Source organism: Faecalicoccus pleomorphus DSM 20574 (genome assembly GCF_000420345.1).
Classification (GTDB): domain Bacteria; phylum Bacillota_I; class Bacilli_A; order Erysipelotrichales; family Erysipelotrichaceae; genus Faecalicoccus; species Faecalicoccus pleomorphus.
On sequence record NZ_ATUT01000016.1, the window covers coordinates 1 to 49,052 of the forward strand.

Here is a 49,052-nt window from a genome sequence, read left to right on the forward strand (position 1 = left end):
AAAGATACGATCCGACCTAAACCGAACCAAAAAAACTATACAAGTCGGAATGGAAACAGTCTGGGCGAAGTGAATCAGCTGCATCAGGAATTCAAACAAATGATCAAGCATTATCATGGAGTCTCCATAAGACATCTTCAGCACTATTTGGATTGGCTTGTATTCCGTAAACAGATGAAATACCAAATCAGGGCGGAAGCCAGAAAAACAAAAGCTTATATGTTGGCTATGAAAGGATCTGTTTCCTTTGTGACAAAAGACATATGTTCTTTTGAGTTGCCAATTAATGTGCTTACGCTCTATCAAAATTAAAAACATCATTTTTAATTCTCTGCATCAACTTTTTAGTTGAACTTAGCGAATTTTTTTGAAAAAATGTTTGACACATAGGGTAGCAAATGCTATTATTATTGAGCAGTCAGCAAATGGGCCTGTAGCTCAGTTGGTTAGAGCGCACCCCTGATAAGGGTGAGGTCGCTGGTTCAAATCCATTCAGGCCCACCATTTTGTTTTCTGCAAAACCATTTTTGTGGGGTGTTAGCTCAGCTGGGAGAGCACCTGCTTTGCACGCAGGGGGTCAGGAGTTCGATCCTCCTACGCTCCACCATATGTCAATAAGTCCTTTAGATAAAGGACTTTTTTTATTTATATCTTATTATCAAACAAGATCCATAAGATCTTATTCTTCTTTAGAAATCTTTTTCGTTAAGAAATTCAAATCAAACTATCAAAAAAGGGAGAGCCCATTCTAATTCTCCCTTTGATATCATCAGCTTTTTAATGCTGTGATCCATTCATAGATTTTTTATCATTTCTATCTTATAAGATAAGCTTCGTCACCTTACAAGAACATAACAACCCCTACAAAGAAGATTATATACAAGATGGTCGTCCATCTAGTAAAAAACATCTTTCCATATCTGTACGTGCAATATTCCTGTTTAAACAATTCTGAAATTCGATTTCCATATTTATATAATAGATAAACCATTCCGACAAAGCAGGCAAACATTCCCAATAAACATAAAATTGAAAGAATAGGAACGCTCATCAGTAAGGCAATCAAATTATTTAAGATATGCAAAAGAATGGGAATACGCATAGAATTCTCTTTTAAACTTACATACCCCAAAAAACATCCGATAAAAAATGAAGTAATGCCTTGTTGAAGGTTTAAATGCATCATCGCAAACAACATGGAACTGACCAATATCGCAAACACTCTATGATATTGATCTAAAGTTCTCAGTATGATACCTCTAAATAAGATCTCTTCAAAAAAAGGCCCCAGAAGAACAATATAGAGAAGGATCAAACCATCAAAGAGTATGTTTCCGGTAAAAAAAGTCTGTATTCCACTGCCAACAGAGCCATGTATCATGCCTAGAATCGCATGAATCAAAGAATATGTGATCGAACAAAAGAAATTCAACCCCAATAAAAAAATCAGATATTTTCCCATTCCTTTTACTTTCTTTGACAATCCATCAAAAGAAGGACGCAGCCACACTGCCCCTATCCCGGCCATAAAAGCCGTCAAGAACATCGGAATAAGATAAGCTAATAAAATCGTAATTTGATATCTTCCGTAAAATGAAAGAGGTAAAAACCGCATCAGAAAAGAAAATACCGCTAAACAAACATATGGTAAGATTCCATGCATCAACATCAAAGCGGAGATATTGCGAAATTCTTTTTTTGCCCTTGTAAAAAGTTCTATCTGCATAGGCCCATTCTAACAAAGTATGCCCATTTTGTCTAAAGACTTTTTGACCTCATCCAAAATATCTTGCGAACGAGCGGTAATGGTATGATAATGAATGCCTTGTGTTAAATTGTTCAAAGGCTGGCTTTTTCCCTGCTGAATCTGGTTTAGAAACTCTTTGACATCTCGGCGGCTGGAAAGAGAAAGTTTGGCTTCCAGTTTTCCGTATGTCGCATGTTCCACAAATACATCATGAACTGTCGCCCCACAATCTACGATCGTTTCAAGCTCCTGCTGCATCTGCTCCATCGTATGATTGACCTTGACCACCATCGAATATTCCTGATTGGGCAAGATATAGCCTCTGTTTGTGGAAATGATTGGCATGTTCAAAGCCCTAAGCAAGGCGATATCCTGCACGATGACTTGTCTGGATACATGAAGACTTTTCGCAAGCTTATCTCCAGATAAAGGCTGTGGGCTTTCCTTCAGCTTCTGCTCCAAAGCTTTTAATCGTTCTTCTTTTTTCATATTACACCGCTTTTAAATTCTTTAAAGAAAGATCAAGGATCTTAGAGGAATGTGTCAAAGCCCCACTGGAGATATAATCCACACCGGTAGATGCTAAAGCGGCGATGTTTTCTTTTGTGACATTTCCGCTGCATTCTGTTAAGGCCCTGCCCTGAATATACTGTACAGCCTCTTTCATTTGATCAATGCTCATATTATCCAACATGATGATATCCGCACCAGCCTCTACGGCTTCTTTGACCATGTCCATATTTTCAACTTCAACTTCGATCTTTCGCACAAAGGAGGCATATTCTTTGGCCAGCTCTACCGCTTGACGAATTCCTCCGGCTGCAGCGATATGATTATCTTTTAAAAGAATTCCATCGCTCAAATTATAGCGATGATTATAACCTCCGCCGACTTTTACCGCATATTTTTCAAATACACGCATATTCGGCGTTGTTTTTCTGGTATCCAACAAACGAATGCCCGTTCCTTTTAAAAGATCGGCCGTCTGTCTTGTATAGGTCGCAATGCCCGACATTCTCTGTAGATAATTTAAAGCTGTTCTTTCTGCCGTCAATAAAGAGCGAATATCCCCATAGATTTCCGCAACGACTTCTCCTTTGTGTACATGATCCCCATCATTGAAAAAGAAAGTCGCTTCTGTCTTAGAATCCACCAGTTGGAAAACTCTTTCAAAGACCGGAAGGCCGGCAATGATGCCATCTTCCTTACAAATCAACTGTACACTTCCTGATTGATATCCTTTCATGATCGCATTGGTGGTAATATCTTCACTTGTTACATCTTCACGCAATGCCTGTAAGATCAAAGTATCCACATTCATGGACATGGTAATAGAATTCATTTTTCTACCTTCTTTCTTCTTGTTTATAACCTCTCGTACCATCGATGCATATTTTGTAACATCCAGATCTTTCGTGGTTGTTTGAATCAGATTCTCAAAATTTAAACATATTTTCGCTGTTTTGATGCTTAGATCCTTCATAGCTCTTCGGGCAAAGACCAAAGACTCCAGTAAGGAATTGCTGGCTAAACGATTTTCCCCGTGCACGCCATTACATGCGGTTTCGCCAATCGCATACAATTGATCCATCGTCGTTCTGGAATACGCATCGACATGAATACCGCCCATAAAATAATGTTGTCCCGGCACAACGGGAATCCATTCTTTTGTACAGTCAAAGCCTTCCTGCAGGCAATGTTGATAGATATGCGGAAAGTGAGAAAGGATTTGTTCTTTACCCAACACGGTCATATCCAACCATACAAAGCGCGTATCATCTTTTTTCATCTGCTGATAGATTTTCTGTGTTAAAAGATCTCTTGGCAAAACCTCGTCGGCAAACCGTTTCCCATATTTATCATAGAGCTTTGCCCCTTCCCCGCGCACACTTTCACTGATCAGGAAACGTCTTCCTTTTTTCTTGGAATATAGCGTTGTCGGATGGATCTGAATATAATCTGGATTCTCCAGTGCGATATGATGACGAAGGCTGATGGCTAACGAATCTCCGGTCAAATGCGGATAATTTGTAGAATTGTTAAAGAGTCCGCCGATGCCTCCGGTTGCCAAAAGAGTAAAGTCGCTTTGTATCGCAAACAACTCTTCTTCTTTCTTCGCAACTATGCCATAACAAGTATTGTCTTCTTCCAAGATATCCAACATCGTAGTATTTTCCATAAATGTCAGATTTTTATGTTTCTTTGCTTCCTTTAATAAATGAGAAGTGATCTCTTTACCTGTAATATCTTCATGAAACAAAATGCGAGGATGTGAATGACAGCCTTCTTTGGTATAGACAAAATTTCCCTGCGCATCTTTTGTGAATCGAACACCATAGCTTTCTAGCTCGGCAATGACATCCGGCGAGGATTGAATCATGATATCCACAGACTGTCTGCGGTTCTTATAATGACCGGCTCTGATCGTATCCTTAAAAAAACTTTCATAATCCGATGGATCCTTCAGTACACATATACCACCCTGTGCCAAAAACGAATCACTTTCTTCCAAAGTCGTCTTACAGATCAAAAGCACTTTTTTATCCTTGGGCGCATGTAAAGCCGCAAAGAGTCCACTGCATCCTGTTCCTACGATCAAAATATCTGTTTGAATCACATTCATGCCTTGGCCATCTCCAACATCGCATCCATGGACTTTTTAGCTTTAACCATAACTTCTTCATCTAACACAATTTCATTTTTTTCATGCAACAAGACATCATACAATTTATCCAGAGTCACTTTTTTCATATTGACACAGACAAGCTTATCGCTCATAATATGAAATTTTTTGTTCGGATTTTGTCTTTTCAGTTCGTAGAGCACACCCATCTCGGTACCGATGATAAATTCGGTATGCTCACTCTTAGTCGCATACTGTAAAATCCCTGCCGTGCTGCCGGCATAATCGGCCAGCTCAACCACTTCCTTTTTACATTCGGGATGCACTAAGACCAATGCCTTTGGATACTTTTCTTTAGCTTTTAAAACATCTTCTTTAGACATGCGATGGTGTGTAATACAATAACCGTCATTTAAGATCACATTCTTTTCCGGGACCTGCTCTTTTACAAAAGATGCCAAATGCTGATCCGGGATAAAATAAATATTCTTATGCGGTAAGTTCTTGACGATCTTTACCGCATTGGAACTGGTCACACAGACATCACTCAATGTTTTTAGTTCTGCCGTTGAATTGACGTAACAGACAACCGCAAGATCATCAACTTCTTTTCGCATCTTACGAATATTGGAAACAACCGCCATATGCGCCATAGGACAATCGGCATTCATATCCGGCATTAGTACCTTTTTGTCTGGATTTAAGATCTTGGCACTCTCTCCCATAAAGCGAACACCGGCAAAAACGATGATTTGCGCATCGGTTTCCTTTGCCTTTTTTGCCAGCGCAAATGAATCACCGACAAAATCCGCAACATCCTGCACATCTCCCTCAACATAATAATGAGCTAAAATAATCGCATTCTTCTCTTGTTTTAGCTTTTGTATATCTTCCTTCAATGACATGATGGTATCCTCCTAAAGATTGTCTAGGACATTATACAATGTGTAAAGTCAACTGACAAGACAGTAAATTTAAAAGAATACTTTGATTCGAATCAAAGAAAACATGATACACTTAATCATAAAGGGGGAAATGAAAATGAAATATGACTTTACGACGATCCTTGATCGAGAAGGACACGATGCCTTGGCCGTTGACAACTTGCCTATTCCTGATGCGACAGTCAAAGATGGATTTTCAAAGATTCCGATGTGGGTAGCCGACATGAACTTTCCAGTGCTTCCTGCCATTCAAGAATCCATTTTTTCACGTTTAAATGAACCTCACTTTGGTTATTTTACGATTCCGGATGCTTATTATGATGCCATTATCTCCTGGCAGAAATCACAAAATAACCTGCTTGTAAAGAAAGAACATATTGGCTATGAAAATGGTGTATTAGGCGGTGTCAGCAGTGTTGTTCAAACTTATACCGCTAAAAAGGAACCCGTTTTGGTTCATGCGCCCACCTATATTGGTTTCACCAAGACCTTAAAGAATTTACATCGAACGATTATTCACTCCGATTTGATTCAGGATGAAAATGGAATTTGGCGTATGGATTATGAAGATATGGATCGTAAGATCAAAGCCCATCAAATTAAAGTTTGTATCTTTTGTTCACCACACAATCCAACTGGGCGTGTATGGGAAAAAGAAGAAATTGAAAAGGCCATGGAGGTTTATCGAAACAACCAGTGTATCGTCATCAGTGATGAAATATGGAGTGATTTGATTTTGCCGGGTCATCAACATATCCCAACACAATCGATTTCAAGAGATGCACGAGGAAGAACGGTTGCCTTATACGCACCATCTAAAACCTTTAACTTGGCTGGTCTTGTAGGCTCTTACCATATTATTTATAATCCTATTATCAAAGAAGAAGTTTTACGCGTAGAAAACGCATCTCATTATAATTCACCAAACATTCTTTCCATTTATGCATTGTTAGGTGCTTATAGCCAAGAAGGAAAAGAATGGGTAAAAGAGCTTTGCGAAACGATCCAAAACAATATTGACTATGCACTCGATTATATCCAATCCCACTTTAAAGGAATTAAAGTGGCCAGGCCACAAGGAACCTATATGTTGTATCTGGATTGCACAGAATATTTAGAGGAACAGGAAACCAGTCTTGATGAACTGCTCAGAAAAGGAATAGAAGTCGGTGTGTTATGGCAGGATGGAAGACCTTTCCAGAAAGAAAATACGATTCGTATGAATCTGGCATTGCCGCTTTCTAAAGTCAAAGAAGCCATGCAGCGATTATCGGATTTCGTGTTCTTAGAAGAAAATTCTCTATAAGTAAAAGAAGAGTATTTGTACAAGTTTTCATACAAATATTCTTTTCTCATTGTGCAATTATAGACAGAACACAAGTCCTGTTTCGCTCTCTGTTAGTGTCCCAATCCACAAAATATATATCTCCAAATTCACCGGTCAACATTTTACCATCTTCAATCGTTACCATAATACTAGAGCCTAATAAGGTAGCCTTTAAATGTGCATCAGCATTTAGTAAAATGGCTGGATTTGCTCGATATTCCTCATGTTGCTCATAAGAAAGTTTTCTGTGCTTTGGACCTGGATATTTATAATCTGCATCGTACAAAAGCTGTTTGGGAAAAATTTTATTTAACCCTCTAATTAAATCATGTTGTAAAAAATCATATCCTAAGCCATCCAAATCATGTACCATTTCCTCATAAAATACAGAACATGTCGTATGTAGAGATTGTACAAGAAGCATGCCGTCTTTTACACCTGCTTCTTTAATAAAGCTTTCTATCTGTTCTGTCAAATTCACGAAAGTAACTCGATTCCATTCTGTCTTTAAAGAAATCTTTTTTATAAACATATTAAATTCCTCTATTCTAATCCTACGGTGGCTAAACAATCCATCAACTCTTTTAAACGAGCAAAAGGATTCACTGCTTTTATGATTCCAGAAGTTAAGCCTACTCCATCTGCACCATTGACAATTGCTTTTAAGATATCTTTTTTATCTGTCATACCTGCACCCTGAATAATTCTTGTGTGCGGACTATGTTTGGAGATAATACGTTTAGTTTCTGCCATATATGTCGCAGATGCAGAAACTTGCTGCCCTATACGATCCTCTGTTTCACAAATCATGATATCCGGACGTAAAGTGGATATCATCTCTACTTCTTCCGGATCCCCAGCACATATCATTGTTTTTAAATGCAGGCGACGGGTAATCTTTACCGCTTTAACCAATTCAGAAGTTGTCATAGGATTATCCGCATGGTTTAAAACCACAGCTCTACATCCTACTTCGACAAGTGATTCTGGAAGAATCTTTCCCATGCTTTGTCCTGGCTGAATAGGATCCATTGCTTGTGCAGTAATGATCAAATGTTTTGTATTTTGCACAAGCTGTTGTATATGGACATAAGGCACTGTAAAGAAAACATCTAAATTTTTCCCTTCGGCTAATTTATCTGCATACAAAGCTAGTTCCAATAATTCTTCCCCATATAAATAAGATTTTGGATTAATACTAAAGATTCTTCGCATAATACCTCCAAAAAAAGGAGATCTTACAATCCCCTTATTCATCAATTTCAATGGAAAAAACATGTGTGTTCGATTTTCGTGGATGTAAAACCGCTATTTCTTCATGTTCATCCCAATCTTTTTGAAATCCTTTAAATTCAGTATGTCCGATCCATGGCTCTATACAGATAAATCGAAGATCTTTATCAGGAATATAGGGGGACCAAACAGCTACATTATCAAATCCAGAAAAGTTTACCTTTATAAAATGATCATTTTTAATGCTTTTAATCATCAAACTATCTGATGATGGATGAACAAACGCAAGCGCTTCTTTCCGAAAGAGATTCTTGCGGACAAAGAAACGATTCTCATGTGCAAAGAACTGTTCTTTCTTATTTAAAAGCTGTCCAGTTTCGCAAACTTCATATATATCCATGTTTTCTTTCTTTTCAAATTCCACATAGTAATCGTCACAAGATTCATGATCATATAATGGAACATTGAAACCTGGATGTCCTGCATAAAAATAATGCAAGTCTCCATCACCAGTATTTGTTATTTTTGCGCGAACAATCAATTTATTTTTTTCAATCTGGTAGCGTAAAAGCATTTGACAAGGAAATGGAAACCGTTTTAAATCTTCTTCGTCCGGTTCATAAACAAACTCAACAAAATCACTTCCCTGATCTTTTACATCAATCATTTTATATCGAATCAATCCATTCGACTTTAATTCATATTCCTTTCCGCGATAACGATACTTACCTTCTGTCAACTTTCCAATGACTGGAAAAACAACGGGAGCAGAGCTTTTCCAGTAACTTGGATCTTTTTGCCACAAATATTCCAGCTTATGTTGCTTATGATAAATGGAGGATAATTGTGCACCCATTGGATCAATCTGTATTCTTAAAACATCAGATTCAATCGTAATCATATTTCTGCTCCCTTTTTATTAATCTAATGTTACAATTTCACCAGTTTCAGCTGATTGATGTACAGCAGCTGCGATTCTGGAAGCTTGTAATCCATCATAGGCACTGGTTCTAAACTCATTACCATCTACAATATCCTGTACAAACTCCTGCATAGGCTCCAATCCAAATCCGCTTGCGGAATTTTCACCAAAGTTCATAAAGATATAATTTGGCAGGCTTTCCTTCACATCTGTATATTGTTTTACACCTCGATAAGATTCATTCTTGAAATATTTCTTTTCCGTTAAAACAATCAGCTGTCCGTCATTTGATTTAGGGAAGGTATTTGGCAAGATCCATCCAGTTTCAACAACCCAGTGACTTCCATCTTCCATAGTCAATGTAGCCTGAATGCTATCCCATGTTTCATAGCCTTTTTCTTTTAAAACTGTCTTATTGCCTACTGCATAAACCTTTTTTACTTCACTGCCTGTAATGTAACGAATCAAATCGTAGCAATGAACACCTAAGAACCATACCGGTGATGATTTATTTGTCCATGTAAACCATTTTTCCGGTACATCGATGATATCATCCAAAGACATGTATCCACGAATGATTCGGTCACCATCTTTTTTAATTTCATCACGAATACAATTATAGGCAGGATCCCATCTCTTATGGAAATCAACAGAAATTTTGACATTATTTTCTTTTGCCAGACGAACAATTTCTTCACATTCTTCAACAGAAGTTGCCAGCGGCTTTTCCACTAAAATATTTTTGATTCCTGCTTCAATAGCATCTTTTAAAGGTTCGAAATGATATGGATCTGGAGTTGCGATACTAATAGCATCCAATTCTTCATTTTGAATCATTTCCTTTACTGTACTGTATCCAGTTACATTATATTTTTCAGCAGTTGCTTTTTTACGTTCTTCATTCAAATCGCAAAATACAACTTTTTCTACATTTTTATCACATGTATAAGTATGAATATGATAGTTTCCATAAATTCCGGCACCTACAACGCCAATTTTAATTTTAGACATACACTCACCCTCTTATTAAGCTGATTCAGTTCCAATTGTTTCTTCAAATTTCTGATCTTCTTTTGCGTAATACTTTTCCAGTTTCTTTCCGCCAAAAATAGCCAATAGATCGACAACGACAAGAATGATTGGTCCAGCCATCGGAATCTCAGCAAGTAAAGTTGGAATAAAGATAAATAAGTTTCCTAAAGCCATAGTTGTAGCCTGCTGTCCTTGAGCAACAAGATTTAAACCTGCATCTGTTGCGAGTTGTGTAAATAATGGAGCGGCCCAACTAGATACTAACAGTACGATTGGAATAAAAATCAAACTAGAGATAATCGTACGACGTTTGTTGGCACGATGTACAATTGTTGCGAAACATACATAGAATGCGGCAAATGGAAGTTCTCCTAATGGCAATGTTGTATTTCCTGGCAAAATAGCCGCAACAATCAAGAATACTGGAATCATTAAGAATCCAACAGAAATTGTAACAGGATGACCAATCGTTACTGCGGAATCCAAACCAATATACAATTCACGATCCGGGAAGTGTTTTGTAAAGAATGCTTTTGCTTGATTTGAAATCGGAATCAAACCATTAACCAGCATCTTAACAACTGTTGGAAATAATTCCATGATAGCTGCTGTCTTAATTGTTACATCAGCAATTCCCTTGAAATCATATCCAGCAACGATACCAAAAAACAACCCCATAATCAAACCTAGATAAATACGGTCACCAAAGATTGCTCCAATGTAGCTTGCAACACTCTTCTTTTCTTCAGTGTCAAAACTATTTTCATCAATTGGACGATGTGCCAAGAATGGAATATGATCATAAACTTTATCCAACAACAGGAACAAAGGGGCACTGGCTGCGGCAAATCCATGTGGAATTGAAATAGCCTCAATACCTATGATTTCCTGGGTTCGATGCGCCATGATATCCGCAACTTTTAAGCCAAGGATTGCATGTGAAACACCGGCTAAGATACCTAACCAGAAGCTTCCTGTCAAAATATTAACGAAACCTGCAGTAATGGCAAAATACCAGAAATTGTAAATATCAACATTTACAGTATTTGTCAGTTTTAAGGCAACCAAAACGATATTTGTTACAATGATCAATACAATCAAAGTAGCTGCAATCAATCCACCAAAACCAACAGCTGCTGCTGGAGAACCACCAACATCAATACTAGTTAAGTGCAAATTTAATCTTTCGATAGCAATATTGATCACTGGTCCTAAAGAATCTGATGTTAATGTAGAAACAATACTGACACCAACCAAACCAATACCAACTGTTGCACCGGCTTTGATTGCTTTTGGAATTTTTAATCCAAATAAAAGTCCGATTACACACATGAGCATTGGTACGAAAATATAACTGCCTAGATTTACTATATAGGCAATAACGTCCATTACGACTTGCATATACTCCTCCTATTATGATTTCAATGCATCTACGATTTGTTGTGTTACCTGTTCTTCGTTTACTCCGGATAGATAAGCACTTCCCGAAATAACAGGTGCTTTAAATTTTTTTCTGACACGCATTGTTGTGATAATTAAATCTGCTTTATCATCATAAGTTTCTACTTCATTTAGCGTACATTGAATGATGTTTGCAGAAATTCCATTCTTTTTAAAAATATCTTGAATTTTCTGTTTTACCATACTGGAAGTTGCCAATCCAGCGCCACAAGCTACAATAACAGTTTTCATAAGCACTCTCCTTTTAAAGCTTTTGTAAAAATGCATTCAATTTTTGACAGATTTCCTCACTGGTCTTGATACTTTTTATCCCTTCCAGTAATTCCTTATTCTGGAATATCTTCATCAGCACTTGAAGCATAGACATCTGTTCTTTCTTTTCATCAATTGCCAGTAAAAAGACGACTTCAACAGGAAGCTCTTCTTCAAAATCTTCCATATTTCGAAAGTGTACCGGCTTTTCAAGGACACCGACGGCTACATAACTGGCATGATTTCTTTTATCGAATGCATGAGGCATTGCTATAACTGCACCTGGGGTTCTAAGTCCTGTAGGAAATTCAATTTCCCTTTCTTTTACTAAGTCCGCATACCCCTCTTGCACAGCGCCTCTTTCTTCCATCTTTTTTGACAAACTGTCAATGACTTCATCCGAATTCTTTGCTTTTAGATTTGTTTGAATCAATTCCGGAATAAAACTAAATTTTTCTAACTTTTCCATACATTTCCTCATCATCAGCAATCCGTCAGTTCCATATAAAGCTGTTCTTTTGTATGAGAACTCAAGATTCGTTTTAATTTTTGTTCATTCATAAAGATTTCTGATAATGTTTTTAGATAACGCAAATGTGTTTTCGAATCCTGAGCAGCTAATATGACGATAAGACGAATCGGCTCGTTACATTCTCTATAATAAAATGACTGTTGCAAGAGTATTATAGATATTCCACTTTTTAAAACTCCTTGTTCAGGCCTAGCGTGGGGCAAAATGATAAAGGGAGACACCATAAACTTGCTTCCATATTCTTCGAAATTTCGCAATAAAGCAGCCGAATAACTGCTTTCGGTATAACCATTGTCCAACAACAGTTTTGCCCCTAATTCAATACCTTCCGATAAGGAATCAATATGATCCATAACTTGAATCGTATTTGAATCAAATAAGCAATCACCCATTCTTATCAATCCCCTTCCCATTATTTGTAAAAGATGCACCTATTTACAGTCTCTATTCTAACAACCTCTAAAATGCAAAAGAAGTCCAAGAGGATTGAACTTAAAAGTGCAATCTCCTGGACTCTTAAATTTTATAATTCACTTCTTTGCAATATCATGATACAACAACTTAATTTTTTCATGTATGAGAGCTGTTGTAGTTTGTTCTAAAATCTCCTGAACGATTTTTTCATCTTCAGAAAGCTCCATAATATCTCGTAAAAGGCGAAGGTGCTTATTTTGATCTGGGCTTGATAAAACAAACAAAAGCTTTACTTCCAGATATTCAAAAAGAACACCTGATTTGTTCACCAAAAGAGACAAGCCTAACATATTAGCCCCTTCATTAGACTTTCCATGAGCTAAAGCTACACCATTTCTTAATACAAAATAAGGACCATAATCACAAACCAAATTAATCATTGATGCTATGTAATTAGGTTTAATATATCCATTGTTTAAAAGTGGGCGACTTGCAACCTTAATGCCTTCTTCCCACCCCATTTGCTTATTTGCCAATACGATGTCATCAACATTCAGCACTTCACAAAGCCTATATTGTGAAATTTCATTGATTTGCAGAAGAGGATTTCCATTCTGTAGAAATTGTATAATATCTGTTTTTACATTTTCATGGTCTTTAGGATCTACATAACGATACACAATGTTCAAAAGTTCCTCTATACCATTAGGATTATTACTATATGTGTTTTCATTTAATGAAATTAAAGAAGCAATTCTTGATTTATCTTCTCTTGATAAAATGGTATGTACTTTAATACATGGAACTTGAGCCTGGATATCAACTGTTGAAATAATAAAATCAATATCTTTTACCGTATCCGGTATATCCGCAACGGCAATGGAATCCACAACTTGTATATTTGCAAATGAGTTCTCAATTTCTTTTCGCAAAAGAACAGAAGTCGATATACCACTTGGGCATACAATTAAAACTCTCATCTTGCGATAAAGATAACTAGATTCGTTTCGAATATGTCCACCAAAATGAATTGTAATATAGACAATTTCACCTTCTGATAAGGGAAAAGGAAATATATCTTCATTTTCTATACATAGTGTATTTACGATTTCATAAAGATCTGGATAATTTTTCTTCACGTCTGCCGTAAATGGATTCATTATCTGTATAGAAATTTTATAATAATATAAAGATAGCTTGAAATGAAGATACAATGAATTAATCAGTTCATTTTTATCTGAAAAACGTATTCTAGAGACTTTTTCGAACTTCTCCGTTAATACTTGAGCCAGTTCGAATAATTCAATGTCTTTTTCATCATCTTTGTATGCAACAGTATTTCCAGCTTTCGATCCAAGTAAATAAATAGCAAGATACAATCGTTCATGTACATTGAAATCCTGAAACATCTCATCAATTAGATTTAATTCTTTCGTTTTTCCTAAATCTTTTAATTCCAGTAAAGAAAAATCAAATTTTTCATTTGTATGATGTGTAATCGATAACAAACAAGAAATTGCCAATAAGTAATTATCGCCTTTATATTCATTTCCTAATTGATCTGAAATACTAAGAAGTCTTCTATAGTATAATTCAACTTCTGAAACATTCAAAAAGAAAATTTCTCGATATGACACTTTTTGTAACAAAATCATGATATAGTGCAAAAATATCGCATGGAAATTAGCCGGAATTCCTTGCAGTTTATATCCTTCCTTTGGACTATACACCAAATCCAAATGGTATTTTTGAATCTCTGTTTTTAGCTTTTTCAAATCCGAAAACACAGAATTTCTAGAGATTCCAAAGCATTCCATAATAGTTTCAACATGAATAACTTTGTCCGGATAGAGTAACCAACAAATCAAAAATTGAATACGATCTTCTGCTTTCAAAGAAGATTCAACTAATGATTCTGTAAAAAGCGATTGAATTTGTTTCTTTTGTTCATTTTCAATATAATAACCGGCTCCACGCTTATTCTGAATTGGGGCAATTTGATATACGGCTAAAGTATCATTAATCTTATTGATCAGATAATAAACGGTTCTTTTACTAACCGATAAAGTTTCTTGCAACCATTCTAAAGACACATATTCATCATTTTGACATAACAACTGCAAGATTCGCTTCTGTTTTTCATCAATATTGATCATACAGACTCCTGTTGATCATTAAGTATAGTATCTTCTATCTTTTTGAGAAGCTTTAATCCTCGTTTCTGAGAACGTTTTTCCATATATCGGCTTTCATCAAACAATCTAGATGTTTTGCGTAACAATCGATATTCTTCTGTATAACGTACTAGAATACGATCTGTATCTAAAGAAGAAATTTCATATGTTGTAATCGTCTCATCGATAGAACTGGTAAAGCTGGAGCTATACAAAATATTAGGTTCGCATGCCAAAATTTTTACTCTTACCTCAGCATTTGAAGATGGACGGCCTGGTATTTTCTTTTTATAATTGGTTCCTGGCTTTAATTGACTGGCATGTACTTTTTTACCCGTTTGTCGGCGAATATCTCCTAAGATCGACTTCGTAATCTCATTAAAAAATGCCTCCGCACTGACTTTTAATTCTTTTTCTACAACCATAATTTCCCTCTTTTCAAACTATTTTTTATTTATCTTATTATAAATTAAATGAAAAAATCGAAAACCTCAACAAAAAGTGCAAAAAAAATAAACACTTCCTTAGAAGTGTTAAATTTTTTGCACAAATGAGCGTACCATCAGACTCGATTGCCTGCTGGCATGTTTTACATACGTAGAAAACTCCATGGAATTATCATGATGCAGCGCAACATCGCTTAAAGAGCGTACGATCACAAATGGAACTTGAAAAGAAGTCGCAACCTGCGCCAAGGCCCCTGCCTCCATTTCCGAACAGATGGAATCCGGGAAATTAGACATCAACTTATCAAAGTCCTCTTTTCGAGACATGAATAAATCCTGCGATGCGATCGTTCCTATGTGATAACAAATGTTGTTTTCCTTCGCAGCTTCCTGCGCTTTGACCAATAAATGATCATCTGCATGAAAACGAAGCCCCAAACCTTCCGGTCCATCCAAAGCACTGGTATCAAAATCTGCCTGGAGGACATCCTTGCTGATGACGATATCCAACACTTTTTGCTGTTCCTTTAGACCGCCGGCGGTTCCAATATTGATAAGGGCATCCAACGAATGATGCAGACAAAGAATCGTAGTCACCATGGCAGCTCCTACTTTTCCCACTCCACTTTTACATATCACAACATCCTTAGAAGCTAGCTTTCCATAATGAAAAGCTACATTGCCAATCGTTTTTTCCTGGGTGATCTCACATAGCTCCATGATAGCCTGTACTTCTACATCCATCGCTGCCACAATACCAATCATTTTATTTCCTCCTGCATACAAAAAAATACTTTTCTCCCGGTTGTATGCCTTCTAAATCAAAATCAGTCTTGATCGATTCAATGTAAAAGTAGGGATGTAAAGCTTCCTTTAGCCATTCAGGATCATATACTCTTTGCATATGATGCTCCTGTATAACTTCCCCATTTTCTTTATAGAAGGCAAAATCCTGATAGATTATCTCTTCTTCACTGGTAATCGACCATTGGTAATCCACATCTTCGATATGACCGGTTTCATTGAATTCTTCAGAAAACTCATCCAATCGATCTAACGAATGGCTATCAAAGAAAAAGATGCCCTCTGGTTGTAAATGGTCATGAACTTCTTTAAAAAAGGAAACTATTTCCTCTTTTTCTAAAATATAGTTAAAGCTGTCACATAGGCACGCAATTGATTCAAAGCTTGTCAAATTTGATAAATTTCGCATATCCTGACATAAAAACTGAATCTTTTGCTCCTTGTCTTTACGTTTTGCCTGATCGATCATTCCCTGACTGAGATCCAGGGCCGTCATCTGAAATCCGTGATGGGATAAAACCTGTGTGATCTCGGCACTGCCGCAGGCTAACTCCAACATGGAACATGGCTTTTGAAAGGATTCGATCCAATGTACCCATGATAAAGTCGCTTCTTCATCTTTGACCAGAGCATCATAGTACGATGCTAAAGTATCATAGATCATAAGTTTCAACCGGAACATCGGCATACAGGCGATCCATCTGATACACCTGCCTTTCTTCACGAACAAACAAATGAACAACGATATCCTTCAGGTCGATCAAAAGCCAGCGGGAATCGGCATCACCCTCGACTTTAAAATCCAGTTTATATCCATTTTCTCTTAAACGATCTTTGATATTTTGACAAATCGAATAATTCTGACGTGTATTGTTGGTGGAGGCAATGATCATATGATCCATAAAAGGAGTAAGACTGGTTGTATCATAGTCTTTGATATCATATCCTTTTTTCTCACTGATTGCCTTTAAAATAACTTCTCTGATTTCCAAGTTAGTTTCCCTTTCCCTTCAAATATTTTCGGTTTTCTTCCTGAACCATTTCAAATCCTTTTGCCAGATCCTGTTTGACACAGGCAATAGAATCTTTGACCGGATAGCCTCGTAAAGGATCAAGCTTATCTGCACAAAATATGATCATCGCATAGGGATCATGACTCGTGCCTAAGACATGATGGTAGATTGCATGACTGATTTGATCATCGTGTATGTAGAAAACACGTTTAATGATCTCACTCCCAACAAACCCATGCCATACCGCAACCGGATATTTTTTGTTTTCCTGACAGATACAATCCATCCATGGCTCCATGACCTCTTTGGAAAGATTTTTGGCCACATCATGAAACAGGCCGATATAGTATGCCTTTTGTGTATCCAGACCATGGGCTTTGGCAAACTCCTCACAGAGATGAGCAACAGAAACACTGTGCGAGAATCGTTTTGGACTCACTCTTTCCTTAATAAAGTCTTTGACATACAAACGATGTTGATAAATATATCGCAAGACTTCTTCATCCAGGTAATTTAATTTATTTCCTCTTCGTATTTCACTGCTGGAAACCGGCATCGGCTCCATATGAAACTGTTGAATCGGATATTTTGTTTGGACAAGCTTTCCATCACGATCAAAGCAGACAAAGTGTGCCAGCTGTACTAAACGATCCGGATCCTTCCAAAGATCAAACTGTTCCAACTGGTCATTACCAATCAGCCAGTAAAATGTATAAGATGGATACTGCTTGTGCAAAGCTTCCAGCGTATCGATCGTATAGCTGGTTCCTTCTCTTTGCATCTCGATCGGATTGACTTTAAATTGTGGAAAATCGGCTAATGCGATCTTTAACATCGCAAGACGATCCGTATCCGATGTCAAAATACGATCCTTTAGCGGCGTTTTCTTGGCAGGAATAAACCAAACTTCATCCACCTTTAAGACCTGCACGGCCTCTTTTGCCATTTGCAGATGTCCATAGTGAACCGGGTCAAAGCTACCGCCTAATAATGCGATTTTCATTTCTTTAAACCTAACTTATTTTCTTTGCTTCTGCGATACAGAACAAAAGTACGCCCTACGATATGAATGATCTCACTGTGTGTTTGCGAAGAACATTCAATTGCTGCCTCTCGAACATCGATTGGACTTGTCTTCAACAAAGAGCATTTGACAAGCTCATGCGCCTCCAGAGAATCATTCAGGGATTTGATCATATTATAGCTAAGTCCATCCTTCCCAATTTGAAAAAGTGGACGATACGACATACTTAATTTACGAAGTGTTTTTTTATTTTGTGCACTGATCATTAAATCATCGCCTTTCTAAATGTTACTTGAATTCCTTTATGAACACGTACATACACATCTTGTATGGCACCACTGACACAAAACCAGCCTAAACCATGAATCACCACATCCATTTTTCCGTCCTCTTTCATCGGTGAATGAAAAGTATGCATGGTCAAAAGTGAGGTATCCACACAAGGTACAAGCATTTCATTTAAATGTTTCTGCCATAAGGCATCGGCGTTGGAAAGCTTTCCTCGATGAATCGGCAGACTTCTGGAAAAATAGCCGACCACCGTTGCCTTTCCTTTGACCACAACATCCAATCTAGCCAGGCCGCCTACCGCATAGCTTTGATCTTCAAAGATCTGCGACACCAAAGGACGAATCGGTTTGACCGGTATCACGGATTTTAAGTCTTTTGGCTGTAATATAGTCAAAATACTGTGTTTATTTTCAATACCCGGTGAATCATAGATCGTATAATCTTCCTGTACCAGCGGAACCAGATCCAGTGTCGTCCCCGGATTTCTGGAAATCGTTAGATCTTTTGAAGCCATTAATCGATTTAAGATGGTTGATTTTCCGGCATTGGCCACACCCATAAAAATTACATCTTTTCCACGCCTGTACTTTTGAATGGCGGTTACGATACGAGAAAGATTTCGTGTACTTTCCTCATCATGTTTTAAAAGATAACCACAGATCAGTATCTCCTTGACCTGAATGCCTTCTTCTTTCAAACGCTCCTGTACAAAAGCCAGGATTTTTTCATCACTGAGCGTACTTGGCAATACATCTCTTTTGGTCAAGATCATGATGATATCCTTGCCAGGAAGCTTTTGATTTAATCGAGAGATCATACTGGCTTCAAAGGTAAACAAATCCACGATCCAGAAAACCGTTCCCTCAATCTTATTGATCTTTTCCAAGGTCTGATTGGATTCGATTCCCTGCTGCATATTGATCGTGACTTCTCCATAATGGCGAATTTTATAACAACGTTGACAAAAATTGGCGTCTAATGTCGGAACATATCCCAACCCGTTTGGATCCTCATTCTGCAGTGCTATACCGCATCCTTTACAGTATTTAGCCATCAAATTCTCCTTTCCGGAAACCACTTTTTTCTAAATGCTTAAAAACTAAATTTTCAAATTTACGTGTGAATTTGGTCGAAGATCGATCGATTTTAGAGATTGGCGCTGTCAAGATCGTATAAATTCCGGCCAAATGGCCGCCTAACATATCGGTAAACAGCTGATCACCTAAAATCGCGACTTCTTTTTTGGTATAGCCATGTGCCTTAATGACCTTCCAGAATTTAAAAGGCAACGGCTTTAAAGACAAATAATAGACTTGTGAAACATGAAGATCCCTGGCAAAGCGAAACGCTCTTTTTTTAGAAGCATTGGAATACAATGCGACTTCAATGCCATGTGCCTTGATGCGATCGATAAACGCCACCACTTTGGCATTCGGCACTGCTTCATTATAGGCCATCAGCGTATTATCAATATCGCATAACAACAATCGGATCCCTGCTCTTTTCAATCGATCTATATCCATTGCCTGAAAGCTAGAAATATAGTAATCCGGTTTAAATAATGACATAGCGCCTCCTTTTTTCTTACCTATTTTATAGTGGTTTCGCAAAAGATTCAATCATCTTTTCCGCACATTTGATTCCATCAATGGCACTGGTCATGATTCCTCCGGCATAGCCCGATCCTTCTCCACAAGGATAGATACCTTGAATATTAGACTGCAAAGAGGCATCCCTGACAAGTCTTACACTGGAGCTGCTTCTGGATTCGACAGCACTTAAAACGGCATCCTGCAGGCTGAAGCCCGGCATTCGTTTTTCAAAATATAATAATCCCTCATGTAAAGCGGCATTGACAGCCGGACTAAACAGCTGATTCAGATCCACAAAAGTCGTCTTTCTTTGATAGGTCGGAAGCACATTTCCAAAACCGGTGGAAATTCGATTAGCCAGATAATCCTTGCTGAGCTGCACACAGGCTCGATAGTCCTTGGCCATCGCAAAGGCTTTTTTCTCTAATTGCTCCTGATATTCCAGGCCGGCAAACAGATGCGTTCCATAATCGGATGCATTGACTTGAACCAACAATGCACTGTTGGCATTTTCACCACTTCGATCAGCATAGCTCATGCCATTGATCACTAATTGTCCGATCGATGAAGAACTTGGGATCACATAACCGCCCGGACACATACAGAAGGAATAAACACCTTTTTGATTTTGTGCCGTCATAGAAAGCTGATAACGAGCTGGCCGAAAACGATCATCTTCGGCCATTTCACGTAAGATAGACCGATCAACAAAGGATTGTTTATGCTCGATACGCACACCGACGGCAAACGGTTTATTTTCGATGATCATTCCTCTTTTGGCACACATACGTACCGTATCTGTGGCACTATGGCCTATACATAAGATCAGCTGTTCACAGAGAATTCTTCCTTTTGATGTTTCTATCGCATGCAGTTTTCCATCTTCTAAGATCAAATCTTGTAAAGCAGTATCATAATAGAAAGTACCACCCAAAGTTTCGATCGTCTCTTGCAGCTTCTTTAATACTGGTACGAAGCCATCAGTTCCTATATGTGGATGTGCATCGATCAAAATATCCGGATCAGCACCCATTTCAACCAGTTCTTCCAGCACCTTTCTAGCTCTGGCATCTTTTGACCTTGTTGTCAGTTTTCCGTCACTAAAAGCTCCGGCGCCTCCCTGACCAAACTGTACATTGCACTCCGGATCAAGATCATCGCCATTCCAAAATGCCTGTACGACTTTTTGCCTGCGATCGATCTGACTGCCTCGCTCCAGGACGATTGGCTTATAGCCTTGTCTTGCCAACAGTAAAGCCGCAAACATTCCGGATGGACCAAAGCCGACCACTACGGGACGATGTTTTAAAGGCATGGTTCCGCAAGGAACATTGACATACGTTTCATCCGGTGTCACACTTACATCCCTCAGCTTTAAAAAGCGCTCTTCTTTTCGCACACAGGCATCGACAATATACGAAAAAAGGATCTTTTGATGACGAGCATCGATGCTTCTTCGATGAATCTGCCACGATAAAAGATCTTTTTTTGAAATATGAAGTTTTTTTAAGATCTGTGTCTCAATCTCATTTTCATTCAGACACTTGATTTGAGTAATTCGTATCATACTAAATGCTCTAACAGCGGCACCCTTTCTTTATATCGGATCACTAAAGTCGCAAAGATCTGCGAGCAGGCAATCGTCAGAAAATAGACAACGATATGTGCATTTGGTAAAAGCGACAACAACGGCTGGGCAAATAAAATATGCACAGTATAGATCAACAAGGAATCTTCCCGCAAGCTTCGATACGATGGCTTATAGGCGATCTTGGATGTCAACAGGCAATTTCCCAAAAAGAAGGTAGCCGGGATCAAGCTTAAATACATGCAGGCCAAATCATGCATCATACCGGTCAAGATATAAAGGGTCACTTCGATCACCAACAACGCAAAGCTAATCACAAATGCCAACTGTGCCACACGGCATGGAATTCGCCTTGTCTTGGCCAACAACATCCCAATGCCGATAAAGATCGGCGCGAAGAAGAAACCGTTTCTTGCGGTCGTCATGGTCTTTGTGAAAAAACTGAATAAAAAACTGATAAACGGAATCTGTTCCCACAAAGGCGCATAAATATTTAAAAGATAGCCGATTCCATACAATAATAACGCAATCTTCAAGGTAAACAACATACCCTTTTTATGATACAGGTAATACACGATCAACGTTCCTGTCATTAAGGCCGGTAAAAACCATAAATGATAATACGAACCGTTTAAAAGAAAATCACGTAAATACGAAAAGATTCCCATCCAGCCCGATTGCGCCTGTACATAATTGTAGATCGTATAAGGCAAATAGATTACGGTCCAGATCAAATAAATTTTTAATAAGCGAAATAAATACTTTTTTAAAACATCCTTATCTTCTTCCTCATTATGAATCTTACGAAATAGAAAATATCCACTGATCATAAAGAAGAAAGGAACGGCCAGACGACAGATCGTCTGGATAAAATACGTATTCAACATTTCATTGATATCAATGAAAGGAAACGTATGGATACAAACAACTAATAAAGCACTGACATACTTTGCGATATCAACAGCAGCGTACTGCTTCTTCACCATTTTATTTTTCTCTCCTTCTTAATCGGGGAACTCTTCCGGCAATATCTGACAAAGTTTCATTGTTGATAGAATGCGATTTTCTTGAAATCTCATCAATCGTAACTCGATGATCACCTTGCCTACCCACAAGTACGACAACATCCCCCTCTTTCACGTCATCGACCTGTGTCACATCGACCATACACTGATCCATGCATACATTGCCGATAATCGGACATTTCTGTCCATGAATCAAAACTTCTAAACCACAATTCGATACTAAACGATGCAGTCCATCGGCATAGCCGACAGAAACCGTAGCAACCTTCGTTGGTTTCGTGGCGATAAAATGTCGCCCATAGCTGACACTCTGCCCTTTTTGGATCCACTTGACCAAGCTGACATTGGCATACCAGCTAAGAATCGGAATAAAATCCGGTTTAGAGGCAATCGGAATCGCATCATCACTTGTAACGCCCATATACAACAACCCCGGACGACAATAATCCATCTTTAGGTCCCCATAATTCAATATCCCATAGCTATTCTGGATATGACGGATTCCCGGATTGATTCCTTCTTTTCTTAAATTGTCGCACACTTCTTCAAACAGTTCGATCTGTTTCTTGGTAAATGCGGCACTTTCCTGTCCCAGATCATCACTGACCGGAAAATGCGAGAAAATTCCTTCGACTATAAGGTGCTCCATTCGATATTCGGCAAGAATCTGATCCATATTCTTTTCCTGTACCTGATAAATCACACCCGTTCGACACATACCGGTATCCACCTTACAATGACAGCGGATCTTTGTTCCGGCCTCTTTGGCATAGGCATCCAGCTTTTGTGCATAGTCATACGATACTAACGACTGAATGATGTTTTCTTCTATAAGGTAATGAAAATGCTCCGGCGGTGTATAGCCAAGGATCAAGATAGAATCATGAATCCCGTTTTGACGTAAATGAAGCGCTTCATCCACACTGCTTACCCCGAAAAAATCAACACCGACCTTTTGTAGAGCCTTAGCACATTCCACATCACCATGTCCATACGCATTGGCTTTGACGATGCCCATGATCTTTGTATCGCCCACAAGCTTTTGAATTTCTTCGACATTGTGTGCAATCGCAGCATAATCAATTTCTGTCCAGCACCGGCTGTAGCTTTCTAACATACGCCGACCTTCCTTTGCATGGCCAGTTCAATCAAACGGTCAATCAGATCCGGAAATGCAAGTCCGGCTTCTTTCATCATGGAAGGATAACGACTGGTTGCCGTAAAGCCCGGAATCGTATTCAGTTCGTTTAAGATGACTTCACCTTCGGTTGTCAAAAACATATCGACACGAGCCAGACCGGTACAATTCATCGCACGATAGGTACGATACGCAAGCGCCTGTGCTTCCTTAAACTGTTTTTCATCGATCCTTGCCGGACAGATGATATCGGCGCCTTTATCTTCGTACTTACCTTCAAAATCAAAGATGCTTCCGGCAATCTGTATCTCATCGACACTGCCGCAAAAAACTGTTTCATTTCCCATGACAGCACAACCGATTTCAAAGCCTTCAATGGCTTTTTCCACCAGGATCTTTCCTCTGCCATCATAGTAAAACGCATCCTGACAAGCATCTTCAAAGTCTTCTTTTTTCTCTACTTTATGCACACCGTAGCTGCTTCCCGCATTACATGGTTTGATGATCCAAGGTAATGGAATCTTTGCTTCGATTTCTTCAAAGCTGGGATTATCGCCCCATTTTTTCAAACAGACATAGTCTGCACAAGGAATGTTGGCTTCCTTACACAAAATGTGCATGATTTCTTTATCCATGCTGATAGCTGAGCTCATCACATCGCAGCCAACATAATGAATGTTCATCAGCTCCAGCAAGCCCTGCATACAGCCATCTTCTCCGTTTTTTCCATGCAGGATCGGAAAGGCTACATCGATATCTATTTTCTGCTCCGGCTTTTCCAGGCTGATCACACCCTTATGGATAAAAGCACAAGGTGTACAAGAACCTTCCTTTTTCCATGTATCATGTTCTATATCTTCAATGCTTCCATCATATAAATAAAAGATTCCATCGGAATCGATCCCAATCAAAATCAAATTATAGTTCTCCTGACGAATCTGACGCAAAAAAGAACCTGCCGAATGTAAAGAAACAGAATATTCCGAACTCTGTCCTCCAAATAAAACCGCAAGATTTAATTTATTCATTTCTATTCCCCTTTCAAGGCACTGACAACTTCGTCCATAGCCATAGCTCTTGAGCCCTTGATTAAAATCGCACAATCTTGATCTTTATATTTCCGTAATGCTTCTATCATTTCTTCCTTGGTTTCAAACCAGGCTTTTTCTTTGCCCCGGAAGCCTTCTACCGTAAATTTCGTTAACGGTCCATATCCATACAGCACATCTATATTCTTAATCGAGGCATATTCGCCAATTTGCAGATGGAGATCTTTTTCGGTCGGTCCTAAATCCAGCATATCCGCCAGACAGGCAATGCGAAAAGACACCGGCAGACTCTCTAGTGCATCGATTGCGGCTTTGGCACTCTCCGGATTAGATTTATACGAATCATCCAGTATCATATAGCCATTGGCCTTAACAAGCTGCATACGCATCTTTGTCATTGTTAAATGTTGAAGACCATATAAGATCGACTCTTGTTTCAAACCACAATACAGTCCAATATAAATACACGGTAACGCATTAGAAGCCTGAATCGCACCTAATGAATGAAGAATCACTTTCTGATCCAAACAAGAGCAGGTAAATTCAATGTGATCTTCCTTAGTTTCAATATCTGATGTCAGGATCACATCACCGCCACATCCAAAAGAAACGATTTTCTTGGAAGGATCGATCTGCATTTCCTGTAAGCATTCATCGATTTCCGGACTTGTCTTATCATATAAAAACAAACCGTTTGGCTTTAAATTCTCCAGAATTTCCAGCTTTGCCTGGGCAATTTGTTTTTTCCCGCCCAGATTTTCCATATGAGCACTGCCAATCGTCGTGATCACTGAAATATCCGGTGGAGCAATCGAACATAAAAACTCGATTTCTCCTTTATTTTCCATACCCATTTCCAAAATGGCCACTTCAATATCCGCATCAAAATCCAGAACCGTTAAAGGCAAACCGATCTCATTGTTTCGATTTCCCTGGGTCTTCTGTGTTTTCTTCTCCTGTGAAAAAATAGAATACAACATATCTTTACAGCTTGTCTTCCCGTTCGATCCGGTCACGGCAATCACCTTACACGATAAAGACTGTAAATAGGCTTTGGCCAATTGTTGTAAAGCCTGTGTTGTATCTTCTACCAGAACCAATGCCATATCTTCAGGATATGGCTTATGATCCTTTTGCCAAAGACTGGCTTTGCATCCAGCTTTGCGAACACTATCCACAAAGCTATGACCATCGACTCTTTGCCCCAATATGGGAATATAAAGATTCTCCGGTCTTACTTCTCTTGAATCTATACAAACACCATGGATCCTAAAATCGCTCTCATCCTGGATACAAGGTGCATTTAAATACGCTGCAACTTCCTGAATGGTTTTGTTTATCATACAAATATGACCCCCATTTGAAGTTTATTATAGCATATTCCAAACCGTCTTTGAGGACAGATTTGGTCCGTCTTTACTTTTTTTAAACAATTTCTTTATTTTTCATTTTTTTATGGTCTTTCGTCTTTAAAATCCACTTGTTTTTGTATGACTCTCCCCACTTAAATACCATTTTAGTTTAATTTCACATATTTTCCCATAATAATCACACATTTTTTGTTTTTACCTATGCTATACTTTATGCAAGCAAGGAATAGAAGACCTTGCCGGTATGAAATCGTTTTGATATTCATACTAATTTTCTATCCCCTTAATTTTTTTGAAAAGTCAGGCACCCCCTTAGCCTGACTTTTCACTTTTTTTAGCGTATAATAAGAACAAATACAAGGAGGTCTTATTATGTGTATTTTCTGCTCTATCGCCAAAAAAGAAATTCCCAGCCATACCATTTATGAAGATGATCAGGTTCTGGCATTTCTTGATATTAACCCTACGGCCGTTGGCCATACACTAGTGATTCCTAAAGAACGCTGTGATTCTTTCCTGGATTGTCCCCCAGCTTTACGCGATCACGTATTTGAAGTAGCTCAACAATTAGCTAAAAAACTGGAAACCGCTTTACACTGTGATGGAATTCATCTTCTTTCCAATATGCATGAAGCAGCCGGACAAAGTGTTCATCATTTTCATGTGCACCTGATCCCTCGCTACAAAGACGATCAGGAAATCGTTACTTTCCATGAAACACCCAATGTAGATTTTGAAGACTTAAAGGAGAAACTCCAATAACATGCAGGATTGGTCAATGCGGATGATCCTTGTCTTTGTCATACTCGCCCTTTTATACATCATCTTTTCCAGTATGTATCGAAAAGTGCATCAGGAAAGATTATTAAAAGAGCTGCAGTCTTTAGACTTTGAAGCATTTGATAAAGACATCCGATCCACTTTCACCAAATTATTCTTTCCTTTATATATGGTTGAGTTTATGAAGCTGAATCGCTATATCATGGCCGATGATACAGCCATGATCAAAGAACAGTTTCAAAAGCTGATCCGAATCGCCCGCAATAAAAAGCAGCGATACGAAATCATCTCCATGGCCTTTGAACATTATGTCTATGAAGAAGATAAAGAACAATCCAAAAATCTTTTAGATACGATCGATCAGGGAGAAAACCAGGGATTAAAGGATCATGCACATATGTTGTATGATATTTTAATCGATCACAAATCCAATCATATTTCTATCATGGAAGAACAGTTTCCGCAGTGTACCGCCCAGGAAAAAGCCATTGTCGGTTATTTATTGGCTAAACAATATCGCTCCCTCAACAATATAAAAAAAGCAGAATATTATGAAGAATTTGTAAAAAAGGAATCCGCCTAGGGATTCCTTTATTCATTCATGATGGATGGTGCGGTATAAGTTCTGCTTTTGTATTCGGCATCCAAATCATATAATGCCTTCGCATCGTTTCCAAACAACTCAAATTTGGTAATCATATCACTGGCGTTCTTTTCTTCTTCCCCCTGCTCGGAGACAAACCAGTCTAAGAATTTCATCGTTCTGAAATCCTTGTCCTGATAAGCGGCATCATATAAGGTATGAATCAAGCCAGTCACATAACGCTCATGATTCAATGATTCCACCAGAGGTGTCTTGAAATCCTGAATTTTGATAATTGGTTTATCAATGGCCTCTAACACAACCGAACAGTCATTATCCTGCAGATACTGCATCATGATCTGCGCATGAGCCACTTCTTCCTGTACCTGAACATTGTACCAGTTGGCAAAGCCATCCAGTCCTCTTTCTTTATAGTAGTTGGCAAAATCTAAATATAGATATGCCGAATATAATTCTTTATTCACCTGTGTATTCAACAAACCCGCAACCTTTTCACTTAACATGTTCATCATCCTCTCTATTCTATACAATCCGATGCATTGGCATACAGCCAGACATTTAAGTCGGCCTCGGTTTCCTCATCGGTCTGTCCCTGAATCATAAACGGTTCGCAAATCGTCGCCGACGGACATAAAGCATGCAGATCCTCTTCAATATTTTCAATACCGGCGCCACCATGAGAAAGAAATGGCAAAACTTTCTTATTTGCGAAATCATGTTCCTTCAAAAATGTACGTAAAGGCAGAGCCAAGGTTCCTGACCAGTTTGGCGTTCCCACAAAGATCGTATCATAGAATGAAATATCCACCGATACCGGTTTATATGCAGGATCTACCCCTTTTTGCACCTGTGCATTTACAGTTTTAACTAAACTCGCATAATCTTCAGGATAAGGTTCTAACGCTTCAATACGGCAAACATCGGCATCAACGGCATTTAAGATCAAGTCTTTTAAGTGCGCTACACTGCTTCCTTGTGAATAATACACAATCAATGCTTTTTTACTCATGGTAACCTTCTTTCTTTTCTATACCTATCAGGTAGGGTGAATCTTCTTTATTTAACTGTTTATATTGTACCACTGTATATAAGGAAGCGCTTAAACTTTGTACATATTTTTCAATGCATTTTGCCTCTTCTTTTCCGGATGGATGTGGATATAAAACCAAAGCCATACGACCTTTTCGCTTTAATAATTTCAAACCTTTTTGAATAGCCATAACACTTGTATCGGCTTGTGTACAAATGGATGGATCTTCTTGAGGACAATAACCAAAATTAAAGATCATCGCATCAATAGGTTCAAAGATCAGCGTATCCATCGTTTCATGCCCCTGACAAAAGGCTTGTACTTTAGGATCCTCTAATTTTTTCATCGTGTTTTGAAGAATGTTTTCTTGAATCTCAAAGGCAAAAACTTTCTGTACACCTTCCGATAAGAAAAACGCAGTATCTTTACCATGCCCTAAGGTGGCATCCACACAAACGGCATGACGATGTAAGGCTGGCTTTAAAAACAAATGACTTTCATCGACCATAGAACGCATATTTGGCTAGTTCCTCCTTGTAGAGAAGATAATCTTCCTGTTGGTAACAAACAAAGACCACGTTGATCTTTTTGGCATCAGGATATTCATGCATCAGCTGATAGATCGTATTGACTGCGATCGAACAAGCTTCCTGATGCGGATAGCCATAAATACCGGTGGCAATACAGGGAAACGCAATAGAAACAGAATCTAAATGATGTGATCGCATATAATCAAAAGCTAATACCATCGAATTCCAGTAACACGCCTTTAGACTGTATGCCGCATTTGAATCCTGATGATAGATCGGACCAACGGTATGAATAATAGCTTTACTGGGAAGATCATAAGCCTCTGTCATAACGGCATCACCGGTTTGACAATACCCTATCTTTTGACAAGCAGTTTCTAATTGATGACCGGCCTTTTTAAAGATAGCGCCACATACACCTGAACCTGGAAGCAGATGATTGTTGGCGGCATTGACAATAATGTCAAAATCAAGACCTGTAATATCACCCTTTAACGTTGTGATCATTCTGGATCCTCCCTTCCTTCGATGATCGTATCCATTCGTTTTGTGATCTTAGAAGCACTTACCGATATAGAATGGAACTGCTGTACCAGGCTTTCCAAAGACTGTTTTGCCTTTTGGGATCGTTGTTCCAAACGATGGGCATCCTGCTGCAAAGACAGGATGTTTTTTTCGATCTCTTCGATATGTGCACTGCGATAAAAATCTCTGGTGCTTGCCAAAAGCGTAAAGATCACCCCTACCAGCGTTGTTGGGGAAGTCATTAATACATGCCTTTCCAAAGCGTAATTCAACGTGTCTGTACACTTACCGCATACAAACTGATAAATGGATTCGCTGGGAATAAATAAGATTGCCTGATCCACGGTTTGTTCATTGATATATTTCGATGCGATGTCATCGATATGTTTTTTCATATTCATCTTAAAAAGACGAATAAACTCCTGCTGGTTCTTTCCTTCTTCGATTCGCAGATAGTTTTCCATAGGAAACTTAGAATCGATACACAATACTTTATCCGATCCGGCTACCCGCAAGATCGCATCCGCCACTTTTCCATTCTTTAATCCATACTGCATAGAAAAGATTTCCGGATTTTGCCCTGCATAAATCTCCAATAAAGACTGCAGCTGATATTCACCCCAGTTTCCACGCATTTTCGTATTGGTCATGACTTTGTTCATGCTTGATAGATCTGTCTGCATCTTTTGAATGGATTGGGCTCCTAATGCGTTTTCTTTTCGCAAGATTTGGATTTGCCCATTTAAGTTTTGAAAGGTTTCCCGCATCTGTTTTTGATACAGCTCTTCCCTGGTCTTTTGATCCTGCTGATGTATTTTTGTCATCAGGATACGATCATTCTGTTTTTTGGATTGTGCATAGACTAAGCCAATCAAGATCAACACACAAACGATCAATATCGCCAACAAGATCAATATCAACATTTCCATTTATATCACCTGCCATCTTTGTATCATTTCAATCAAATGCTCTCTTGTATTCTGTTCTGGATCATAAAATACCAGATCCAAACACCTTTGAAGAACCTTTCGAACATCTTTTCCTGTAAAAGATGTATGCGTCAACACATCTTTTCCATTGATCTTTAGATCGTGAAAACTCATCGGTCGATTCTTGTTCTTTTCATAAAAATCTATAAAAGCTAAAACACTCTGTACGCTTTGTTGGCCTTTTAAAGAATGCGCCTTTAAATCACAAATACGAATCGTAAAAAAATTCTGCATCCAGGCATCATCAAACCCCATTTGAATGCGAAAGCGATAAATGGTTCGTAGTCGAAGCGGCAGCTTTTCATCATGATGTTTGACAAGCGAACAAATCAGCTTTCGTTGATATGTGCTTAATTTTAAAGCCTTACAAATTCTATCAGCGATTTTGGCACTTTCTAAAGAATGACCATAGAAATGATCGATTCCATCCTTTGTAGTTTTTGTCGCCGGTTTGCCTAAATCATGAAATAAAAGTGCAAGAGCTAAGGTTTCATCAAAGGGGGGCAAAAACGTTATCGCACGTAAAGAATGATGGAGCACGTTTGTATCGTGCCATGGACTATTTTGTGCACAGCTCTTACACAGCTCTAATTCTGGCATCCATTTTGACAATAATTGTGTCATATTTTCAATTTCATACGGATCATATCGCAAAATTTCTTTTAATTCTTTATCAATTCGCTCTACGGCAACCCATTGAATCAGCTTGCTGTTTTGATGCAGGGCTTCCTGTGTCGTTTTATCCATCGTAAAGCCCAGCTTAGCACAAAAGCGATGTGCGCGGATCATGCGCAGTGCATCTTCCTGAAACCGTTGGTTCGCATCTCCGACACAACGAACGATCTTTAAAGAAAGATCTTTTTTTCCGCCAAAGGGATCAATCAATCCGGTATTTGGATGATAAGCCATCGCATTGATCGTAAAATCTCTTCGTCTTAAATCTTCGATAATGGAAGATACAAACTCTACACGATCTGGATGACGATGATCTTTATAGGTCGTTTCACTTCGAAAGGTGGTGATTTCTACCGGCTGCGGTGTCAAGACCGTAATCGTACCATGTTTGATTCCTGTTGGGATCGCATGCGTAAATAAGCTTTGTACCACATTCGGCAAAGCACTGGTACAAACATCATAATCGGCGCAATCTCTTTTCAACAAGGAATCACGCACACAGCCACCCACGACATAGGCTTCATAACCGGCCTGATTCAAAGTCTTCAAAATTTCAAGAATATTTTCCGGAAGTACCATCACAAACCTCTTTTCCTTCTTATTTTATACGATATTTCCCCACAAAAAAAGAGCCTTCCGGCCCATCAGATATGTGTTGTGACGTCGTCTATGGATATCACTAACGCCACTTACTAAAGTATATCATATTATGACATATTTGCGCTAATTTTCATTGTGGGTGATACGGACGACAAATTTTGCACCATTTATATAATTGTGACCATCTTACTTAATCACTACCTTCTGCGCGGCGGCTACCTCGACTATAGCTCGCTCTACGCTGCAGGATCAGGCGGTTATTATTGGTCATCTACTCCGTATTCGTCAAGCTACGCTTATTACTTGAGTCTCTATTCGGGCGGCGTCAGCGCCAGCAATGGGTACCGCTACAGCGGTTACTCTGTCCGTTGCATGGCTGCTGGGTAGTTGTTGGTGGCTAGGCAGTAGTGATAAATAGACATACTGTCATGCTGACGCACCTACGGGTGCGTCCTTTTTTATGAAGTTGGAGAAAATATCCAACAGATCCAGACTCAAAATCTTCCATTCTGTCTTATATCTAGTAGGGAGAAAAATATCCCCAACCCATTATTCGAGCATTAAAATAAAATATTTTCAAGTTTATTCCATCCCACTCGCCTGCAAAATATCAAATTATCCGCCCCTGTTATTCTTTTCGCCCAGGTGTCCGATTGCCCCAAATGCAGCCTAGAAAAGTCCTTGCCATATCTGTAAATTGTGCTTTAATCAGGGCAGGTTAATTACAGAAAGGAGTGTGTACATATGGCACAAAATAGCAATATCAGCATAAGCAGCGCAGCTGCCAGATTTATAAACACGCCTATTGGCAGGAAGAAAAGAGCGGTAAGCAGCAAGAAGCCCGAGACCTACCGCCTGACGCATCGAGAAGAGAACAAAGCCAAGAAAAGGCCGCAAACTGCGCCGACCGTACGTTCTTTGGAAAACGACTTTCTCCCTGTTTCCAGGGAGTCCACCCCTAACCAGCGCGCCGGGACGACTTTAAGGGGTGGCCTTTTCCGAACGCCCTGATAAAAGAAAGGAGAATCACAAGTATGAGGAGAACCATGACAGAACAACAGTTAGAACAGATTGCCGCACTGCGGCGGGAAAACTACCCCTACAGCTTTATTGGCCGGGAGTTAGGACTATCCCCCAATACGGTAAAGTCCATCTGTCAGCGCAAAGGGTTTGCGGCCAGTGGGGCGCGGAAGACTAAGGCGGAAAAGCAGAACGCCCCGCTCTGTCGCTATTGCCATAAACCATTGCCGGAAACAAAGCGGCGAGGAGCGCTCTTTTGCTCAGACTATTGCCGCACCAAATGGTACCGGGAAAACCGGAAAGTTATGGCAATCAGGACTTGACTTCTCCGGGCAAGAGAGTGATGAATGGTGGCAGGAGGTAAAGATTATGCGTATTGAAGAAATACCGGCTAGTCCGAAGAAACCCAAAATCACCCGCGTGGCAGCTTATGCCCGGGTTTCTTCCGATAAGGATGCCGCCTTCCACTCACTGGAAGCCCAGACGGAATACTACCAGAATTATATTGCGGCGCACCCGAACTGGGAGCTAGTAGCCATCTACTCAGATAACGGAATCTCCGGCACGACCATCCACCGCCCGGAGTTCCAGCATATGCTGCAGGACTGCCGGGAGGGTAAGATTGATCTTGTGATCACCAAATCGGTGACCCGTTTTGCCCGGAATACAGTCATCCTGCTGGAGACGATCCGGGAGCTCAAGAAGCTGGGGGTTGACTGCTACTTCGAGAAAGAAGACATGCACAGTATCAGCCCAGACGGAGAACTGCTTCTGACGCTTCTTGCAATGTACGCCGAGGAGGAAGCCCGGTCAGCCAGTGAGAATCAGAAGTGGCGGATCCAGAAACTATACGATCAGGGTAAACCTGCCGGAGGCCACACTTTCGGCTATCGTTTGATGGGTGAGAAGTTTGAGGTCGTGCCGGAAGAAGCAGAGATTGTCAAAGAGATTTTTCGGCTCTACCTTTCCGGTATGGGCTACAGTAAAATCGCCAGAACGCTAATTGAGCAGCACATCCCAGCCTACTTTGGTAGCACCTGGTCTGTCGCATCTGTCAGAAACATTTTGCTAAACGAAAAATATGCCGGTGACCTGCTGCTGCAAAAGACCTTCAGTGAGGATTTCCGCACCAAGAGGAAGCGAAAAAATACCGGAGAGCTCCGTAAGGTATATGTCAGGAACAGCCATGAAGCAATTATCGACAGGCAGACATTTGAGACTGTCCAGCAAGAAATCGCCCGCCGCAGCGCTCGTCAAAGAGAGATTATGGCGCACAGAAATCCCAACCACGACAATAGTCAAAAGCTATTCTCTGGCCTGATTGTGTGCGGCTGCTGCGGCGCTGCTTACGTCAGAAAATACACCAACATCAAGAATAGTGACCGGCCAATCTGGATCTGCGGCCAATATACCAAATACGAAAAATCCGTCTGCCACTCGCAACAAATACCAGAAACCATACTGATCGAGAAAGTCAAAGAAGTCTTAGGACTACCAGAGATAAACCAAACCATCGTGCAGGAACATATTTCCCGCATCACGGTTCCAGAACACAACCATCTCATCTACGAACTAAAGAACGGCTCCTCGGTAGACGTATTCTGGAAACATCAGTCCCGCAGGCTGAGCTGGACGGATGAGATGCGCGAGGCAGCACGGCAAAAAACCTTAAAGCGATACAGGAAGGAGGAAAAATCATAAGTATGCCAGAAATAGAGATCATCGCGGCGACCAAAACACTGCAACAGCAGCCGCTATCCGTGGCAGCTCGTAAAAAGCGGGTTGCGCCTATGCTCGGGTTTCTACGGAACAGGACGAGCAGCAATCCAGTTATGAGGCGCAGGTGGATTTCTATACCCGTCACATTAAAAGCAATCCTGACTGGGAGTTTGTAGAAGTGTTTGCGGATCGCTGTATTACCGGCACCAATACCAAGAACCGGGAAAACTTCAACCGGATGATCGATCTGGCTTTGAGGGGCGGCATCGACATTATCCTGACCAAATCCATTTCCCGCTTCGCCCGGAATACAGTGGATACACTTCAAACCGTACGGGAACTCAAGGCGGTCGGCGTCGAGGTACGTTTTGAGAAAGAGAACTTACATACTTTTGATCCCAAGTGCGAGATGATGCTCACGATCATGAGCTCTCTTGCTCAGGAAGAAAGCCGCTCCATCAGTGAGAACGTCCGTTGGGGTAAGCAGAAAAGTATGCGGGACGGGAAAGTGTCCCTGGCCTACTCACGTTTCCTCGGCTATAAAAAGGGCGCGGATGGCAGGCCGGAGATTGTGGAGGAAGAAGCTGCTATTATCCGCAAAATCTATGACTTATTTCTATCCGGCAAGACCATCAATGAAATTGCCGCCATCCTGACGAATATGGGCGTCCTAACGCCAGCAGGCAGAACCAAATGGAGCATCAGCACTGTCCGCAGTATTCTCAGTAACGAGAAATACAAAGGTGAGGCCTTACTCCAGAAAACCTTCACTGTAGACTATCTCACCAAAGAAGTCGGAAAAACAATGGTGAGGTGCCGTCTGTCCGGGTACGCAATTCTCACGAACCAATTATCGAGCCGGAAGTGTTTGACCGGGTGCAGTCGATGTTGGCGATATCCGCCAAGCGCCGGGCGAAAGTACGCACCAGACATCCTTTTGCCGGGAAGCTCATCTGTGGCGACTGCGGCTCCTTTTATGGTCACAAAGTCTGGCGGCTGCGCAGTACAGGCGAGCATTACAATGTTTGGTACTGTAACCACAAGTACGACGGCGACAAGACCTGCGATTCTCCCAGACTCCGGGATGAGGAAGTCAAAGCGGCCTTTGAGAAAATGCTGCAAAAATGTGACGATCCCAATCCTGTCTATACCGATGAGAGATGGAACGAGTTGGTGGAGTCCGTCAAGGTCTGCCGGGGCGGCCACCTGATCTTCACCTTAACGGAGGGCAGGGTTGTGAAGGTTACGCTCTAAAGGCATTGATTACATCACGGCTTACAATGCTTATACGCCGTAAAATAACATCAAAAACAATAGATAGCCACTGCTACCATTCTGTAATCACATTAATTAACGCTTGACAGACTCCTGAGACTTCACTACAATGATAATCGTAAAATTTGAGTGGACTTTTCCGGATTCGGTCATCTTTTTGCCACACAACTGTTCTGTAATAGTTGTGTGGCTTTTTTGTTGCCTGTATCTCGGAAATGTTGACAGAATGGAGGATGATTTTTTTATGGAAAACAACTTCTTATCTCTGATCAAGACGCGCCGCAGTGTAAGGGCTTATAAATCGGAGCCTGTCCCTTCCGAGGCGCTGGACGCTGTACTGGAAGCGGGGACTTACGCACCTACTGGCGGAGGACATCAATCTCCCACTATCATTGCAATTACAGACCCCAAATATAGACAGGAGATTGCAAAACTAAATGCAGAAGTGATGGGAAGCAATGCAGACCCCTATTATGGCGCGCCTGTCGTGATTTTGGTTCTGGCAGATGGCTCCGCAAGCACCTTTGTCGAGGATGGAAGCTGCGTTCTTGAAAATATGATGCTCGCTGCCCATGCCCTTGGTCTGGGAACCGTATGGGTGCATCGGGAACGTGAGATTTTTGACAGTGAAAAAGGCAAGGCTCTCCTGCGGGAGTGGAAGCTGCCGGAAACCTTGCGCGGCGTCGGTGCGATTGCATTGGGTTATCCAGCCCAGGAAGCCGGTCAACCCGCAGCACGCAAACAAAACTATATTGTTCGGATTTAATGTCCTGCTGTCCGGCGCAGTTTTCCTGCGCCGGACAATTTGTGGACGAGGAGGTAGAGTATGCAGACGAATAACAAAATGGCGGTTGCTCCTGTCGGAAAGCTCATCTGGCAAATGTCGCTGCCACCGCTGATCTCCATGTTTCTGCAATATTCCTATAATCTGATAGACAGCGCGTTTGTAGCGCGTCTGAGTGAGAATGCGTTGACGGCTGTTTCTCTGTCATTCCCGATTACAACCCTGATGAACGCAGCGTCCATCTGGATCGGTGTCGGTGTGAATGTATTGATTGCAGGGTATCTTGGGGAGAGAAAGCAAGATGAAGCAAATATCACCGTTACACACGGATTGTTACTGGCCTTTGGAATTGGGGCTTTGCTCAATCTTCTGTCATTGCTGATTATGAAACCCTACTTTCGGGCATTCACCAATAATGAAGAAATTTATCAGTTGAGCATTGCCTATATGAGCGTATGTTCGTTCATGCAAATTCCCAATATGGTGCATATCGCCATCCAGAAGATGATACAGGCCACCGGAAATATGGTCGCTCCCATGTGGTTCCAGATTGCGGGCGTGGTGGTCAATTTTGCGCTCAATCCCATTCTGATTTTTGGTGTTGGCATTTTCCCCACTATGGGAATCCGTGGCTCTGCGGTGGCTACTGTTGCAGGCTATTTGCTGTCCATGATTTTGGCATTTGTCTTGCTGCTGGGCAAAAAACAGAAAGTGCGGATAAAGATCAAAGGATTTCGTTTGCAAAAGCGGCTGATCGGCCGCATTTTCGCCCTTGGACTGCCGTCTTTCATTATGAATGCCCTCAGTTCGTTTATGGTGACGTTCGTCAATCTGTTTCTGGTGGCGTATTCCGATACGGCAATCGCTTTCTTCGGCGCGTATTTTAAGGTGCAGCAGTTGATCGTTATGACGGTAAACGGCTTGATCCAGGGCTGTTTGCCTGTCATGCGGTTTAACTATGGCGCGGGCAACAGTGAAAGGCTGCATGCCGCTTTCCGATACGGAACTGCTTTGGTCACTGGCATGATGATACTGGGGACGTTGGCCATCCTCCTCTTTCCAGCGCAGATTTTGGAATTATTTACGGCGTCGGAAGCCATGCGCTCCTTTGGAATATCCGCTATGCGGATTATGGCGGCCAGCTACCTGTTTTGCGGCCTCTCTACGATGATTTCCACCTATTTTCAGGCTACAGAACAATTAATGCCCAGTATGTTGATTCAACTGTTGCGGCAACTTCTCCTGCTCATTCCATTCATGTGGTGCTTGGAAAAGCTCCTGAAGATTACCGGGATCTGGCTGTCCTTTCCTGTCGCCGAAGCGACAACATTTGTTCTGGCATTCCTGCTTTTTCAGGCAGGCAAGAGAAAAGAAGCACTTTGTGGCGATGCAAAGACACAGTAGAAATCAGGAAGGAGAGACAATATGGAGATACAGATTAAAAAGGGGCTTGATTCCCTACAAACAGAAACAGTACTTCGCCTTCTATCACAGACTGTATGGGCGTGCAGCAGGAGGAAAGAAGCAATTATTGAGTCATGGAAACATTCTGTCTGCTATGGAGCTTATACCGCTGACGGAAGACAAATCGGATTTGCGAGAGTTATAACAGACTATGCCACCCAGTACTATATTTGCGATGTTGTTGTGGATGTGGATTTCCGTCACAGAGGTGTAGGTACTTCTCTCTTAAAAACGATTACAACAGAAGATACCTACCGTTCCTTGCTGGGCATGCTGATCACAGAAGAGGCTGAACGGTTTTATGAGCCCTTCGGTTTTCGAAAAGATTCAATCTGTTTTATGACAAGAAAAGGAATACCGGAGGTAGCCACGAATGAATGATACTTTCATGAAAGAGAAGCCGGTATTGCCGCTGATTTTATCCATGTCATTGCCTATGGTGTTATCCATGCTGGTCAATTCTCTCTACAACATTGTCGACAGCTTTTTTGTCGCGCAGATCAGCGAGGAAGCGATGACAGCGTTATCCCTGGTTTACCCGGTTCAAAATTTTATCAATGCTGTGGGCATTGGGTTTGGCGTTGGGATCAATGCAGTGATCGCCTTCCATCTGGGCGCTGGGGATCATGGAAAAGCGGATCAGGCCGCCGCACAGGGACTTGTGCTTGCCGTGATCCACGGCGTTGTTATGACAGTCTGCTGTATCGCAATCATGCCGGTTTTTTTTACGAATGTTCACTTCATCCGAAACGGTCATTGAACTTGGCGTCCACTATTCTGTCGTTGCGTTTGCTTTTACACTCATCGTTACCGTCAGCATGGCATTTGAGAAACTGTTCCAGGCAGTAGGAAACATGAAAACAACCATGATCAGCCTGATGTACGGGTGTATCACAAACATCATCTTAGACCCCGTTCTGATTTTTGGCTATGGCCCATTCCCGGAAATGGGGATCGAAGGCGCTGCGCTGGCAACCGGCATCGGGCAGGCCCTGACGCTGGCGATTTATCTGGTCGTCTACTTTGTGCGGCCCATTCGCGTGCATATCCGCAGGCAGTACGTTCTGTCCGGCAAAAAGATGGTAATAAAACTGTACTCTATCGGCATCCCTGCAGCCTTGAATCTTGCGCTTCCGTCTCTTTTGATTTCGGCACTCAATGGGATTTTAGCGGCATATTCCGAAGTGTATATTCTGGTTTTGGGAATCTATTACAAATTGCAGACATTCATCTATCTTCCGGCGAATGGCATTGTGCAGGGGATGCGCCCCCTGATCGGCTATAACTACGGTGCGGGCGAGAGCAAAAGGGTCAGCCAGATTTATCAGATCGTTTTGTGCATGAGTGGTATTATTATGGTGTTTGAAACAGTAATATGCCTACTGATCCCAGGCCAGTTGATGGGGCTGTTTACCCACACAGAGGCGACGATTCGGGCCGGGGAAACGGCCCTGCGTATCATCGGTGCCGGTTTTATCGTCTCGACGGTTTCTGTTACCTCTTCCGGCGCATTGGAGGGACTTGGAAAAGGCACCCCGTCCTTACTGATTTCCCTTTGCCGGTATGTAGTAGTTATTATCCCGACTGCGTTTTTACTCAGCAGGCTTTTCGGAGCGGTTGGCGTCTGGAATGCATTTTGGATCACAGAGGTGATTACTGCGATCATTTCCATTTGTGTTTACCGCAAGGCAATAGCAAGGTCGTAATCAACTATGCTGTCCGAGGTAAGATTTACCAGTTGTATCAGAGGGAAAAATGGGAGATTTCTTTATGGCGTATCAATAAGCGCCTCAAGTTGCTCCGCAGTGCTTTTTCTATTGTGCAAAAAACATCCGTGTCACCCCTAAGAAAAAGCGGTGCGGAGAGAATCTTCTGCGTCAGAAGTGGTGTGGCAGACCAATTATGAAAATCAGCCTTTTTCCTCTCATTTTCCCCATTGGTGCAATCTGATCTCCAAGCGAAACCTGAAATAATCAAAAAGAGCGTAAAAAAGTGGGACACCCCCGTTATTTACAGGGGTGTCCTATAATTCCTCGCCGCTATGCGATATCCATAGACGACGTCATAATCTGGTCGGGATGACAGGATTTGAACCTGCGACCCCTTGCACCCCATGCAAGTGCACTACCAAGCTGTGCTACATCCCGCTATGTTCATTTTACTCCATTTGCAGAGGAAACAAAAGAATAAACCTTATTTTTAATATGTTTTCTAGTTTTTATAAATTCTGTTTTTACTGTACTTGTTATTATATTGCCTATTTCTGCATTTTAAAATTGAAATAAGGAGGCGGTATTGATGAAAATAAAAATCCCTAAAAATTTTATGTCAGGGACAAGCTCCAGTGTCTGGCAGATCGAAGGAACAGCAGGTAAAGAGGTTGGACAGGAAAGCTGGGCTGAAATGTGATCCTTCGCGGTGGTATGATCAAATTGGTCCCCAAAAAGCCAGTGACTTTTATCACCGATACAAAGAAGATATTGCCGGTACAGCCATGGACAAACCCTCGCGCAAACAAAGATGCAGCTACCCATAAAACTTCATCCATCTTTACAGCATCATACATATACATCCTTCAAAGCTCTTACAAAGAAATCTTCTTGTCCAAAATTTCCGGATTCCAAGAAAAAGACAGGTTTCTTTTCATAGACCGGTACTAAAGCCGGTACTCCCGGGGCCATAGAGCTTTCCACTTTAAAAGTAGTCATTCCTAAAACATGCAATACCGCACCGGAAGTTTCACCACCACCAATCACCAGTCGATCAACATGATGATGGATACAAAATCGGACTTTCTGTCGCCATGAAAAACGGCAGTGATGCGATCAAGGCAGTTGCCATGTATCAAACTGACTATGACAATAACGAAGATGGAGTTGCTCATTTTATTGAAGATCGTATATTAAAAACGGATGACTAAGCATCCGTTTTTAAATAAATCGGTGTGTTTTTCTCCATGATTTCCTGTGAAAGCTTCATGCTGGCAAACATAAATTCAAACTGTTTTCCATGGCTGCAGCGAGCACAATAATGCGCCATTTCCTGCAAGTATCGTGGATCTTCCTCTTCTAGATCCACAATGATAAACCAATGTGTCGGTTTATCTACCATGATTCGTTCCTTAAAATAGATCGAACGTACATTCGCATGTTCTTTTCCGTATTTGATCAAAGTCTCTTTTAGATCATCCACATTTTTTGGTGTACGCAAGGAAACCTTCTCTCCTTTTAAGATTTGTGTTTCCTTTAAACCGGTATGACGAGGATGATCTTTTAATCCCAACAAGAACGGTGTTTGAAACGGTGTGTTGATACCATAAGGATCGACTACGATACCGGCAATATCCTTCTGTGCCATTTCCACAATTGGAATATACTGATCAAATGTCAACAACAACATCTTACCGTTTTTAGAGCCGGCCCATTTTTCACTTTCTTCTTTGGAAGTAAAGAAAGGAAAAAAGCGCTGTTTATCCGTTGTTTGAATGGTCAAGATACTAAAATGTGTATCCGGTGGAAATGTCATATTTCCATGGTCATCCAGCTGTGGACTCTTATCCCAGGTAGCCGGCACAAACAACTGTGTTGTGATTAAAAGCTCCAGTACCTTATTTCGATTCTGCGGTGTGTCCGTTTCCCGCAGATTTTTTAATGCTTCCTGCATTTCCCGATTCACAAAATTCATAATTTTACTCCCCGCTTACTGCACATTCTTTAAAATAGATGCTTGGACTCTTTATTTGATGATAGCTCCAGTCCAGATCGCTACCCACTTGTTCTACTTTTTTCATCAGGTCCATGAAATTACCGGCAACCGTGATTAAGGTTACGCTGCGATCTCTTTTTCCATCTTTGACAAGATAGCCCGATGCCTGCAAAGAAAAGTTGGTCGTCACAAAATCAATTCCCGCATGTAATCCCTGCAGATCAGTAATGACCAGGCCATTCTTCATCGTTTCTTCCAGCTGTTGCAGTGATTTCTCTCCCGGTACGATACAACAGTTCATCGGTGATACCCCTATCGTCGAGGCATAGCCGGATTTAAAACCATTTCCGGTACTTTCCGTCTGCATACAGCTTGCCGATTTTGTCGAATGTAATGCCTGTACAAATACACCGTCTTTGACTAAGACTTTCTTTCTGGTTGGGCAGCCTTCATCATCAAAGTTGGCAATGGTCAAAGCTTCGACATTACGCGGATCATCTTCAATCGTGATTTTCTCAGAAAAGATCTTTTCATTCCATTTGTCCTTTAAACAAGAGATTCCTTTATACAAAAGTTCTCCATTCCATAAACCGGTAAAAGCCGAAAACAACGAAGTCATCGCTTCGGTTTCAAAAATCACCGGTAAGGTCTGACTTGTCATTGAAGCCGCATTCAACTTTTCGATGGCTTTATCACAAACTTTTTTCACAAACGCATCCAGATCCAGTGTCGATAGATCTTCGACAACTTCCACTTCATAGTTGACCTGCACATCGTTATTTTCGCCGGCTACGACATAGGCCATGATAATCTGCATGCGCTCTTCATCTTCTACATCCAATCCCAGCGAATTAGTAATCATACGCTTTCCGGAAGCTTCCTGATATCCCAGTTCATTGACCTGCAGAATGCGTGGATCATAAGCTTTCAATTTACTTTCCAGTTGTTTTAGTACTTCTTTGACCTGTTCAACATCCGGAACGACCCACTTTGTAGGTTTATGTACACTTTCAAAAGGTTGCGGTGTGCGTATCTTGTCTTCTTCCTTGGATGAAATCGTTTTTGCCTGTTCAATCAAAGCTTGTAATACAGCATCCATCTGATCATCTTCAATCTTTTCAAAGGCCATATTTGCCATTTTCTTTTGATAGACTCCACGAATGGAAGTTCCCAACACCTTACTTGTGGTAAATGTATCCAGCTTGCCTTCATACCATGTGACAGAGCGCTCCGAAGTCAAAGACTGATAGATTTCAAAACTTTCCAAGCCCAATTCCAAGGCACGATCGATCCATTTTTGCTTATTCATTTGCCGTACCTCCTACTGTAATACTGGAAACACGAATAGCCGGCTGTCCGACATCGACCGGAATACTACCGGAAGCCGAACCACACATACCCTGTGCTCTTTCCAGATTGTTGCTGACTTTATCGATGTTCATCAAAATATCTTTTCCGTTTCCAATTAACGATGCACCCTTTACCGGATACGTGATCTTTCCGTTTTCGATCATATAGCCTTCATTAACCGCAAAGTTAAACTCCCCGGTTTGTGGATTGACACTGCCGCCCCCCATCTTTTTGGCATACAACCCTTTTTGAATACCGGCAAACAGATCTTCAAAAGAATCCTTTCCCGGCGCAATATACGTATTCGACATACGAGATGTCGGCTCAAATTTATACGACTGACGACGACCGGAACCGGTACTTTCCATATGCATGCGTCTGGCATTTAATCGATCGATCATATAGCTTTGAAGAACACCATCCTTGATCAAGACACGTTTAACCTGTGGATTTCCTTCATCATCTATATTTTCACTGCCCCAGGCACCCGGAATCGTACCATCATCAATAGCTGTTACACAATCACTGGCAATCTTTTCATTCAACTTTCCGGTAAAGACACTCTGGTTTTTCGCAACCGATGTGGCCTCCAAAGAATGACCACAGGCTTCATGGAAAATAACTCCACCAAAGCCATTATCGATGACTACCGGCATTTTTCCTGACGGACAGTCCTTTGCCTCTAATAAAACCAATGCTGTGCGCGCAGCCTCTTTTCCAATCGATTCTGGTGTGGTCTGATCAAAGAATTCCAATCCCTGACTAGCCCCCGGACTATCGCTTCCGGACTGCATGGAAGAAGCATCCTGCGCAAAAGCCGTGATGGGCATACGCACACGAGTACGTGTGTCCTTGACAAATTTTCCTTCACTGGTGGAAATCTGTACCTTCTGGCGCACACTGCTTAAAGAGCCGGTCACTTTTACAATGCGATCATCCGCTTCTTTAGCAGCTTTATACGCTCTTTTCAACAACGCTACCTTTTCCTCTAAAGAGGCTTCGATCGGATTTTTGACGATCGGATGATGATTTTCAATCACCGATTCCGTTAGACGGATTGTTACTTCCCGATTACTTGTACCCAAAGCGCTCTTTAAATCATCCACCAGCGCAAAAATCGTATTCTGATCCAACTCATTTGTATATCCATAAACGGACTGTACACCTTTATACAGACGAATTCCAATGCCCGCACGAACCACACGGTTCATCTCTTCGACATCACCATTTAACATTGAGATTCCTTCACTGATCGTATCTTCTTCAAAAAGCTCTGCAAAATCCGCTTCACTTTGCATACAACGCGAAAGAATCACTTCACATTGTTCTTTGGTTAACATACTGCACCTCCAATATCCCCATTATAACAAAAAAGACCTCTAAAAGGTCTTTTATTGAATCGCATCTACAAATCTTTTTGTGATGACCTGAGGACGCGTAATGATGGAACCCACAACTACGCTGTAAGAACCGATCTCCAAAACACGTCTTGCCTTTTCCGGTGTATCGATATTTCCTTCGGCAATGATAGGACGATCGATCTTAGAAACCAGTTCACGGATGATTTCAAAATCATTGGATTCAATATGCAATCCCTTTGATTCTTCGGTATATCCTACCAAAGTAGTACCGACAAAATCAAATCCTAATTCAGCGGCATGCAACATTTCATCCAAGGTTGAACAATCCGCCATCAAAAGCTGTTCCGGATATTTAGCACGAATATCTTTATAGAATTCATCCAAAGTCTTTCCATCCGGACGTACATGACAAGTCGCATCTAAAGCGATTACTTCCGGACCGGCTTCCATTAACTCATCAATCTCCTTCATTGTCGGTGTGATGTAAACCGGATTATCGCCATAGTTGCGCTTAATGATACCAATGACCGGTAAATCTACCTGTTTTTTGATTTCAATGATATCACTCACACTATTGGCACGAATTCCTTTGGCGCCACCCTGTTTTGCTGCGACGGCCATACGGCCCATAATAAAGGAAGAATGCAGCGGTTCTTCCGGCAAAGCCTGACAGGAAACAATCAGCTTGCCCTTAACTTGATCCATCTTTTTCATATCTTTATGATACCACACTCCCTAAAAAAATTGGGTATTTCCCAAAGAAAAAACTCGTATAATTTCCATTATACGAGTCAAACAATAGGTCGAATGGTTTCCTATTTATTTTCACAACATCATTATAAGCCTATCAAAACAATATGTAAACCGTTTTGTGTTTCGCTGCTTTATCCTTCTATTTCCAGACGTTTTAAATGCTTCCATTCCCGTAAGACAAAAATCAGGGAAACGACAAAGGCTACGCCATCCGCAACCGGCGCACTATACATAATTCCATCTAAACCTAAAAAATGAGGTAGGATCAAGACCAGCGGTATAAAGAACAATACCTGTCTTGTCAAAGATAGCACCATACCTTTTAATGGTTTCCCAACAGCTGAAAAATAGCCGGAGGAAATAATCTGAATACTGATCACACAGCTTAAAGATAAAAAGATCTTCATGAAATGTGTGGCAAATTCAAAATATAATGGATCTCCGGTTCCAAACACGGAAAGGATCGGTGCCGTAAACAACTGAAAACAAGCCCAGCCAATAATCGAAACAGCCAAACCATAGCTTAAAGAAAGCCGCAAGGTTTGACGTACCCTTTCATACGATTTAGCACCATAGTTAAAACCAACGATGGGCTGTGTTCCTTGTGAAATACCAATAATTACGGCCATCAAGATCGAATTGACCTTCATCACGATTCCACAGGCTGCCAACGGAATATCCTGTCCATAGACGGAAAACTGACCATAATATACCAGTGAATTATTTAAAACGATCTGCACGACAAGAATGGCACACTGATTGATCGATGCACTGATACCGATAGCCGCCGTTTCCAGCGTTTGATGAAGAGAAAAACGGAAGTCTTTTCGTTCCAGTTGAACATGTTTAAAGTTTTTTAAGTAAATCGCACCAACCACAAACGAACCAACCTGACCGATCACAGTCGCCCAGGCAGCCCCGGCAACACCCATACTGAAAATAAAGATAAAGATCGGATCCAGGATCGTATTCATAACAGCACCGACCAACATACAAGCCATAGAGTATTTTGGACTACCATCGGCACGAATCATATTACTGAGAACATTAGTACCGATCAAAAACGGTGCTCCTAATGTCGTGATCGAAGTATATTGCAACGCATAAGGCAAAATACGATCTGTAGCCCCAAATGCCCGCATCAAAGGTGTCAGAAACAAGAACACAAGGATCACATAGATCACACTGCTGATCAACATAGCCATGATTCCGTTTCCAATTACGTGTCTTGCCCTATCATTTTCTTTAGCACCCAGATATAAAGAAAAACGAGAAGCCGATCCGATTCCAATCAACAACGAGATAGCCAGTGTAATCGTAGTTAAAGGGAACGCAACATTGGTGGCCGCATTCCCTAAATAACCAACACCCTGACCGATAAAAATCTGATCGACAATATTATATAATGAGCTTACCAGCATTGAAATGATGCTGGGAATCGCAAAACTTCTTAACAGCTTTGACGGCTTTTCAATTCCAAGAATATTCTCCATACACATCTCCTATTTACTTTCCACGAAATGCAGTATAAAGATTTCATTAAGATTTTTCAAGTTTTTTATTTCTCAATATCGATCTTATCTTCTGCATCTACACGATAGTCTTCGGCATCCTCGATGGCTTCCTGCTCACTATCATCCTGTGAATACAAATAAGATACATCCACGCTGATCTTTCCAATTCCATCTTTTGTCGGTTTTAAGCCCGATGCAGTAGCCATATAATACTCTACATGATTAACCGTATCACCATCATATGTTGAAGTAATATCTGCTTTATAAATCAGCTTCAAAGAGCCTTCTCCACTTCCCTTTGCATATGTATAGTAAGCTGCGATTTGATTCAATGAATTTACGGTAATTGTTTCTTTTCCAAAGTATTGATACGTTGTATCCTTTGCCTTTTTCATTACTTTATCATAGGTTCTGTCTAACACCGTTTTGTGATCTTCTTTGGAAAGATCATCCCAGGTGCGATACACCTCTTCTAAGCCTTCTACTTCGATCGTCTTCGAGGCTTTAGTAACATCCAACTTTAAACTATTGGCCGTTTCCTTAGAATAATTGGCTGTAATTGTAACTTCATCCCCATTTGATAATTCGCCATTATTTTCAACTTCATAGGTCACACCATAAATAAATGAAGTAATATCCGCATTAGTATGATCATAATCCGCAGTCCCTTCTACCGTTGCACTTCCCTCGCCATCATAGCCGGAGAAAGTTACCTGGACTTCGGAAACAAGATCAAGAGGTGTCTTTTTAAACATGTTGTATAAACCAAAGCCTACACATCCTACTAAAACAGCGACACACACAGATACAATAACAATCAATGTTTTCTTACCCTTTGGATCTTTGGCAAATGACTGCAGCCTCTTAATTAAATTTTCTGTTCCCTGTTCAAATTTTGTACTATTCACACTTTCCCCTTTTTTATCCATACGCATAAAGAGGATGGCAACAATCAAATACGAGATATGCGCAAGAAATAAAATAATAAACGGAATTTTCATGGACTCAATGTTTTGAAGATTATAGGCAGAAGATAACATACCATCAAAATCCATTCTTGCGACGCTGGAAAGAGCACTGACCGTAGAAACCCCATAGATCTCAAACAATAAAGCTACCACACTAATCACAAAAGGAATCACAGTCATTTCCTTTTTCTCTTTGAAATAGAAAATCTTTAATCCCCAGCCAATGACTAATAAAATCACCAGCAGTAAATCAATGTAATACAATATGCAGGCAAAGCTCAAACCACTTAAAGAATTCGATAAGGCTGACGCATAATCCGACCATGAAGATCCACTGTTGGATAAATTTCCCACGCCGGAATAACAAATCAGTGCCATCAATATCATCAAACCACCACTTACGATATTCGCAATATACAAATTCTTGTTTGTTAAATACTTTCTTAAACTTTTCATATACTTTCTCCTCTTAAATGTTTCATCAATCTATAACAATTTTATAACATAATTATACATATTTTACAGATAAAATTTATATGATTTAGTTGTCATTTCAAATCCAGTACCATCATCATAGTTATAGTAAGGTATTGGTTCATAGCTAATATAATCTTGTCCTTAAGAAAATTATGTAGATTTCATTACCTTCTCTTCTTTAATTTCGTAATCATCGATTATCAAACGTTCTATATGCTGAGCCCCATATGGGCAGTATCTCTATATATACCAATTCCATCTGGATCTACTTCTAAACCCGAATGAGAAGCAGTTGTTTTCCCAATTTCAACTAACTGATTGCTATATGTTAATTGTATAAGCATAATCGGCCTTACATGTTCCACCTTTGATAATCAGTTCTATTATCCCATCATGATCAATATCATAAAGAGAATACTCTGCGACACTTATCTCGTCTGTTTCTATTTTTCGAGCAAACTTATTAACTTCATCTTTATAAGCTTTTAATATTTTAGAGTTATCTGCTGTTTTATTTTCTGATTTGTTTTCGATTTTAATATATTTCCATTTTCCATCTTTTTAAATATTTAAGGCTCATCCTTTGCACATAAAGGGTAACAATCCTTTATTTATCGTGTCTTTTTGATAAAGCATCTCGATATTTCACCCTTTTTGGTGACATTATCGCCATTTTGATGAACTTTAGAACTTTATCATATCGGTCTTTAGGCTCATTCATAATAAACCAAAATAAATTCATCCAGTCTTGCAGATTTTCTCTTTCATAACCTCCATGTGCTCTCATAAATTTTTTAAGTAACATATGGAGATGATTGACTGGATATAATGGATTCTCTTTATCGTTCAGCTGTTTTATTTCATTAGATAAATATACTTCATTTTTTAATCCCAGTTCTTCAACAAGTATGTTATGAGATTTTTCTTC

The 49,052-nt window shown here is 40.4% G+C and carries 53 protein-coding genes, 3 tRNA genes and 2 pseudogenes; 17 read left to right on the top strand and 41 right to left on the bottom strand.

The annotated features are described in order from the left end of the window. From G413_RS12190 to G413_RS0107520, 3 genes and pseudogenes are all read left to right on the top strand, one after another. A pseudogene (locus tag G413_RS12190) lies at positions 1-312 on the top strand (hypothetical protein); the annotation flags it as partial. A gap of 115 nt (positions 313-427) precedes the next feature. Next, positions 428-504: transfer RNA gene (locus tag G413_RS0107515), tRNA-Ile, on the top strand. 27 nt (positions 505-531) lie between these two features. Next, positions 532-607 (top strand) — tRNA-Ala (locus G413_RS0107520). Between the two features lie 234 nt (positions 608-841). On the opposite strand, the gene G413_RS0107525 is transcribed toward G413_RS0107520, so the two are convergent. The 4 genes from G413_RS0107525 to nadA are packed head-to-tail and all read right to left on the bottom strand — an operon-like array spanning position 842 to position 5,275. After that, positions 842-1,726, bottom strand: coding sequence for a CPBP family intramembrane glutamic endopeptidase (locus G413_RS0107525; protein WP_022790298.1), 885 nt, complete (start codon positions 1,724-1,726; stop codon positions 842-844). Between the two features lie 9 nt (positions 1,727-1,735). Then, on the bottom strand, positions 1,736-2,236 hold the full coding sequence (locus G413_RS0107530; RefSeq protein WP_022790299.1) for a transcription repressor NadR: 501 nt from the start codon (positions 2,234-2,236) through the stop codon (positions 1,736-1,738). 1 nt (position 2,237) lies between these two features. Beyond that, positions 2,238-4,370 carry an L-aspartate oxidase gene (locus tag G413_RS12575; protein WP_022790300.1) on the bottom strand — a complete coding sequence of 711 codons (2,133 nt, stop codon included), beginning with the start codon at positions 4,368-4,370 and terminating at the stop codon, positions 2,238-2,240. Beyond that, positions 4,367-5,275, bottom strand: coding sequence for a quinolinate synthase NadA (nadA, locus tag G413_RS0107540; protein ID WP_022790301.1), 909 nt, complete (start codon positions 5,273-5,275; stop codon positions 4,367-4,369). The genes G413_RS12575 and nadA overlap by 4 nt, the downstream gene beginning before the upstream one ends. A 136-nt stretch (positions 5,276-5,411) precedes the next feature. Between nadA and G413_RS0107545 the strand changes: the two genes are divergently transcribed. Next, on the top strand, positions 5,412-6,620 hold the full coding sequence (locus G413_RS0107545) for a MalY/PatB family protein (RefSeq protein WP_022790302.1): 1,209 nt from the start codon (positions 5,412-5,414) through the stop codon (positions 6,618-6,620). Positions 6,621-6,666: 46 nt separating this feature from the next. Here G413_RS0107545 and G413_RS0107550 read toward each other — a convergent pair whose 3' ends face one another. The 22 genes from G413_RS0107550 to G413_RS0107655 form a co-directional block, all read right to left on the bottom strand. After that, positions 6,667-7,173 carry a YjbQ family protein gene (locus G413_RS0107550; RefSeq protein WP_022790303.1) on the bottom strand — a complete coding sequence of 169 codons (507 nt, stop codon included), beginning with the start codon at positions 7,171-7,173 and terminating at the stop codon, positions 6,667-6,669. Positions 7,174-7,184: 11 nt separating this feature from the next. Next, positions 7,185-7,856: a triose-phosphate isomerase gene (locus G413_RS0107555; protein ID WP_027969120.1), complete on the bottom strand. Its 672-nt coding sequence runs from the start codon at positions 7,854-7,856 to the stop codon at positions 7,185-7,187. 34 nt (positions 7,857-7,890) lie between these two features. Beyond that, complete coding sequence (locus tag G413_RS0107560; protein ID WP_022790305.1) at positions 7,891-8,775, bottom strand: aldose 1-epimerase family protein; 885 nt, start codon at positions 8,773-8,775, stop codon at positions 7,891-7,893. An 18-nt stretch (positions 8,776-8,793) separates the two neighbouring features. Further along, positions 8,794-9,807, bottom strand: coding sequence for a Gfo/Idh/MocA family protein (locus G413_RS0107565; protein WP_022790306.1), 1,014 nt, complete (start codon positions 9,805-9,807; stop codon positions 8,794-8,796). 15 nt (positions 9,808-9,822) lie between these two features. Next, complete coding sequence (locus tag G413_RS0107570) at positions 9,823-11,229, bottom strand: PTS galactitol transporter subunit IIC (protein ID WP_022790307.1); 1,407 nt, start codon at positions 11,227-11,229, stop codon at positions 9,823-9,825. A 12-nt stretch (positions 11,230-11,241) separates the two neighbouring features. Beyond that, complete coding sequence (locus tag G413_RS0107575; protein WP_022790308.1) at positions 11,242-11,520, bottom strand: PTS sugar transporter subunit IIB; 279 nt, start codon at positions 11,518-11,520, stop codon at positions 11,242-11,244. A 13-nt stretch (positions 11,521-11,533) separates the two neighbouring features. Next, on the bottom strand, positions 11,534-12,010 hold the full coding sequence (locus G413_RS0107580) for a PTS sugar transporter subunit IIA (RefSeq protein ID WP_022790309.1): 477 nt from the start codon (positions 12,008-12,010) through the stop codon (positions 11,534-11,536). A gap of 14 nt (positions 12,011-12,024) precedes the next feature. After that, on the bottom strand, positions 12,025-12,465 hold the full coding sequence (locus tag G413_RS0107585; protein WP_022790310.1) for a PTS sugar transporter subunit IIA: 441 nt from the start codon (positions 12,463-12,465) through the stop codon (positions 12,025-12,027). A 138-nt stretch (positions 12,466-12,603) separates the two neighbouring features. Further along, on the bottom strand, positions 12,604-14,643 hold the full coding sequence (locus G413_RS0107590) for a BglG family transcription antiterminator (RefSeq protein ID WP_022790311.1): 2,040 nt from the start codon (positions 14,641-14,643) through the stop codon (positions 12,604-12,606). Beyond that, positions 14,640-15,086: a DUF3284 domain-containing protein gene (locus tag G413_RS0107595; RefSeq protein ID WP_022790312.1), complete on the bottom strand. Its 447-nt coding sequence runs from the start codon at positions 15,084-15,086 to the stop codon at positions 14,640-14,642. The genes G413_RS0107590 and G413_RS0107595 overlap by 4 nt, the downstream gene beginning before the upstream one ends. A 108-nt stretch (positions 15,087-15,194) precedes the next feature. Beyond that, positions 15,195-15,872, bottom strand: coding sequence for a 5'-methylthioadenosine/adenosylhomocysteine nucleosidase (locus G413_RS0107600; protein WP_022790313.1), 678 nt, complete (start codon positions 15,870-15,872; stop codon positions 15,195-15,197). A gap of 1 nt (position 15,873) precedes the next feature. After that, positions 15,874-16,575, bottom strand: coding sequence for a class I SAM-dependent DNA methyltransferase (locus G413_RS0107605; protein ID WP_022790314.1), 702 nt, complete (start codon positions 16,573-16,575; stop codon positions 15,874-15,876). Continuing rightward, positions 16,565-16,903 carry a ribosome silencing factor gene (gene rsfS / locus G413_RS0107610; RefSeq protein WP_022790315.1) on the bottom strand — a complete coding sequence of 113 codons (339 nt, stop codon included), beginning with the start codon at positions 16,901-16,903 and terminating at the stop codon, positions 16,565-16,567. Before rsfS ends, G413_RS0107605 begins: the two co-directional genes overlap by 11 nt. 1 nt (position 16,904) lies before the next feature. After that, positions 16,905-17,927, bottom strand: coding sequence for a nicotinate-nucleotide adenylyltransferase (locus tag G413_RS0107615; protein WP_022790316.1), 1,023 nt, complete (start codon positions 17,925-17,927; stop codon positions 16,905-16,907). Continuing rightward, on the bottom strand, positions 17,924-18,214 hold the full coding sequence (locus tag G413_RS0107620; protein ID WP_022790317.1) for a YhbY family RNA-binding protein: 291 nt from the start codon (positions 18,212-18,214) through the stop codon (positions 17,924-17,926). Before G413_RS0107620 ends, G413_RS0107615 begins: the two co-directional genes overlap by 4 nt. Further along, complete coding sequence (locus tag G413_RS0107625; RefSeq protein ID WP_022790318.1) at positions 18,214-19,293, bottom strand: GTPase; 1,080 nt, start codon at positions 19,291-19,293, stop codon at positions 18,214-18,216. The genes G413_RS0107620 and G413_RS0107625 overlap by 1 nt, the downstream gene beginning before the upstream one ends. After that, entirely contained in the window at positions 19,286-19,807 is a 522-nt protein-coding gene (locus tag G413_RS0107630; protein ID WP_022790319.1) for a YqeG family HAD IIIA-type phosphatase, read from the bottom strand. The genes G413_RS0107625 and G413_RS0107630 overlap by 8 nt, the downstream gene beginning before the upstream one ends. 25 nt (positions 19,808-19,832) lie before the next feature. Then, positions 19,833-21,398, bottom strand: a complete 1,566-nt coding sequence (locus G413_RS0107635; RefSeq protein ID WP_022790320.1) for an NAD(P)/FAD-dependent oxidoreductase — start codon at positions 21,396-21,398, stop codon at positions 19,833-19,835. Further along, positions 21,395-22,405, bottom strand: coding sequence for an acyltransferase (locus G413_RS0107640; protein WP_022790321.1), 1,011 nt, complete (start codon positions 22,403-22,405; stop codon positions 21,395-21,397). The genes G413_RS0107635 and G413_RS0107640 overlap by 4 nt, the downstream gene beginning before the upstream one ends. 1 nt (position 22,406) lies before the next feature. Next, a complete protein-coding gene (gene alr / locus G413_RS0107645) occupies positions 22,407-23,561 on the bottom strand; it encodes an alanine racemase (protein ID WP_022790322.1) in 1,155 nt (384 codons plus the stop codon). Then, positions 23,555-24,610, bottom strand: coding sequence for a D-alanine--D-alanine ligase family protein (locus G413_RS0107650; protein ID WP_022790323.1), 1,056 nt, complete (start codon positions 24,608-24,610; stop codon positions 23,555-23,557). The genes alr and G413_RS0107650 overlap by 7 nt, the downstream gene beginning before the upstream one ends. Before the next feature lie 2 nt (positions 24,611-24,612). After that, positions 24,613-25,974 carry a UDP-N-acetylmuramoyl-tripeptide--D-alanyl-D-alanine ligase gene (locus G413_RS0107655; RefSeq protein ID WP_022790324.1) on the bottom strand — a complete coding sequence of 454 codons (1,362 nt, stop codon included), beginning with the start codon at positions 25,972-25,974 and terminating at the stop codon, positions 24,613-24,615. A 399-nt stretch (positions 25,975-26,373) separates the two neighbouring features. Here G413_RS0107655 and G413_RS0107660 point away from each other — a divergent pair, with 399 nt between their 5' ends. Both G413_RS0107660 and G413_RS0107665 read left to right on the top strand, forming a co-directional pair. Then, entirely contained in the window at positions 26,374-26,763 is a 390-nt protein-coding gene (locus G413_RS0107660) for an HIT family protein (protein ID WP_022790325.1), read from the top strand. Position 26,764: 1 nt separating this feature from the next. Further along, the gene (locus G413_RS0107665; RefSeq protein ID WP_022790326.1) at positions 26,765-27,364 is read left to right on the top strand and encodes a hypothetical protein; all 600 of its coding nucleotides are present in this window, start codon (positions 26,765-26,767) and stop codon (positions 27,362-27,364) included. Positions 27,365-27,372: 8 nt separating this feature from the next. On the opposite strand, the gene G413_RS0107670 is transcribed toward G413_RS0107665, so the two are convergent. Genes G413_RS0107670 through G413_RS0107695 form a run of 6 tightly spaced genes read right to left on the bottom strand, consistent with a single transcriptional unit; the run spans position 27,373 to position 31,713 of the window. Continuing rightward, positions 27,373-27,888, bottom strand: coding sequence for a ferritin (locus G413_RS0107670; RefSeq protein ID WP_022790327.1), 516 nt, complete (start codon positions 27,886-27,888; stop codon positions 27,373-27,375). A 14-nt stretch (positions 27,889-27,902) separates the two neighbouring features. Continuing rightward, a complete protein-coding gene (locus G413_RS0107675) occupies positions 27,903-28,394 on the bottom strand; it encodes a flavodoxin (protein WP_022790328.1) in 492 nt (163 codons plus the stop codon). After that, positions 28,387-28,932 carry a tRNA 5-(aminomethyl)-2-thiouridylate-methyltransferase MnmM gene (gene mnmM, locus G413_RS0107680; RefSeq protein ID WP_022790329.1) on the bottom strand — a complete coding sequence of 182 codons (546 nt, stop codon included), beginning with the start codon at positions 28,930-28,932 and terminating at the stop codon, positions 28,387-28,389. Before mnmM ends, G413_RS0107675 begins: the two co-directional genes overlap by 8 nt. After that, positions 28,913-29,452, bottom strand: a complete 540-nt coding sequence (locus G413_RS0107685; RefSeq protein WP_022790330.1) for a macro domain-containing protein — start codon at positions 29,450-29,452, stop codon at positions 28,913-28,915. The genes mnmM and G413_RS0107685 overlap by 20 nt, the downstream gene beginning before the upstream one ends. Further along, positions 29,449-30,399, bottom strand: coding sequence for a DNA recombination protein RmuC (rmuC, locus tag G413_RS0107690; RefSeq protein WP_022790331.1), 951 nt, complete (start codon positions 30,397-30,399; stop codon positions 29,449-29,451). Before rmuC ends, G413_RS0107685 begins: the two co-directional genes overlap by 4 nt. After that, on the bottom strand, positions 30,400-31,713 hold the full coding sequence (locus G413_RS0107695; protein WP_022790332.1) for a CCA tRNA nucleotidyltransferase: 1,314 nt from the start codon (positions 31,711-31,713) through the stop codon (positions 30,400-30,402). Positions 31,714-32,478: 765 nt separating this feature from the next. Here G413_RS0107695 and G413_RS0107700 point away from each other — a divergent pair. The 10 genes and pseudogenes from G413_RS0107700 (at position 32,479) to G413_RS11235 (ending at position 39,702) form a co-directional block, all read left to right on the top strand. Then, positions 32,479-32,745, top strand: a complete 267-nt coding sequence (locus G413_RS0107700) for a hypothetical protein (protein WP_022790333.1) — start codon at positions 32,479-32,481, stop codon at positions 32,743-32,745. A gap of 35 nt (positions 32,746-32,780) precedes the next feature. Continuing rightward, positions 32,781-33,077 carry a hypothetical protein gene (locus G413_RS11225; protein ID WP_147285023.1) on the top strand — a complete coding sequence of 99 codons (297 nt, stop codon included), beginning with the start codon at positions 32,781-32,783 and terminating at the stop codon, positions 33,075-33,077. 46 nt (positions 33,078-33,123) lie between these two features. After that, positions 33,124-34,455: a recombinase family protein gene (locus G413_RS0107710; RefSeq protein WP_022790335.1), complete on the top strand. Its 1,332-nt coding sequence runs from the start codon at positions 33,124-33,126 to the stop codon at positions 34,453-34,455. Between the two features lie 97 nt (positions 34,456-34,552). Continuing rightward, positions 34,553-35,230 (top strand): annotated as a pseudogene (locus tag G413_RS12580) (recombinase family protein); the annotation flags it as partial. A gap of 128 nt (positions 35,231-35,358) precedes the next feature. Further along, a complete protein-coding gene (locus G413_RS12585; RefSeq protein ID WP_211210468.1) occupies positions 35,359-35,727 on the top strand; it encodes a recombinase zinc ribbon domain-containing protein in 369 nt (122 codons plus the stop codon). A 247-nt stretch (positions 35,728-35,974) separates the two neighbouring features. Further along, entirely contained in the window at positions 35,975-36,514 is a 540-nt protein-coding gene (locus G413_RS0107720; protein ID WP_244910599.1) for a nitroreductase family protein, read from the top strand. Positions 36,515-36,574: 60 nt separating this feature from the next. Beyond that, the gene (locus G413_RS0107725; RefSeq protein WP_022790337.1) at positions 36,575-37,936 is read left to right on the top strand and encodes an MATE family efflux transporter; all 1,362 of its coding nucleotides are present in this window, start codon (positions 36,575-36,577) and stop codon (positions 37,934-37,936) included. Between the two features lie 21 nt (positions 37,937-37,957). After that, the gene (locus G413_RS0107730; protein WP_022790338.1) at positions 37,958-38,377 is read left to right on the top strand and encodes a GNAT family N-acetyltransferase; all 420 of its coding nucleotides are present in this window, start codon (positions 37,958-37,960) and stop codon (positions 38,375-38,377) included. Beyond that, positions 38,370-38,756: an MATE family efflux transporter gene (locus G413_RS12490; RefSeq protein ID WP_244910598.1), complete on the top strand. Its 387-nt coding sequence runs from the start codon at positions 38,370-38,372 to the stop codon at positions 38,754-38,756. The genes G413_RS0107730 and G413_RS12490 overlap by 8 nt, the downstream gene beginning before the upstream one ends. Continuing rightward, on the top strand, positions 38,728-39,702 hold the full coding sequence (locus G413_RS11235) for an MATE family efflux transporter (protein WP_244910597.1): 975 nt from the start codon (positions 38,728-38,730) through the stop codon (positions 39,700-39,702). The genes G413_RS12490 and G413_RS11235 overlap by 29 nt, the downstream gene beginning before the upstream one ends. A gap of 364 nt (positions 39,703-40,066) precedes the next feature. Here G413_RS11235 and G413_RS0107740 read toward each other — a convergent pair. Both G413_RS0107740 and G413_RS0107750 read right to left on the bottom strand, forming a co-directional pair. After that, a tRNA-Pro gene (locus G413_RS0107740) sits at positions 40,067-40,143 on the bottom strand. A gap of 411 nt (positions 40,144-40,554) precedes the next feature. Then, positions 40,555-40,776 (bottom strand): nucleotide-binding domain containing protein, encoded by a 222-nt coding sequence (locus G413_RS0107750; RefSeq protein WP_081637651.1) that lies wholly within the window; start codon positions 40,774-40,776, stop codon positions 40,555-40,557. A gap of 5 nt (positions 40,777-40,781) precedes the next feature. Between G413_RS0107750 and G413_RS11950 the strand changes: the two genes are divergently transcribed. Further along, a complete protein-coding gene (locus G413_RS11950; protein WP_276329719.1) occupies positions 40,782-40,916 on the top strand; it encodes an HAD hydrolase family protein in 135 nt (44 codons plus the stop codon). Here G413_RS11950 and G413_RS0107760 read toward each other — a convergent pair. From G413_RS0107760 to G413_RS12195, 7 genes are all read right to left on the bottom strand, one after another. Next, positions 40,913-41,680, bottom strand: coding sequence for an enhanced serine sensitivity protein SseB C-terminal domain-containing protein (locus G413_RS0107760; RefSeq protein WP_022790342.1), 768 nt, complete (start codon positions 41,678-41,680; stop codon positions 40,913-40,915). The genes G413_RS11950 and G413_RS0107760 overlap by 4 nt on opposite strands. Positions 41,681-41,684: 4 nt before the next feature. Further along, positions 41,685-43,010: a TldD/PmbA family protein gene (locus tag G413_RS0107765; protein WP_022790343.1), complete on the bottom strand. Its 1,326-nt coding sequence runs from the start codon at positions 43,008-43,010 to the stop codon at positions 41,685-41,687. Continuing rightward, entirely contained in the window at positions 43,003-44,391 is a 1,389-nt protein-coding gene (locus G413_RS0107770; protein ID WP_022790344.1) for a TldD/PmbA family protein, read from the bottom strand. Before G413_RS0107770 ends, G413_RS0107765 begins: the two co-directional genes overlap by 8 nt. Before the next feature lie 51 nt (positions 44,392-44,442). After that, entirely contained in the window at positions 44,443-45,117 is a 675-nt protein-coding gene (locus G413_RS0107775; RefSeq protein WP_420913462.1) for an N-acetylmannosamine-6-phosphate 2-epimerase, read from the bottom strand. A 179-nt stretch (positions 45,118-45,296) separates the two neighbouring features. Continuing rightward, the gene (locus G413_RS0107780) at positions 45,297-46,658 is read right to left on the bottom strand and encodes an MATE family efflux transporter (protein ID WP_022790346.1); all 1,362 of its coding nucleotides are present in this window, start codon (positions 46,656-46,658) and stop codon (positions 45,297-45,299) included. A gap of 65 nt (positions 46,659-46,723) precedes the next feature. Continuing rightward, on the bottom strand, positions 46,724-48,103 hold the full coding sequence (locus G413_RS0107785) for a hypothetical protein (protein ID WP_022790347.1): 1,380 nt from the start codon (positions 48,101-48,103) through the stop codon (positions 46,724-46,726). 628 nt (positions 48,104-48,731) lie between these two features. Continuing rightward, positions 48,732-49,052: hypothetical protein (locus tag G413_RS12195; protein WP_027969122.1), on the bottom strand; the 321-nt coding region annotated here is incomplete at its 5' end.

What these genes read in the sequence shown, in the direction of transcription:
- G413_RS0107525 (WP_022790298.1), bottom strand. Translation starts at nt 1,726, where the DNA reads ATGCAGATAGAACTTTTTACAAGGGCAAAAAAAGAATTTCGCAATATC.
- G413_RS0107530 (WP_022790299.1), bottom strand. Translation starts at nt 2,236, where the DNA reads ATGAAAAAAGAAGAACGATTAAAAGCTTTGGAGCAGAAGCTGAAGGAA.
- G413_RS12575 (WP_022790300.1), bottom strand. Translation starts at nt 4,370, where the DNA reads ATGAATGTGATTCAAACAGATATTTTGATCGTAGGAACAGGATGCAGT.
- nadA (WP_022790301.1), bottom strand. Translation starts at nt 5,275, where the DNA reads ATGTCATTGAAGGAAGATATACAAAAGCTAAAACAAGAGAAGAATGCG.
- G413_RS0107545 (WP_022790302.1), top strand. Translation starts at nt 5,412, where the DNA reads ATGAAATATGACTTTACGACGATCCTTGATCGAGAAGGACACGATGCC.
- G413_RS0107550 (WP_022790303.1), bottom strand. Translation starts at nt 7,173, where the DNA reads ATGTTTATAAAAAAGATTTCTTTAAAGACAGAATGGAATCGAGTTACT.
- G413_RS0107555 (WP_027969120.1), bottom strand. Translation starts at nt 7,856, where the DNA reads ATGCGAAGAATCTTTAGTATTAATCCAAAATCTTATTTATATGGGGAA.
- G413_RS0107560 (WP_022790305.1), bottom strand. Translation starts at nt 8,775, where the DNA reads ATGATTACGATTGAATCTGATGTTTTAAGAATACAGATTGATCCAATG.
- G413_RS0107565 (WP_022790306.1), bottom strand. Translation starts at nt 9,807, where the DNA reads ATGTCTAAAATTAAAATTGGCGTTGTAGGTGCCGGAATTTATGGAAAC.
- G413_RS0107570 (WP_022790307.1), bottom strand. Translation starts at nt 11,229, where the DNA reads ATGCAAGTCGTAATGGACGTTATTGCCTATATAGTAAATCTAGGCAGT.
- G413_RS0107575 (WP_022790308.1), bottom strand. Translation starts at nt 11,520, where the DNA reads ATGAAAACTGTTATTGTAGCTTGTGGCGCTGGATTGGCAACTTCCAGT.
- G413_RS0107580 (WP_022790309.1), bottom strand. Translation starts at nt 12,010, where the DNA reads ATGGAAAAGTTAGAAAAATTTAGTTTTATTCCGGAATTGATTCAAACA.
- G413_RS0107585 (WP_022790310.1), bottom strand. Translation starts at nt 12,465, where the DNA reads ATGGGTGATTGCTTATTTGATTCAAATACGATTCAAGTTATGGATCAT.
- G413_RS0107590 (WP_022790311.1), bottom strand. Translation starts at nt 14,643, where the DNA reads ATGATCAATATTGATGAAAAACAGAAGCGAATCTTGCAGTTGTTATGT.
- G413_RS0107595 (WP_022790312.1), bottom strand. Translation starts at nt 15,086, where the DNA reads ATGGTTGTAGAAAAAGAATTAAAAGTCAGTGCGGAGGCATTTTTTAAT.
- G413_RS0107600 (WP_022790313.1), bottom strand. Translation starts at nt 15,872, where the DNA reads ATGATTGGTATTGTGGCAGCGATGGATGTAGAAGTACAGGCTATCATG.
- G413_RS0107605 (WP_022790314.1), bottom strand. Translation starts at nt 16,575, where the DNA reads ATGATCTATGATACTTTAGCATCGTACTATGATGCTCTGGTCAAAGAT.
- G413_RS0107615 (WP_022790316.1), bottom strand. Translation starts at nt 17,927, where the DNA reads ATGAAAATCGCATTATTAGGCGGTAGCTTTGACCCGGTTCACTATGGA.
- G413_RS0107620 (WP_022790317.1), bottom strand. Translation starts at nt 18,214, where the DNA reads ATGATCAGTGCACAAAATAAAAAAACACTTCGTAAATTAAGTATGTCG.
- G413_RS0107625 (WP_022790318.1), bottom strand. Translation starts at nt 19,293, where the DNA reads ATGGCTAAATACTGTAAAGGATGCGGTATAGCACTGCAGAATGAGGAT.
- G413_RS0107630 (WP_022790319.1), bottom strand. Translation starts at nt 19,807, where the DNA reads ATGTCATTATTTAAACCGGATTACTATATTTCTAGCTTTCAGGCAATG.
- G413_RS0107635 (WP_022790320.1), bottom strand. Translation starts at nt 21,398, where the DNA reads ATGATACGAATTACTCAAATCAAGTGTCTGAATGAAAATGAGATTGAG.
- G413_RS0107640 (WP_022790321.1), bottom strand. Translation starts at nt 22,405, where the DNA reads ATGGTGAAGAAGCAGTACGCTGCTGTTGATATCGCAAAGTATGTCAGT.
- alr (WP_022790322.1), bottom strand. Translation starts at nt 23,561, where the DNA reads ATGTTAGAAAGCTACAGCCGGTGCTGGACAGAAATTGATTATGCTGCG.
- G413_RS0107650 (WP_022790323.1), bottom strand. Translation starts at nt 24,610, where the DNA reads ATGAATAAATTAAATCTTGCGGTTTTATTTGGAGGACAGAGTTCGGAA.
- G413_RS0107655 (WP_022790324.1), bottom strand. Translation starts at nt 25,974, where the DNA reads ATGATAAACAAAACCATTCAGGAAGTTGCAGCGTATTTAAATGCACCT.
- G413_RS0107660 (WP_022790325.1), top strand. Translation starts at nt 26,374, where the DNA reads ATGTGTATTTTCTGCTCTATCGCCAAAAAAGAAATTCCCAGCCATACC.
- G413_RS0107665 (WP_022790326.1), top strand. Translation starts at nt 26,765, where the DNA reads ATGCAGGATTGGTCAATGCGGATGATCCTTGTCTTTGTCATACTCGCC.
- G413_RS0107670 (WP_022790327.1), bottom strand. Translation starts at nt 27,888, where the DNA reads ATGTTAAGTGAAAAGGTTGCGGGTTTGTTGAATACACAGGTGAATAAA.
- G413_RS0107675 (WP_022790328.1), bottom strand. Translation starts at nt 28,394, where the DNA reads ATGAGTAAAAAAGCATTGATTGTGTATTATTCACAAGGAAGCAGTGTA.
- mnmM (WP_022790329.1), bottom strand. Translation starts at nt 28,932, where the DNA reads ATGCGTTCTATGGTCGATGAAAGTCATTTGTTTTTAAAGCCAGCCTTA.
- G413_RS0107685 (WP_022790330.1), bottom strand. Translation starts at nt 29,452, where the DNA reads ATGATCACAACGTTAAAGGGTGATATTACAGGTCTTGATTTTGACATT.
- rmuC (WP_022790331.1), bottom strand. Translation starts at nt 30,399, where the DNA reads ATGGAAATGTTGATATTGATCTTGTTGGCGATATTGATCGTTTGTGTG.
- G413_RS0107695 (WP_022790332.1), bottom strand. Translation starts at nt 31,713, where the DNA reads ATGGTACTTCCGGAAAATATTCTTGAAATTTTGAAGACTTTGAATCAG.
- G413_RS0107700 (WP_022790333.1), top strand. Translation starts at nt 32,479, where the DNA reads ATGGCACAAAATAGCAATATCAGCATAAGCAGCGCAGCTGCCAGATTT.
- G413_RS11225 (WP_147285023.1), top strand. Translation starts at nt 32,781, where the DNA reads ATGACAGAACAACAGTTAGAACAGATTGCCGCACTGCGGCGGGAAAAC.
- G413_RS0107710 (WP_022790335.1), top strand. Translation starts at nt 33,124, where the DNA reads ATGCGTATTGAAGAAATACCGGCTAGTCCGAAGAAACCCAAAATCACC.
- G413_RS12585 (WP_211210468.1), top strand. Translation starts at nt 35,359, where the DNA reads ATGTTGGCGATATCCGCCAAGCGCCGGGCGAAAGTACGCACCAGACAT.
- G413_RS0107720 (WP_244910599.1), top strand. Translation starts at nt 35,975, where the DNA reads ATGGAGGATGATTTTTTTATGGAAAACAACTTCTTATCTCTGATCAAG.
- G413_RS0107725 (WP_022790337.1), top strand. Translation starts at nt 36,575, where the DNA reads ATGCAGACGAATAACAAAATGGCGGTTGCTCCTGTCGGAAAGCTCATC.
- G413_RS0107730 (WP_022790338.1), top strand. Translation starts at nt 37,958, where the DNA reads ATGGAGATACAGATTAAAAAGGGGCTTGATTCCCTACAAACAGAAACA.
- G413_RS12490 (WP_244910598.1), top strand. Translation starts at nt 38,370, where the DNA reads ATGAATGATACTTTCATGAAAGAGAAGCCGGTATTGCCGCTGATTTTA.
- G413_RS11235 (WP_244910597.1), top strand. Translation starts at nt 38,728, where the DNA reads ATGTTCACTTCATCCGAAACGGTCATTGAACTTGGCGTCCACTATTCT.
- G413_RS0107760 (WP_022790342.1), bottom strand. Translation starts at nt 41,680, where the DNA reads ATGAATTTTGTGAATCGGGAAATGCAGGAAGCATTAAAAAATCTGCGG.
- G413_RS0107765 (WP_022790343.1), bottom strand. Translation starts at nt 43,010, where the DNA reads ATGAATAAGCAAAAATGGATCGATCGTGCCTTGGAATTGGGCTTGGAA.
- G413_RS0107770 (WP_022790344.1), bottom strand. Translation starts at nt 44,391, where the DNA reads ATGTTAACCAAAGAACAATGTGAAGTGATTCTTTCGCGTTGTATGCAA.
- G413_RS0107775 (WP_420913462.1), bottom strand. Translation starts at nt 45,117, where the DNA reads ATGGATCAAGTTAAGGGCAAGCTGATTGTTTCCTGTCAGGCTTTGCCG.
- G413_RS0107780 (WP_022790346.1), bottom strand. Translation starts at nt 46,658, where the DNA reads ATGGAGAATATTCTTGGAATTGAAAAGCCGTCAAAGCTGTTAAGAAGT.
- G413_RS0107785 (WP_022790347.1), bottom strand. Translation starts at nt 48,103, where the DNA reads ATGAAAAGTTTAAGAAAGTATTTAACAAACAAGAATTTGTATATTGCG.